At 75.1% G+C, this 53,984-nt stretch carries 58 protein-coding genes (2 of these 58 only partly in view); 21 read left to right on the forward strand and 37 right to left on the reverse strand.

From position 1 onward, the window contains the following. A protein-coding gene (locus tag ACFPK1_RS11605) for a 2,3-butanediol dehydrogenase (RefSeq protein ID WP_378021337.1) crosses the window boundary here: on the forward strand, positions 1-881 show its 3' portion. The gene continues 163 nt to the left of window position 1, outside the view; the window shows 881 of its 1,044 coding nt (coding positions 164-1,044); the start codon falls outside the window, past its left edge; it ends in the stop codon at positions 879-881. A 13-nt stretch (positions 882-894) separates the two neighbouring features. Continuing rightward, on the forward strand, positions 895-1,605 hold the full coding sequence (locus ACFPK1_RS11610) for a dienelactone hydrolase family protein (RefSeq protein ID WP_378021080.1): 711 nt from the start codon (positions 895-897) through the stop codon (positions 1,603-1,605). A gap of 4 nt (positions 1,606-1,609) precedes the next feature. Here ACFPK1_RS11610 and ACFPK1_RS11615 read toward each other — a convergent pair whose 3' ends face one another. From ACFPK1_RS11615 to ACFPK1_RS11645, 7 genes are all read right to left on the reverse strand, one after another. After that, positions 1,610-2,566, reverse strand: coding sequence for a helix-turn-helix transcriptional regulator (locus ACFPK1_RS11615; RefSeq protein ID WP_378021081.1), 957 nt, complete (start codon positions 2,564-2,566; stop codon positions 1,610-1,612). 70 nt (positions 2,567-2,636) lie between these two features. Next, the gene (locus tag ACFPK1_RS11620; protein ID WP_378021082.1) at positions 2,637-3,617 is read right to left on the reverse strand and encodes an alpha/beta fold hydrolase; all 981 of its coding nucleotides are present in this window, start codon (positions 3,615-3,617) and stop codon (positions 2,637-2,639) included. Positions 3,618-3,649: 32 nt separating this feature from the next. After that, positions 3,650-4,213, reverse strand: coding sequence for a Clp protease N-terminal domain-containing protein (locus ACFPK1_RS11625; RefSeq protein WP_378021083.1), 564 nt, complete (start codon positions 4,211-4,213; stop codon positions 3,650-3,652). 57 nt (positions 4,214-4,270) lie between these two features. Beyond that, positions 4,271-5,308, reverse strand: a complete 1,038-nt coding sequence (locus ACFPK1_RS11630) for a hypothetical protein (protein WP_378021084.1) — start codon at positions 5,306-5,308, stop codon at positions 4,271-4,273. A 116-nt stretch (positions 5,309-5,424) separates the two neighbouring features. Beyond that, the gene (locus tag ACFPK1_RS11635) at positions 5,425-6,864 is read right to left on the reverse strand and encodes an ABC transporter substrate-binding protein (RefSeq protein ID WP_378021085.1); all 1,440 of its coding nucleotides are present in this window, start codon (positions 6,862-6,864) and stop codon (positions 5,425-5,427) included. 14 nt (positions 6,865-6,878) lie between these two features. Beyond that, positions 6,879-7,217, reverse strand: a complete 339-nt coding sequence (locus ACFPK1_RS11640) for an ArsR/SmtB family transcription factor (RefSeq protein ID WP_378021086.1) — start codon at positions 7,215-7,217, stop codon at positions 6,879-6,881. Between the two features lie 60 nt (positions 7,218-7,277). Beyond that, entirely contained in the window at positions 7,278-7,964 is a 687-nt protein-coding gene (locus ACFPK1_RS11645) for a hypothetical protein (protein ID WP_378021087.1), read from the reverse strand. 141 nt (positions 7,965-8,105) lie between these two features. Between ACFPK1_RS11645 and ACFPK1_RS11650 the strand changes: the two genes are divergently transcribed. Then, the gene (locus tag ACFPK1_RS11650) at positions 8,106-8,939 is read left to right on the forward strand and encodes an SAM-dependent methyltransferase (protein WP_378021088.1); all 834 of its coding nucleotides are present in this window, start codon (positions 8,106-8,108) and stop codon (positions 8,937-8,939) included. Between the two features lie 15 nt (positions 8,940-8,954). On the opposite strand, the gene ACFPK1_RS11655 is transcribed toward ACFPK1_RS11650, so the two are convergent. The 6 genes from ACFPK1_RS11655 to ACFPK1_RS11680 form a co-directional block, all read right to left on the reverse strand. After that, complete coding sequence (locus ACFPK1_RS11655; RefSeq protein WP_378021089.1) at positions 8,955-9,698, reverse strand: GAF and ANTAR domain-containing protein; 744 nt, start codon at positions 9,696-9,698, stop codon at positions 8,955-8,957. A gap of 113 nt (positions 9,699-9,811) precedes the next feature. Further along, entirely contained in the window at positions 9,812-10,567 is a 756-nt protein-coding gene (locus ACFPK1_RS11660; protein WP_378021090.1) for an ANTAR domain-containing protein, read from the reverse strand. Between the two features lie 106 nt (positions 10,568-10,673). Continuing rightward, the gene (locus tag ACFPK1_RS11665; protein ID WP_378021091.1) at positions 10,674-11,477 is read right to left on the reverse strand and encodes an SDR family NAD(P)-dependent oxidoreductase; all 804 of its coding nucleotides are present in this window, start codon (positions 11,475-11,477) and stop codon (positions 10,674-10,676) included. A gap of 42 nt (positions 11,478-11,519) precedes the next feature. Continuing rightward, positions 11,520-11,843: a putative quinol monooxygenase gene (locus ACFPK1_RS11670; RefSeq protein WP_378021092.1), complete on the reverse strand. Its 324-nt coding sequence runs from the start codon at positions 11,841-11,843 to the stop codon at positions 11,520-11,522. Positions 11,844-11,928: 85 nt separating this feature from the next. After that, the gene (locus ACFPK1_RS11675; protein WP_378021093.1) at positions 11,929-12,705 is read right to left on the reverse strand and encodes a class I SAM-dependent methyltransferase; all 777 of its coding nucleotides are present in this window, start codon (positions 12,703-12,705) and stop codon (positions 11,929-11,931) included. Then, a complete protein-coding gene (locus ACFPK1_RS11680; protein ID WP_378021094.1) occupies positions 12,702-13,769 on the reverse strand; it encodes a methylenetetrahydrofolate reductase C-terminal domain-containing protein in 1,068 nt (355 codons plus the stop codon). The genes ACFPK1_RS11675 and ACFPK1_RS11680 overlap by 4 nt, the downstream gene beginning before the upstream one ends. A gap of 140 nt (positions 13,770-13,909) precedes the next feature. Here ACFPK1_RS11680 and ACFPK1_RS11685 point away from each other — a divergent pair, with 140 nt between their 5' ends. Genes ACFPK1_RS11685 through ACFPK1_RS11700 form a run of 4 tightly spaced genes read left to right on the forward strand, consistent with a single transcriptional unit; the run spans position 13,910 to position 17,423 of the window. Beyond that, positions 13,910-14,908, forward strand: a complete 999-nt coding sequence (locus ACFPK1_RS11685) for a carbon-nitrogen hydrolase family protein (RefSeq protein WP_378021095.1) — start codon at positions 13,910-13,912, stop codon at positions 14,906-14,908. Between the two features lie 16 nt (positions 14,909-14,924). Next, a complete protein-coding gene (locus ACFPK1_RS11690; protein WP_378021096.1) occupies positions 14,925-15,737 on the forward strand; it encodes a sulfite exporter TauE/SafE family protein in 813 nt (270 codons plus the stop codon). A 10-nt stretch (positions 15,738-15,747) separates the two neighbouring features. Beyond that, positions 15,748-16,515 carry an SGNH/GDSL hydrolase family protein gene (locus ACFPK1_RS11695; protein ID WP_378021097.1) on the forward strand — a complete coding sequence of 256 codons (768 nt, stop codon included), beginning with the start codon at positions 15,748-15,750 and terminating at the stop codon, positions 16,513-16,515. Next, positions 16,512-17,423: a formylglycine-generating enzyme family protein gene (locus ACFPK1_RS11700; RefSeq protein WP_378021098.1), complete on the forward strand. Its 912-nt coding sequence runs from the start codon at positions 16,512-16,514 to the stop codon at positions 17,421-17,423. The genes ACFPK1_RS11695 and ACFPK1_RS11700 overlap by 4 nt, the downstream gene beginning before the upstream one ends. On the opposite strand, the gene ACFPK1_RS11705 is transcribed toward ACFPK1_RS11700, so the two are convergent. Next, positions 17,359-19,716: an arylsulfatase gene (locus ACFPK1_RS11705; protein ID WP_378021338.1), complete on the reverse strand. Its 2,358-nt coding sequence runs from the start codon at positions 19,714-19,716 to the stop codon at positions 17,359-17,361. The genes ACFPK1_RS11700 and ACFPK1_RS11705 overlap by 65 nt on opposite strands. Positions 19,717-19,794: 78 nt before the next feature. Here ACFPK1_RS11705 and ACFPK1_RS11710 point away from each other — a divergent pair, with 78 nt between their 5' ends. Further along, complete coding sequence (locus tag ACFPK1_RS11710) at positions 19,795-20,721, forward strand: LysR family transcriptional regulator (protein ID WP_378021099.1); 927 nt, start codon at positions 19,795-19,797, stop codon at positions 20,719-20,721. 194 nt (positions 20,722-20,915) lie between these two features. Here ACFPK1_RS11710 and ACFPK1_RS11715 read toward each other — a convergent pair whose 3' ends face one another. Further along, positions 20,916-21,893, reverse strand: a complete 978-nt coding sequence (locus ACFPK1_RS11715; protein WP_378021100.1) for an alpha/beta hydrolase — start codon at positions 21,891-21,893, stop codon at positions 20,916-20,918. A gap of 11 nt (positions 21,894-21,904) precedes the next feature. Here ACFPK1_RS11715 and ACFPK1_RS11720 point away from each other — a divergent pair, with 11 nt between their 5' ends. Continuing rightward, positions 21,905-23,188 carry an alpha-amylase family glycosyl hydrolase gene (locus ACFPK1_RS11720; RefSeq protein WP_378021101.1) on the forward strand — a complete coding sequence of 428 codons (1,284 nt, stop codon included), beginning with the start codon at positions 21,905-21,907 and terminating at the stop codon, positions 23,186-23,188. Here ACFPK1_RS11720 and ACFPK1_RS11725 read toward each other — a convergent pair. The 5 genes from ACFPK1_RS11725 to ACFPK1_RS11745 all read right to left on the reverse strand — a co-directional run bounded on the left by ACFPK1_RS11725 (position 23,178) and on the right by ACFPK1_RS11745 (position 27,917). Beyond that, positions 23,178-24,146 carry a zinc-binding dehydrogenase gene (locus ACFPK1_RS11725; RefSeq protein ID WP_378021102.1) on the reverse strand — a complete coding sequence of 323 codons (969 nt, stop codon included), beginning with the start codon at positions 24,144-24,146 and terminating at the stop codon, positions 23,178-23,180. The two genes, ACFPK1_RS11720 and ACFPK1_RS11725, sit on opposite strands and share 11 nt — an antisense overlap. A 103-nt stretch (positions 24,147-24,249) precedes the next feature. Further along, positions 24,250-25,482 (reverse strand): MFS transporter, encoded by a 1,233-nt coding sequence (locus tag ACFPK1_RS11730; RefSeq protein WP_378021103.1) that lies wholly within the window; start codon positions 25,480-25,482, stop codon positions 24,250-24,252. Positions 25,483-25,542: 60 nt separating this feature from the next. Next, entirely contained in the window at positions 25,543-26,208 is a 666-nt protein-coding gene (locus ACFPK1_RS11735; RefSeq protein WP_378021104.1) for a hypothetical protein, read from the reverse strand. Between the two features lie 82 nt (positions 26,209-26,290). After that, positions 26,291-26,698: a GNAT family N-acetyltransferase gene (locus ACFPK1_RS11740; protein WP_378021339.1), complete on the reverse strand. Its 408-nt coding sequence runs from the start codon at positions 26,696-26,698 to the stop codon at positions 26,291-26,293. Positions 26,699-26,744: 46 nt separating this feature from the next. Beyond that, positions 26,745-27,917 carry a uroporphyrinogen decarboxylase/cobalamine-independent methonine synthase family protein gene (locus ACFPK1_RS11745; RefSeq protein WP_378021105.1) on the reverse strand — a complete coding sequence of 391 codons (1,173 nt, stop codon included), beginning with the start codon at positions 27,915-27,917 and terminating at the stop codon, positions 26,745-26,747. Positions 27,918-28,049: 132 nt separating this feature from the next. On the opposite strand from ACFPK1_RS11745, the gene ACFPK1_RS11750 reads away from it, so the two are divergent. Further along, on the forward strand, positions 28,050-28,322 hold the full coding sequence (locus tag ACFPK1_RS11750; RefSeq protein WP_378021106.1) for a hypothetical protein: 273 nt from the start codon (positions 28,050-28,052) through the stop codon (positions 28,320-28,322). A gap of 13 nt (positions 28,323-28,335) precedes the next feature. Here ACFPK1_RS11750 and ACFPK1_RS11755 read toward each other — a convergent pair whose 3' ends face one another. The 3 genes from ACFPK1_RS11755 to ACFPK1_RS11765 form a co-directional block, all read right to left on the reverse strand. Beyond that, positions 28,336-28,488: a CsbD family protein gene (locus ACFPK1_RS11755; RefSeq protein ID WP_378021107.1), complete on the reverse strand. Its 153-nt coding sequence runs from the start codon at positions 28,486-28,488 to the stop codon at positions 28,336-28,338. 90 nt (positions 28,489-28,578) lie between these two features. Then, positions 28,579-29,442 (reverse strand): MBL fold metallo-hydrolase, encoded by an 864-nt coding sequence (locus ACFPK1_RS11760; protein WP_378021108.1) that lies wholly within the window; start codon positions 29,440-29,442, stop codon positions 28,579-28,581. Positions 29,443-29,548: 106 nt separating this feature from the next. Next, on the reverse strand, positions 29,549-30,289 hold the full coding sequence (locus tag ACFPK1_RS11765) for a GAF and ANTAR domain-containing protein (protein ID WP_378021109.1): 741 nt from the start codon (positions 30,287-30,289) through the stop codon (positions 29,549-29,551). A gap of 159 nt (positions 30,290-30,448) precedes the next feature. Between ACFPK1_RS11765 and ACFPK1_RS11770 the strand changes: the two genes are divergently transcribed. Continuing rightward, a complete protein-coding gene (locus ACFPK1_RS11770; RefSeq protein ID WP_378021110.1) occupies positions 30,449-31,198 on the forward strand; it encodes an SDR family NAD(P)-dependent oxidoreductase in 750 nt (249 codons plus the stop codon). A gap of 4 nt (positions 31,199-31,202) precedes the next feature. On the opposite strand, the gene ACFPK1_RS11775 is transcribed toward ACFPK1_RS11770, so the two are convergent. Both ACFPK1_RS11775 and ACFPK1_RS11780 read right to left on the reverse strand, forming a co-directional pair. Continuing rightward, the gene (locus ACFPK1_RS11775; protein ID WP_378021111.1) at positions 31,203-32,084 is read right to left on the reverse strand and encodes a bile acid:sodium symporter family protein; all 882 of its coding nucleotides are present in this window, start codon (positions 32,082-32,084) and stop codon (positions 31,203-31,205) included. Between the two features lie 75 nt (positions 32,085-32,159). Continuing rightward, on the reverse strand, positions 32,160-33,119 hold the full coding sequence (locus ACFPK1_RS11780; protein ID WP_378021112.1) for an SDR family oxidoreductase: 960 nt from the start codon (positions 33,117-33,119) through the stop codon (positions 32,160-32,162). Positions 33,120-33,303: 184 nt separating this feature from the next. On the opposite strand from ACFPK1_RS11780, the gene ACFPK1_RS11785 reads away from it, so the two are divergent. Further along, positions 33,304-34,143 (forward strand): helix-turn-helix transcriptional regulator, encoded by an 840-nt coding sequence (locus ACFPK1_RS11785; RefSeq protein WP_378021113.1) that lies wholly within the window; start codon positions 33,304-33,306, stop codon positions 34,141-34,143. Positions 34,144-34,173: 30 nt separating this feature from the next. Continuing rightward, a complete protein-coding gene (locus ACFPK1_RS11790) occupies positions 34,174-35,217 on the forward strand; it encodes a DUF2332 domain-containing protein (RefSeq protein WP_378021114.1) in 1,044 nt (347 codons plus the stop codon). Here ACFPK1_RS11790 and ACFPK1_RS11795 read toward each other — a convergent pair. Beyond that, complete coding sequence (locus ACFPK1_RS11795; RefSeq protein WP_378021115.1) at positions 35,214-36,137, reverse strand: LysR family transcriptional regulator; 924 nt, start codon at positions 36,135-36,137, stop codon at positions 35,214-35,216. The genes ACFPK1_RS11790 and ACFPK1_RS11795 overlap by 4 nt on opposite strands. Positions 36,138-36,236: 99 nt before the next feature. Here ACFPK1_RS11795 and ACFPK1_RS11800 point away from each other — a divergent pair, with 99 nt between their 5' ends. Genes ACFPK1_RS11800 through ACFPK1_RS11810 form a run of 3 tightly spaced genes read left to right on the forward strand, consistent with a single transcriptional unit; the run spans position 36,237 to position 39,169 of the window. After that, the gene (locus ACFPK1_RS11800; protein ID WP_378021116.1) at positions 36,237-37,577 is read left to right on the forward strand and encodes a CitMHS family transporter; all 1,341 of its coding nucleotides are present in this window, start codon (positions 36,237-36,239) and stop codon (positions 37,575-37,577) included. Between the two features lie 13 nt (positions 37,578-37,590). After that, positions 37,591-38,883, forward strand: a complete 1,293-nt coding sequence (locus tag ACFPK1_RS11805) for an acyclic terpene utilization AtuA family protein (protein WP_378021117.1) — start codon at positions 37,591-37,593, stop codon at positions 38,881-38,883. After that, on the forward strand, positions 38,867-39,169 hold the full coding sequence (locus ACFPK1_RS11810) for an AtuA-related protein (protein ID WP_378021118.1): 303 nt from the start codon (positions 38,867-38,869) through the stop codon (positions 39,167-39,169). Before ACFPK1_RS11805 ends, ACFPK1_RS11810 begins: the two co-directional genes overlap by 17 nt. A 4-nt stretch (positions 39,170-39,173) precedes the next feature. Here ACFPK1_RS11810 and ACFPK1_RS11815 read toward each other — a convergent pair whose 3' ends face one another. Beyond that, complete coding sequence (locus ACFPK1_RS11815; protein WP_378021119.1) at positions 39,174-41,000, reverse strand: glycosyltransferase family 4 protein; 1,827 nt, start codon at positions 40,998-41,000, stop codon at positions 39,174-39,176. A gap of 124 nt (positions 41,001-41,124) precedes the next feature. Further along, positions 41,125-41,964 carry an NAD(P)H-binding protein gene (locus ACFPK1_RS11820; protein ID WP_378021120.1) on the reverse strand — a complete coding sequence of 280 codons (840 nt, stop codon included), beginning with the start codon at positions 41,962-41,964 and terminating at the stop codon, positions 41,125-41,127. An 82-nt stretch (positions 41,965-42,046) separates the two neighbouring features. Between ACFPK1_RS11820 and ACFPK1_RS11825 the strand changes: the two genes are divergently transcribed. After that, entirely contained in the window at positions 42,047-42,979 is a 933-nt protein-coding gene (locus ACFPK1_RS11825) for a cupin domain-containing protein (RefSeq protein ID WP_378021121.1), read from the forward strand. Position 42,980: 1 nt separating this feature from the next. Here the strand turns inward: ACFPK1_RS11825 and ACFPK1_RS11830 are convergent, their stop codons facing one another. Beyond that, positions 42,981-44,309 carry an MFS transporter gene (locus ACFPK1_RS11830; protein ID WP_378021122.1) on the reverse strand — a complete coding sequence of 443 codons (1,329 nt, stop codon included), beginning with the start codon at positions 44,307-44,309 and terminating at the stop codon, positions 42,981-42,983. Between the two features lie 182 nt (positions 44,310-44,491). Here ACFPK1_RS11830 and ACFPK1_RS11835 point away from each other — a divergent pair, with 182 nt between their 5' ends. Next, positions 44,492-46,090, forward strand: coding sequence for an acyl-CoA synthetase (locus tag ACFPK1_RS11835; protein WP_378021123.1), 1,599 nt, complete (start codon positions 44,492-44,494; stop codon positions 46,088-46,090). Here ACFPK1_RS11835 and ACFPK1_RS11840 read toward each other — a convergent pair whose 3' ends face one another. The 5 genes from ACFPK1_RS11840 to ACFPK1_RS11860 form a co-directional block, all read right to left on the reverse strand. Beyond that, positions 46,091-46,552, reverse strand: a complete 462-nt coding sequence (locus tag ACFPK1_RS11840; protein ID WP_378021124.1) for a hypothetical protein — start codon at positions 46,550-46,552, stop codon at positions 46,091-46,093. Between the two features lie 43 nt (positions 46,553-46,595). Beyond that, complete coding sequence (locus ACFPK1_RS11845; protein WP_378021125.1) at positions 46,596-47,795, reverse strand: MFS transporter; 1,200 nt, start codon at positions 47,793-47,795, stop codon at positions 46,596-46,598. 82 nt (positions 47,796-47,877) lie between these two features. Next, positions 47,878-48,072 carry a DUF7455 domain-containing protein gene (locus tag ACFPK1_RS11850; protein WP_378021126.1) on the reverse strand — a complete coding sequence of 65 codons (195 nt, stop codon included), beginning with the start codon at positions 48,070-48,072 and terminating at the stop codon, positions 47,878-47,880. 131 nt (positions 48,073-48,203) lie between these two features. Further along, positions 48,204-48,818, reverse strand: a complete 615-nt coding sequence (locus ACFPK1_RS11855; RefSeq protein ID WP_378021340.1) for a ribonuclease H family protein — start codon at positions 48,816-48,818, stop codon at positions 48,204-48,206. A gap of 15 nt (positions 48,819-48,833) precedes the next feature. Continuing rightward, positions 48,834-49,442, reverse strand: coding sequence for an RNA polymerase sigma factor (locus tag ACFPK1_RS11860; protein ID WP_378021127.1), 609 nt, complete (start codon positions 49,440-49,442; stop codon positions 48,834-48,836). Positions 49,443-49,614: 172 nt separating this feature from the next. Here ACFPK1_RS11860 and ACFPK1_RS11865 point away from each other — a divergent pair, with 172 nt between their 5' ends. Beyond that, positions 49,615-50,280, forward strand: coding sequence for a LysR substrate-binding domain-containing protein (locus tag ACFPK1_RS11865; protein WP_378021128.1), 666 nt, complete (start codon positions 49,615-49,617; stop codon positions 50,278-50,280). Positions 50,281-50,297: 17 nt separating this feature from the next. Here the strand turns inward: ACFPK1_RS11865 and ACFPK1_RS11870 are convergent, their stop codons facing one another. Beyond that, positions 50,298-50,615, reverse strand: a complete 318-nt coding sequence (locus tag ACFPK1_RS11870) for a hypothetical protein (RefSeq protein ID WP_378021129.1) — start codon at positions 50,613-50,615, stop codon at positions 50,298-50,300. A gap of 167 nt (positions 50,616-50,782) precedes the next feature. Between ACFPK1_RS11870 and ACFPK1_RS11875 the strand changes: the two genes are divergently transcribed. Beyond that, positions 50,783-51,769, forward strand: coding sequence for a DUF389 domain-containing protein (locus ACFPK1_RS11875; protein ID WP_378021130.1), 987 nt, complete (start codon positions 50,783-50,785; stop codon positions 51,767-51,769). Positions 51,770-51,795: 26 nt separating this feature from the next. Here ACFPK1_RS11875 and ACFPK1_RS11880 read toward each other — a convergent pair whose 3' ends face one another. After that, the gene (locus ACFPK1_RS11880) at positions 51,796-52,236 is read right to left on the reverse strand and encodes a TetR/AcrR family transcriptional regulator (RefSeq protein ID WP_378021131.1); all 441 of its coding nucleotides are present in this window, start codon (positions 52,234-52,236) and stop codon (positions 51,796-51,798) included. Then, positions 52,206-53,318: a D-2-hydroxyacid dehydrogenase gene (locus ACFPK1_RS11885; protein WP_378021132.1), complete on the reverse strand. Its 1,113-nt coding sequence runs from the start codon at positions 53,316-53,318 to the stop codon at positions 52,206-52,208. The genes ACFPK1_RS11880 and ACFPK1_RS11885 overlap by 31 nt, the downstream gene beginning before the upstream one ends. A 161-nt stretch (positions 53,319-53,479) precedes the next feature. Between ACFPK1_RS11885 and ACFPK1_RS11890 the strand changes: the two genes are divergently transcribed. After that, positions 53,480-53,984 carry the 5' portion of an aldo/keto reductase gene (locus tag ACFPK1_RS11890; protein WP_378021341.1) on the forward strand. 284 nt of this gene lie beyond the right edge of the window, so the window shows 505 of its 789 coding nt (coding positions 1-505); its start codon is at positions 53,480-53,482; the stop codon falls past the right edge of the window.

Consider the following 53,984-nt stretch of genomic DNA (forward strand, 5'->3'; position numbering starts at 1 on the left):
CGCACCCGCAGACCGGCATCCAGGCGCCGGTCGCGCTCGGCCACGAGTTCTCCGGGACGGTCGTGGCCGTCGGCGACGGGGTGTCGTCGGTGCGGGCGGGCGACCGCGTCGCGGTCCGGCCCACCTACACCTGCGGCCGGTGCCCGGCCTGCCGCGCCGGCGCGCCCAACACCTGCCGGGTGCTCGCCTTCCACGGCCTGTCCGGGCCCGGCGGCGGGCTCTCCGAGTACACCGTGCTGCCCGAGAGCATGGTCTTCGCGCTGCCCGAGAACGTCTCGCTCGAGATGGGCGCCCTGGTCGAGCCGATGGCGGTCGCGTACCACGCGGTGAAGATCTCGGGGATCCGGCCGGGCGAGCTCGCCGTCATCGCGGGCCTCGGCCCGATCGGCGTCGGGCTGTTCTTCGCCCTGCGCGCCGCGGGCGTCACCGACATCATCGCGAGCGACCCCTCCGCGCAGCGCCGCGACATCCTGACCGGCCTGGGTGCGCGCCACGTCATCGACCCGACCGTCACCGAGGTGGCGACGGCCGCCCAGGAGGCCACCGACGGGCTCGGCGCCCGGGTCGTGTTCGACGCCGCCGGCGTCGGTGCGGCGATCCTCACCGGCATCGGGGCGCTCGCGCCCCAGGGCAAGGTCCTCGTGGTGGGCATCCACGAGCAGGCGATGGAGCTCAACCCGACCGCGCTGCTGCTCGGCGAGGCCCAGATCGTCGCCTCACTGGTCTACACCGACGACGACTACCGTCACGTCATCGACAGCATGTCCCGCGGTGAGATCACCGGCGAGGGCTGGGTCGACCACGCCCCGCTCGACGATCTGCTCACCGTGTACGACCAGCTGCGCCGCGGCGAGCGGATGAAGGTGCTCATCGACCTGTGAACCGGAGACGCCCGTGACCCGCTACGAGTCCGTGTCCGCCCCCGACGGCGGCGAGTTCGACGCCTACCTGGCGCTGCCCGCCGCGGGGAGCGGTCCCGGGGTCCTCGTCTTCCAGGAGATCTTCGGGATCAACGACAACATCCGGGGCATCTGCGACCGGCTGGCCGGCGAGGGCTACACGGCCCTCGCGCCGGACATGTTCTGGCGGCTGGAGCGCCGGTTCGAGCGCAAGGACGAGTCGGACCTCGAGGCCTGCATGGCGATGGTGCAGCGCCTCGACTTCGGGGCCGCCGTCGGCGACATCACCGCGACGTTCGCGCACCTGCGCGCGATGCCGGAGTGCACCGGCACGGTGGGGGCCATCGGCTTCTGCCTCGGCGGGACGCTGACCTACCTGTGCGCCACCGGCGCGCGGGTGGACGGCGCGGGGATCGACGCGGCCGTCCCGTACTACGGCTCGGGCATCCACGACATGCTCGACCGCGCCGGCGAGCTGCGGTGCCCGACGCTGTTCCACTACGGCGACCGCGACCCGTTCATCCCCGGCGAGCAGATCGCCGCGGTCGAGGCCGCGGTCGCGGGGCTGCCGCACGTCACGGTGGCCCACCACGACGCCGGGCACGCCTTCTCCAACTGGGACGCGCCGTCCATGTACGACCCCGCGGCGGCGCAGGAGGCGTGGGCGCAGACCCTCGCGTTCCTGGGGGAGCACCTGCGCCGGTGAGTCCCTACCGGGCCAGCGTCTCCGCCGGCGAGCAGCCGTAGGCCCGGCGGTAGGACGCCGAGAACCGGCCGGCGTTCGAGAAGCCCCACCGCGCCGCGACGGCCCGGACGGTGGTCCCGTCGGCGGGGTCGGCGGCCCGCAGGTCGCGGTGCGCGCGCTCCATGCGGACCTCGCGCAGGTACTCCAGCGGGGTCTGGCCGCGGTGCCGGCGGAAGGCCGCCTGCAGACCGCGGGGACCCATGCGGGCGGCCTGCGCGACCTCGCTGACGGTGACGTCCTCGTCGGCGTGCGCGTCGATGTACGCCATCGCGCGCCGCACGGTGGCCGGCTCGCCGCCGAGGTCGCGGCGGCGCGGCTCGTCGCCCTGCGTGCTGTTGGGGAACACGGCCAGCGCGCCGACGACCAGACGGTGCAGGGCCTCCCGGCGCAGCAGCGGGATCGCCATCAGCTCGTCGTGGGCGAGGAGGTCGCGGTCGACAGACGAGACGAGCCGCGACCAGTAGCGCGCGTGCTCCGCCGAGAGCGGGGTCATCGTGGCGAAGCGGACCTCGCCCGGCTCGAGCCCGGACAGCTCGGCCCCGATCCGGGCCACGTCCCCGAGGTCGAGGGACGTCATGCGCAGGTAGCCCGCCCACCGCGACGCGTAGCCCGCCCAGTGCGGCGCCAGCACCAGGGTGGCGTCCTGCTCGCCCCGCCCGTCGTCGACCGCGAGCCTCCCGCCGACGAGCTCGACGGCCGTGAGGGCCGGCGTGGGCTCGGCGCGCGCCTCCATCCGGGCCGCGTGCCGCATGTGGCTGATGTCCAGCCCCTCGGACGAGGTCCCGGCGAGGGTGAACGTGAAGCCCTCGCGCTCGATCGGCCCGGCCCGGAAGCGCGCGTAGGCCTGCTGGTACCCGACGGCCTCGTCCGGGTCGGTGGTGTGCACCCGGTGACGCAGGACGGCCTCCCGACAGGTGGTCATCACCGGGCCTTTCCGCTGGCGGCGCCGTCACGGTAGCCGCGCGACCGGCGGGAGAGGACCCGGCCGACGCTCACCGGCCATCGAGTGCGTCGATCTCGGGCACCAGGGCGGCCGCGAAGCGCCCGGGCTCGCCGAGCAGGGCGAGGTGGCGGGTGCCGGGCAGCTCGACGACCCGGTCGGTGCGCAGGCGTGCGGCGGTGGCCAGGGCCTCGGGGCGCCCGAAGCTCCCGTCCTCGCTGGCGAAGAGGATCGCGGTGGGGACGGTGATCGCGGTCTGCTGCGCGTCGGTGAGGCCGATGAGCGGGCTGCGCAGCACCGTGACCAGGGCGTCCACGGCGCCGGGCCCGAGGAACGGCGCCCGCCACCGGTCGATCGCCGCGTCGTCGGTGGGGCACCCGGGGCCGCACTGCGCGGCGACGATCGCGCGGATCGGGGCGCGGTGGCGCAGCACGGCGGTGACCGCCGCGGGCGCGATCGGGTCGACGAGCACCCGGCGGACGCCGCCGCCGGCATCGGTGCGGTCGGCGCCGAAGTACGGGGTGCCGTCCCCGTTGGCCGCGACCACCCCGCGGACCGAGGCCGGGGCGCGCAGGGCGAGGGACAGGGCGATCGCGACGCCCGACGAGTGCCCGACGACGATCGGGCGCTCGAGGCGCAGGGCCGCGAGGACCCCGCCGAGCTGGTCGGTGTCGGCCGCGAGGTCGTAGGGCGGCACCCGGTCGGTGAACCCGAACCCGCGCACGTCGTAGGCGTAGACGTCGCGGTCGGCGGCGAGCAGCGGCGCGACCCGCGACCACACGTACGTCGACTCGGCGAACCCGTGGACCAGCACCAGCGGCGCCCGCCCGGACGGCCGCCCGGCGGGCCAGTGCTCGACGTGGGTGCGCACCCCGGCGGCGTCCACGTCGACGCCGGGGGCGGGGACCGCGAGGCGCACCGGGGCGAGCCGGTCCCAGCCCAGGTAGGCCGCCGACACCGTGAACACGAGGGCGACGAGCACGAGGAGGGTCAGCCCGACCCGCCGCGCCCACCGCCGGAGCCCCCGCCGCACGCGCGCATCGTCGCGCAGGGGTGGGCGCACCGTCAGCGGGAGGGCGCGTCGTCCGGGTCGGCCAGCCGCGCGAGGAGCCGGTCGAGGTGCGGCTCGACCTCGAGGCGGGCGAGCAGCGACCGGGCGCCGCCGGCCTCCCCACCCTCGAGGTCGCCCGCCACCAGCAGGGCGAGCAGGCGGCGCCGCAGGAGGCTGCGCGACCGGGGGTCGGTGCTGCGGTCGGGGCGGACCCAGCCGGCGAACGCGGGCTCGCCCTCCGCGCCGTCGCGCAGCGCCGCGAGCACCCGGCCCGCGCCGTCGCTCAGGCGCATCTCCCCGGCCCCCGGAAGCTGGCCCGGCGGGGCGGCGATGCCCGCGCGCACGGGCGGCCCGATCCGGTGCTGCACAGTCCGTGAGTCGATGCCCGCGTCGTACGCCAGCCGCCGCGCGACCGGGTCGAGCAGGCTCGCCAGCAGCAGGTGCTCGGTGCCCACGCGCGCCGAACCGAGGCGCTCGGCCTCCTGCAGCGCACCGAGGCCGCGCGCCCACGCCACGAGGTCGGGATCCTCCGGGGCGCCGCCCTCGACGGGCGCCTCGTCACCGACCCCGGGGAGCACCCGGTCAGCCTGCCAGCCATCGGGGGCCGGGGACACGTCCCGGACCCGGCGTGGTGGTCACGGGGGCCGTGCCGCGGTCTCCGTCTCCGAGACCGACACGGTCTCGGTCTCGGTCCCGGACGCCGTCGCGGTCTCGGTGTCGGACACCGTCACCGTCCGGGTGGGGCGCGGCCGCGACACGATGATCTGGGCGATGCCGACCGCGAGGACCCCGATGGTCAGCAGCCGCTCGGCCGGCGGGAGCGGGCGGTACCAGCCGTAGACCTGCGTGGCGAGGGCGACCAGCTGGGCGACCAGCGGCAGCGCGATCGCGGGCCAGCCGGTGATCTCCCGGGACGGGCGCGCCCCCGCCGGGGGCTTGCTGGCGCCGACCGCGAACGCGAGCGCCCCCGCGCTCCAGAGGAAGTCGTAGGGCCCGTCGTGGGACACGACGTCGGCCGCGGTGAGGCTGTAGGCGGAGTCGGCGGCGGTCAGGCAGAGCAGCCCGAGGCCGACCCAGGGCCAGCTGCCCACGAGCCGCCAGGAGATGAGCGGCAGGGTGCCGAGCAGTCCGCCGAAGAGCAGCACGTCCCCCAGGGGGTAGGCGACGGTCATGAACTGGCCGAGGGGATCGATCGGGGCGGTGGCCAGCACCGGCACGATCACCAGCAGGACGCCCGGCGTCGCCACGAGCAGCACCAGGACGAAGCCGTCGAGCCAGCGGTGCCACGGCACGTCGATCACCCGCGCCCGCACCATGAACACGAGCCCGGCCATGAACAGGGGATAGGTCGCGAGGTAGAGCGGGTCGGTCGGGTTCGGGGTCGGGACGTCCCCGCCGCCGGAGTAGAGCACGCTCCACGTGATCTCGGCGGCACCGAACACGAGCAGGGCGGCGGTGAAGCAGTACCAGGCACGCCGCGCGGGCCCCCCGGCCGGCCGCAGGCGAGCGCCCCAGAAGCAGACCCCGGCGGAGGCGAGGATCAGCGCGGAGTGCAGCCAGTCGTCGACGATCGGCAGGTCGGACGGGTGCGGGCCGCCCGTCCGGAGCTGGTGGGTCGCCTCGATCGCCAGGCCGAGGAACAGGACGACGGCGACGGCGCGGCGGATCGACACGGACGCCCCCCGGAGGCCCTCGACGCGGCGGTTCGATGGTCTGCTTACCGTCCCGGCGCCGCGAGGGCCATGGGCCGTGCGGCTCCGGAACGGCCGGCTCGTGGTGGTGGGCCCGCTCACCGCCCGCCGGCGACGGCGTCGACGATCTCCAGCCCGGCCGGCCCGACCTCGGCGACGTAGAGGCGCGGGGCGACGAGGTCCCGGGCGCCGATCGCGTCGTCGCGCGGGGCGGGGCGCCGGCGGGACAGCGCGATCCCGTGGTCGGCCGCGCCGCCGTCGGGGTCGGCGTGCAGCACGCGGGCGTAGCGGTGGATCGCCTCGTAGACCGTCTCCGACAGGGCGGTGATCGACGGCGCCCACGCGCCGTAGGCACCGCGGTAGCGGGCGAGGAGGCCGTCGTTGCCCGGCAGCGGGTTGTCCTGGAAGTACCCGAGAGCGGTCCGCAGCCCCGCGCCGGCGCGCGGGCCGATGTGGGCGAGGGTGGACTCCTCGAGGACGAGCGACACGGTCCGCACCGACCCCCGCAGCCCCGCGGCCTCGCTCTGGCGCTCGAACGCGACCTCGTCGGCCCCGACGAGCGTGCTGAGCACGAGGTCGGCGCCGGAGCGCCGGATGTGCTCGATGGTGTCGGAGAAGTCGGTGGTGCCCAGCGGTGCCAGCACCTCCCCGGCCACCCGGCCGCCCGCGCGGGCCACCGCCCGGTACGCCGCCGCGTGGGCGCCGTGGGACCAGACGTAGCTCTGCCCGACGAGGAACCAGCAGCGGGCGCCGGCGTCGCGCATCGTGGGCGCGACCAGGGCGTCGAGCTGGGCGTGCGGCCGCTCCCCGAGGCGCACGGCGGTGGGGGCGTCGCCGCCGCCCTCGTTGATGACGGTGTGCACCACCAGCACGCCGCGCCCGTCGAGCGCCCGGCGCACGGCGTCGAAGCTCGCCGAGGTCGCGTTGACGAACACCGCCCGGCACCCGAGCCGGGCCATGCGCTCGGCCTCGAGGGCGGCCTGCTCGGCGTCGGTGGCGTCGTCGGCGGTGAGCAGCTGCAGCCGCCGCCCGCCCACGCCGCCGTCGGCGTTGATCTCGTCGACGGCGAGGCGGGCCATGAGCTCCGCCGACATCGAGTAGACCGCGCCCGGGCCCGAGGCGGTCGTGATCGCCCCGAGGCGCACCCCGCCGTCGTCCGCGGGCTCGGGCAGCGGGAGGCCGCGGCGGTGCAGCAGCCACTGCACGCCCTCGGGGGGCACGCTCGCGCGCACCCGCACGCGGGTGCCGTACGCACCGGCCGGCGTGAACCGCAGGCTCAGGCGCCCGCGCCAGGGCTGGGTGTGCTCGATCTCGACGGCCGCCGCCGGGGCGACGCGGGTGATGCGCCCGAGGACGTCGACACCGCTCGCGCCGCCGTGCCCGTCCAGCGGCAGTCGCAACGAGACGCTCGCCCCCGGGGTGACGGCGTCGCAGCGCGCGCCGAAGAGCCACCCCTCCCCGCCGGCCGCCCCGAACAGGGCGAAGACCTCGCGCGGGGCGAGCGCCACCGTCCGTTCGGCCGCGACCGTCGTGTGCATCGGGGCTCCGCGGCCTAGCCGGTGTCGCGCCCGCGGTCCGGGGCGGAGGCCGGCGCGTCGTCGATGGCGTCGACGGCCTGCCGCATGATCGACTGAAGGTAGACGAAGGCGTCGCGCACGGCGCCCTCGGTGTCGAGCGAGTAGAAGCGGTTCCGGCCCTCGCGGCGCTCCCGCACGATCCCCGAGGTGCGCAGCAGGCGCAGGTGGCTCGACACCGTGGTGCGCCCGACCGTGCCCACGCGCTCGGCGAGCCGGTTGACCGAGAGCTCACCCTCCTCGCCGAGCACCGACAGGATCCGCCGGCGCACCCCGTCGGACAGGGCGTCGAACGCGAGTTCCTCCTTCGGGGCCACGTCGGGACGGTAGCACCGGTCGACGGGTGTCGACCCCTGATCGCGACGTCCCGTCGCCGGTCAGACCGCCACGACGAGGAGCACCGCGAGCGTGGTGAGCAGGACGAGCGCGAGCGCGCGGACCGACGGCGCGGGCGGCTCCGGCCGCGGGGCCACCGCGCGCAGGCACGCGTCGAGCCGGGCGCCCGGACCCGCCGCCGTCCCGTCCGCCGTCCCGTCCACCGCCCGCCCGACGGCACGGCGCAGCGCGTCCGCGTCGGCCCGGTGCGCCGCGAGCCCGGTGGCCAGCGTCGTCAGCGAGGTCGCCGCCCGGCGCACCGGCACGCCGTAGCGGGCCGCGAGACCGCGGCAGGTCGCGTCGTCGACGTCGGGGCCGGCCACCAGCACCCGCACCACGCCGCGGGAGGCACGCCACCCCCGGCTGCCCTCCAGGACGTCCCCGTACAGGGCCGCGCAGCCCAGCACCGCGCCCGGCCCGTCCTGACCGACCACGCCCCGCGGGTCGGCGACGGCGTACAGCCCGCAGCGGCAGTCCGCCGCCGGGATCGCGGCGGCGTCGTGGTGACCGCTCGTGCACCGGGCGTGGGTCGCGCGGCCCGGCGACCAGCGCGTCCCCCGGACCGGGGCGACGAGCTCGGGCCCGCCGGAGCGCTGTACGACCCGCCAGGCCCGCCACCCGACGATCACGCCGGCGACGTCGGGGACCTCGCCGCCCCCCGGCACCTGCGCAGCCGCGAGCGCATCCATCGTGGCCTCCCCCCGCCCGGCGACCAGCGTCGCCGCCGGTCCGGTCGAGGGCAAGGGGCGGGTCGGGCACCCGGGGAATCGATCTCGGGCCCGCTATCGTGGGTGCCGAATGACCCCGACGCACGATGAGGGATCGAAGCGATGACCGTCTCGAGGACCGGTGACGGTCGCGCGCCCGCGAACGTCGACACGAGCGTGGCGAGCATCGCCCGTGTCTACGACTACGCGCTGGGCGGCAAGGACCACTACGAGGCCGACCGCCGGACCATCGAGGCGGTCCGCAAGGTCGCGCCCGAGGTCCCGCTGCTGGCGGTGGACAACCGGGCCTTCCTCATCCGCGCCCTGCGCTTCCTCGCGACGCAGACCGACGTCACCCAGTACCTCGACCTCGGGTCCGGGCTGCCGACCGCGGAGAACACCCACCAGGTGGTGCAGCGGCTGCGGCCGGAGTCGCGCGTCGTGTACGTCGACAACGACCCCTCGGTCGTCGCGCACGGGCGGGCGCTGCTCGAGGACAACGAGTTCACGATGTTCAGCCCGGCGGACATCTTCGACCCGCGCAGCGTCCTCGACGACCCGGCGATCCGCAGCTTCCTGGACTTCGAGCAGCCGATCGCGCTGATCCAGAACGGCACGCTGCACCACTACGACGACCCCGCGCGCTCACCGCAGAGCGTCATGGGCGAGTACGTCGACGCCCTGCCCTCGGGCTCGTTCGTGGTGCTCGCGCACTTCTACGACCCCGAGGACGACGACAGCGAGCTCGCCCGCCGCATGGAGGACGTGTTCGTGCACAGCCCCATGGGGAGCGGCGTGTTCCGGACCCACGAGGAGATCCGGGGGATGCTGCCGGGCCTCGAGCTGGTCGAGCCGGGCCTCGTGATCTGCGCCAGCTGGTGGCCGGACGGCCCGCTGCTCAAGCCCCTCGCGCCCGTGCAGCGCTGCATCGCCGGGGCCGTCGGGCGCAAGCCCTGAGGGTCGGGGTCCGGGTCAGCCGCGGTGCCGGCGCGGTCCCGCGTCGGCGCGGCGCGTGCGGGCCTCGCTGGTCAGCCACGTGGCCACGTCGACGAGCTTGACGTTCGTCTCCTGCGACGACTCGACCAGCATCTGGAACGCCTCGTCGTCGTCGACGGTGAAGCGCTCCATGAGGATGCCCTTGGCCTGCCCGATGACGTCGCGGCTCGCGAGGGCGTGCCCGAGGTCGGCGGCGTGGTCGGCGCCGTGGAGCAGGGTCGCCGCCTGCACGCCGAACAGGCCGGCGGTCAGCTCGGCGGAGGCGTCGAAGACGCCGGGCGCGCGGGCGTAGAGGTTCAGCGCCGAGCGCCGCCTGCCGTGCAGCGACAGCTGCACCGACATCATCGCCCGGAAGCCCGCGTGCACGCACCGGGGCGCGTAGGCGGGCCAGCGCTCCCCGTCCGGCCCGGCCAGGTCCTGCGCGACGACGATGCCCGCCGGCGGCGGGTCGTCGGCGGCGGTGATGCAGGGGCCCTGGCCGAGCTCCGACTGCAGCTGGTCGAGCCCGAGGATCGCGTTGTCCGTGGCGTGGCTGGAGCGCACCGTGCCCTGCTCGGTCCGCGAGATGCCGCCGCCGTCGGCGCCGGGGATCGTCGCCACCGCGGCGTGCACCAGCTTGCCGACCGTCGCCTCGAGATCGCGGATACTGCGGTTCTCGGTGAGCTGCTCGGCGGCGGAGCGCAGCGACTTCACCAGCTGCTCGTGATCGGGGTCGTCCATGACCAGCCCCTCGGCTCGGCGTCGGCGGGTCCTCGGGACCCGCGCCCCGCGCCGGGTCGCGGTGTCGACCCCTCGCCGACGGTACAAGCTGCGCGCCGGTTGTCTACCCAGAGTTACGGCCCGGGTCGAGCGTCGCCACAGGGGCGATGACCCTCGGTCTCGTCGACGAGCCAGCGCGCCACGTCGTTCAGCTTCATGTTGGTGTCCTGCGACGACTTGACGAGCATCGCGAAGGCCTGGTCCCCGGTGACCGTGAAGCGCTCCATGAGGATGCCCTTGGCCTGGCCGATGACGTCGCGGCTCGCGAGGGCGACGCCGAGGTCGTGGGCGTGGTCGGCGCCGTAGAGCAGGGCGGCGGCCTGTCCGGCGAACAGGCCCGCCGTGACGATCGCCGTGGCGTCGAACGCGTCGGCGGTGGCGGAGTACAGGTTCAGCGCCGCCCGGGTCCCGCCCGGCGAGCCCGTGAGGGACGCCGACAGCATCGACCGGAAACCGGCCTCGACGGCCCGCGGGGCGAACTGCGGCCAGCGCCGACCGTCGGCCCCGGCGAGGTCGCGGGCGAGCATGACGCCGTTGTCCGGCGGGCGCTCCGCGGCCTCGATGCACGGGCCCTCGTCCAGGCGGGTCTGGAGCACGTCGAGCTCGCCGATGGCGGCGGTCGTCGCGTGGCTCGTGCGCACGTCGCGGGCCGACGTCCGGGAGATGCCGCCCCCGACGGCGGCCGGGACGAGGTCGACGGCCGCGGCCACGAGCTGGGCGAGCAGCGTCTCGCGGTCACGGATGCTGCGCTTCGTGATGATGTCGTGCGAGGCCGCACGCAGCACCACCAGGAGGTCGTTCTCCGGGGCCCCCAGGCCGCTCGAGGTCATGGGCAACGTCCTTCGAGGGATCCGACGCCGACGGGTCGGCCACGGCGGCCGACAGGAGGGCGTCTGTTTGACCCGACGTCAGCGTATAACGCGTTCGCGGACCGTCTCAACGCGGCGGGCGGGTCCCCTCGGCGTGTCGGGCCGCCTTCTCCGGCTCCGGTGTCGAGCGGTTGTCGACGGCCTGCTGCTTCGTGGCGTCGTCGCCGCCGACCACGTGGTCGTCGCCCGCGAACAGTGCCTCGACGCCCTGCCGGGCCACGAGCGTCCGGTCGTTCTTCCAGCTGTTGTCGCCGTAGACGGTGTCGCCCATGCCGGCGTTGTGGTGGAACGCGGAGTCGGTCGCGCCGGGCAGCAGGGCGGTGACGGTGACGCCGTGCTCGCGCAGCTCCTCGCGCAGGGACTCGGCGAAGGAGTACCCGAAGGCCTTCGTGGGTCCGTAGACCGTCTCGTAGGGCGTGGGGGTGGTCGCCGACACCGACGAGACGACGAGGATGCGCCGCTCGCCGTGGTCGGGGCCCTGGTCGAGCATGGCGCGGGTGACGCGCTTGGCCAGGTGCACCAGGCCGGTGCAGTTGATCGCGATCATGCGCAGCTCGTCGTCGAGGTCGGTGTCGGCGAACGCGCCGCCGATGCCGATCCCGACGTTCAGGCAGGCCACGTCGAGCGGCCGGTCGAGGCCGGCGACGAAGCGCCAGAACCCCTCGACGCCGTCGTACGTCGCGGCGTCGCCCCGGTGGGCGTGCGCCTCGACGTCGTGCTCCTGCTCGAGCTGTCGCGCCGCGTCGTGGACGCGCTCGCTCGACCCCGAGATCGCGACGTCGTGGCCGCGCCCGGCGAGCTCGCGGGCCAGCTCGAAGCCGATGCCGGACGAGCCGCCGGTGACCAGGGCGAGGGGGCGTGGGGAGGCCATGGCACGGGCCGTACCCGCGCCCGGGGTGGCCCCGAACCTGCGTCAGCGCGGCTGGATCTCACCCATCGGGCCGAAGCCGTCGTGCGGGGTGTCGATGTAGAGGATCTGCGGCTGCGCCGAGACGAGGTCGGGCGCGCGGTCGAAGAAGTTCTTGACGTAGGGCTGGGCCACGTGGGCCGCCCCGGCGTCGGCGTCCCGGAAGCCCTCGATGCAGACGAACTCGTTCTCGTCGGTGAGGCTGCGCGAGAACTTGAAGAACAGGCAGCCCTCCTCGCTGTTGACGTCCTTCGCGTACGAGTCGGCGAGCGCCAGCCAGTCGTCCATCTTCTCGGGGCGGATGGGCATCACGATGTTGATGAGGATCATCTGCGGCTCCTTCGACGTCGGCGCCGCCATCGTCGTGAGGTCCGCGACCCCGGGTCAAGATCGGGTCGCGACGTGCAGAAAGCCCCTACTGCGCGGTGGCGTGCAGGAGCACCGTGACGACGTCGCCGCGCTCCATCACCCGGCCCAGGACCTCCTCCTGGTCGTGGGCGAGCTGCCACTGCGGGTGGTCGCCGTGGTCGCGGCGCACCACCGCGTCGACGGCGTCCGCGCGCGCGGTCCAGTCCTCGGGTGCCCCGGGCAGCGCTGCGCCGTCGACCTGGTCGTCGATCCGGAAGCCGGTGGCCTCCAGGTCGGCGCGCAGCGAGGAGCGGGTCGGGAAGTCGTTGCCCTCCGGGCTCTCGCTGAGCTCGCGCTCGGCCACCAGCACCAGCAGGCCGAGCCGCCCGCCGGGCCGCAGGACGCGGTGCAGCTCGGCGAGCACGTCGCGCTTGTCCGAGGTCGTGCACAGCACCCCGAGCAGCCAGGCGGCCGCGACGGAGTCGTCGGGCAGGGGCAGGTCCTGCGACCAGGCGGCCACGCTCGGCAGATCGAAGATCCGCCGGGCCGCCGCGGCGGCGTGGGTCATCGGCTCGGCGAGCAGCACGGGGCCGCGCCAGCGGTCGTGGAGGTAGCCGGTCAGCCAGGCCGCGGGCCCGCCGAGGCCGGCACCGGCGTCGAGGAACGGGTCGTCGCCCTGCAGCCCGAGACCCTCGGCGAGCCAGGCCAGCTCCGGCGGCGACCCGCTGCCGCGGCACGCCGCGGGGATCGCGTGCGCCTGCCCCAGCTCACCGATCGCCTCTTCGGTCCACGCGGCGACCGTGTCGAACTCGGCCTCCATGGGCGTGGTGTCGGCTTCGCTCACCGTGTCACCTTCCGGATGCGCCGGGCGATCTCGGCCTGCACCTCGGCGGCCTCGACGTGACCGGCCGAGGAGGCCCGCCCGGACAGGTTGACCCCGACGACGCCGGGCACCGCGAGCAGCGCCTCGGCCTCCTCGACGGCGGCGTCGATGCCGGCCGCGACCGGGTCGGGGGAGTCGAGGACGGCGGCGACCCGCACGGGGTCCATCGCCAGTCCCGGGAACGCGAGCAGCGACTCGGCGGCGGGCTCGTCGGTGAACACCGCCACCGCGCCGAGGACGGGCAGGTCGGCCCCGTGGCGGCGGGCGTCGCGCAGGAAGTCGTCGAGCTCGCCGGGCGCGGCGACGTGGTTGGACACCGCCAGCGAGGCGCCCGCGCGCTGCTTCTCGACGAGCACCCGCGTGCGCCCCTCCCGCGGCGGCGCCGACGGGGTGATCGCGATCGTCGCCGCGAGCCCGGAGGTCGCGGCGAGGTGGGTCAGCCGGGTCGCATCGAGGTCGAAGACCTGCGTGACGCCGGGACGCACGTCGGGACCCCGGATGTCGCCGGTGACGCACAGGACGCCCTCGACGCCGAGGGCGGCCAGCCCGGCGAGCTCCTGCTCGAGCACCACGCGGTTGCGGTCGCGGCAGGTCAGGGTCATCCACGGGTGCGCGCCGACCGAGCGCAGCTCGGCCGCGACGAGCGTCGGCGGGAAGGTGGGCTGGTGGTGGATGTCGCCCGAGAGCACGGCGTCCGACACCGGGCCGACGATCTGCGCGGCGGTGCGCAGCGCCGCGAGGTCGAACGACGGCACGCTGAGGTCGGTGAGCACCACCGGCGCCTCGCGGGAGCGGGTGAGCAGGCCGTCGGGCGCCGTCGCCGCGCGGACCCCGACGGCCGGACCGGGCCAGGGGAGCACCCGCGCCGGGTCGTGGCCGGCGGCCCACGGGCAGGGGATCGTCGTGTCGAGCTCGCACCCGCCGTCGGGACGGACCCCGCCGCACGGTCCGAAGACCATGCGCTTGGGGCAGCCCGCGACGGGGACAGGGGCGGCGGCCGCGGTGGTGGAGCCGTCGTCGTTCACCGGGCCGCGATGCCCGATCCACACCCCGCGTCAAACAGCGTTATCCGGCACGCGGCGCGAGTCGGTGTGGCACGCGGCGTCAGTCGCGCCCGCCGTTCCTCGGCCACGCTGCTCGCACAGGACAGGACAGGGAGGACCCCATGGCCCAGGTGGTGCGCGCGGCGGCGGTGCAGGCCGAACCGCGGTGGCTGGACCTCGACGCCGGCGTCGAGCACATGATCGGCTACATCGCCGACGCGGCGGCGCGGGGCGCCCAGCTCGTCACCTTCCCGGAGACGTTCATCCCCGGCTACCCGTGGTGGATCTGGCTCGACTCGCCGGCGGCGGGCATGGCGTTCGTGCCCCGGTACGCCGAGAACTCGATGACTCGCGACTCCCACGAGATGCGCCGGATCGCGGCGGCGGCCGCCGAGCACCGCATCCACGTCGTGTTCGGGTTCAGCGAGCGCGCCGGCGGCAGCCTCTACATGTCGCAGGCGCTGATCTCGGACGCCGGGGCGGTGATCAGCGTGCGCCGCAAGCTCAAGCCGACCCACGTCGAGCGCTCGGTGTTCGGCGAGGGCGACGGCAGCGACATCCAGGTGCACGACACCGCCCTGGGCCGCGTCGGCGCCCTGAACTGCTGGGAGCACTTCCAGCCGCTGACGAAGTACGCGATGTACTCGCTCGGCGAGCAGATCCACGTCGGCGCCTGGCCCAGCTTCTCGGTGTACCGCGGCGCCGCGCGGGCGCTGGGGCCGGAGGTCAACAACGCCGCCAGCCTCGTCTACGCCGTCGAGGGTCAGACCTTCGTCGTCGCGCCCTGCGCGGTGGTCGGGCAGGCGGGGCACGACACGTTCTGCGACACCGACCTCAAGCGCCAGCTGCTGCTGCAGGGCGGCGGGTTCGCCCGCATCTTCGGCCCGGAGGGCAGCCCGCTGGGGGAGGACCTCGCCGAGACCGAGGAGGGCATGGTGGTCGCCGACCTGGACTTCTCGATGATCGCGATCGCGAAGTCGGCCGCCGACCCGGTGGGGCACTACTCGCGCCCGGACGTCCTGCGCCTGCTGATCAACCGCGCGCCGACGCCGGTGGTCGTCGAGCGGGAGCCGGAGATGCCGGGGTTCGTCGACGCCGACCAGCTGCACGGCGCGGGGTAGGGCAACCTCCCTCCCCGTGGCGTCACGGGAGCGGGGCTCGACGGCGGGGATCGCGACCATCGGCGCGGTCGGCGGTGTCGTCGGCGGCCTGATCGGCGGGGGTGCCGGGGTGCTGTACGTCCCGGCGCTGGACCGGTTCACGGCGATGAGCCGGGCACGGGTGCACGGCACCTCCACCATCGCCCAGATCGGCCTCTGCGTGGCCGGGGTCGCCGCCTACGCCGTCGGGGGCGGGGCGATCGACCTCAGGGTCGGCATCCCGATGATGATCGGCGGGACGCTCGGCGGGTTCCTCGGGCCGTGGGTGCTCGCCCGCACCCGCGAGACCGTGCTGCGGGTGCTCCTCATCGCGATCCTGGTGCTCACCGCGCTCAAGTTCGGCATCGACGCCTTCGGCCCGCCGCTGTTCACCCGGGCCGTGGTGTCGCCCGGCCTGCTCGCCGACCCGTGGTTCTTCCTGCCCACGGCCGTGCTCGTCGGCGTGGTGATCGGGGCGTGGTCGGGGGCGATGGGGCTCGGCGGCGGGCTGCTCGCCGTGCCCGCGATGGTGCTGCTGTTCGGGGTGGAGCTGCACGTCGCGGCCGGGACGTCGCTGCTGATGTTCATCCCCAACTCGGTGGTCGGCTCCTGGGTGCACGTCCGCCAGGGCACCGCGTCCGCGCGCTGGGGCTGGCTGCTCGGGCTGGCCTCGGTGCCGGGCGTCGTCGTCGGCGCCCTGCTCGGGCTCGCCCTGGACACCGAGGTGCTCGGCCTGGTCTTCGGCACCTTCGCGCTGCTGATGGCGGTGCGGGAGATCGTCGCGTTGGCCCGCCGACGGCCGGACACGTAGAAACGATCCCGTGCACTACGCGGCGATCGGCGACAGCTTCACCGAGGGCGTGGGCGACGAGCTCCCCGACGGGTCCACCCGCGGCTGGGCCGACCTCGTCGCGGCCGGCCTGGCCCGGAACCGCGGCGAGCCGATCGGCTACGCCAACCTGGCCGTGCGCGGGCGCCTGCTCGCCCCGATCGTCACCGAGCAGCTCGACGCCGCGCTCTCCCTCGACCCGCTCCCGACGCTGCTGACCCTCAACGGCGGCGGCAACGACATGCTGCGCCGTCACATCGAGGCCGCCGACCTGGTCGCGCTCACCGAGCGGGCCGTGCGGCGCTGCGTCGACGCCGGCGTGCGGATCGTGCTGATCTCGGGGGCCGACCCGTCCGCGCGGCTCCCGCTGGGCGGCGTGGTGCGCCGCCGCGGCGAGGTGCTCACCGCGGGCATCGCCGAGCTCGCCACCCGGTACGGCACCGACTTCGTCGACGTCTTCCACGACGCGGAGATCCGCCGCCCCGGGTACTGGTCGCCCGACCGGCTGCACCTCGGCCCGGCCGGGCACCGCCGCGCCGCCGGGCTGATCCTCGCCGCGCTGGGGGAGGGGCCGGCGCCGGAGCTCGCGGAGGCCGGTGACCCGGCGCGCACCCCCCGCGCCGAGCTGCGCTACTACCGCGAGCACGTGATCCCGTGGGTGGGCCGGCGGCTGCGCGGTCACTCGTCGGGCGACGGCCGCGACGGCAAGCACCCCGCCTGGACGGTCGTCCCCGCGCCCGCGCGGACGCCCACACGATGACGCCGGGGCGGGGTCAGGTGCTGATCCCCGGCGGCACCTTCGCCATGGGCGACCACCTCGGCGACGGCGACCCCGGCGACGGCGAGCGCCCGGTGCACCGGGTCGCCGTCTCGGCGTTCGCGATGGACGCCACCACCGTCACCAACGCCGCGTTCGCGCGCTTCGTCAAGGACACCGGCTTCGTCACCGACGCCGAGCGCTGGGGCTCGTCGGCCGTCTTCCACCTGGCCTTCACCGGCGACCGCTCCGACGTCCTGACCAGCGTCGACGGCGCACCCTGGTGGCTCGCGGTCCGCCACGCGTGCTGGCGGCGGCCCGAGGGACCCGGGTCGTCGATCGGCGACCGGGCCAACCACCCCGTCGTGCACGTGTCGTGGCAGGACGCCGTCGCGTACTGCGACTGGGCCGGCAAGCGGCTCCCGACCGAGGCCGAGTGGGAGTACGCCGCGCGGGGCGGGCTCGAGGGCGCACGCTTCCCGTGGGGCGACGAGATCGGTGGCCGGTGGCCCCTGAACATCTGGCAGGGCCGCTTCCCGACCGACAACACCCGCGAGGACGGCTACCTCACCACGGCGCCGGTGAAGAGCTACCGGCCCAACGGCTACGGGCTGTGGCAGACCGTCGGCAACGTCTGGGAGTGGTGCGCCGACCGGTACGCCGCCGACTGGTACGCGCGGTCGCCCGAGCGGGACCCGGTCGGCCCGGCGGAGGGCGCCGCGCGCGTCATGCGCGGCGGCTCCTACCTGTGCCACGACTCGTACTGCAACCGCTACCGGGTCGCGGCGCGCACCGCGAACACCCCGGAGTCGAGCTCGGGGAACCTGGGGTTCCGGTGCGCGGGTGTCAGTGACACGCCAGCACCCGGCGCCGCAGGCCCTCCTCGTCGTGCTCCGGGGTCGCCGCCGTGAGGTCGACGCGCACGGTGTGGACCCGCCCGGTGAACGCGTTGTCGCCCGCCGGGTAGTCGTCGCAGACCGCGGTGCCGAGGTCGACGCCGACGTCGAAGGTCTCGTCGAAGGAGAAGTAGTACGGGATCGTCGCGTCGATCCGCACCGCCCCGACCTCGCGCCCGTCGACCCGCAGCGTCGCGACGCCGCCCCGGCCGACGCCCCCGCCGGCCTCGTCGTACGCGTAGGCGAAGTCCATCCGCACCTCGTGGCGACCGGGGCCCAGCGGGTGCTCGGCGCGGACCGTGTACCGGCGCATCCCGAAGTAGTTGTAGACGTAGCAGGCACGCCCGCCGAGCACGTAGAGCGCCCAGCCCCCGAACCGCCCGCCCTGGGCGACGAGCACGCCCTGGCCGCCGGAGCCGGGGGCCTCGATGTCCGCGACCACGGCGTGCGAGCGGTTCTTGACGTTCGGGGTCGTCTCCTCGATGAGCCGGCGCGTCGCCCCGCGGTAGGTCACCGAGGTGCGGTCGCCGACGAGGTCGAGCCGGCCCGCGAGCTGCGGGTTCTCCCGCTCGGTGACCCGGTCGTCGAGGGGGAGCACCTGGTACGTCGCGGCCTCGACGAGGAAGAGGTCGCGCAGCCGCTCGAGCATCTCCGGGTGCTCGGCGGCGACGTCGCGGGCCTGGCTGGGGTCGACGGTGGTGTCGTAGAGCTCCCAGACGTCCTCGCGGAAGGCGCCCCGCCGCGTCGGCACCATCTCCCACGGGGTCCCGTGCCGGGTCACCGCCGTCCAGCCCTCGTGGTAGATGCCGCGGTTGCCGCACATCTCGAAGTACTGGGTGCGCCGGCGGTCGGGGGCCTGGGGGTCGGCGAACGTGTAGCGCATGCTGGTGCCCTCGATCGGCTGCTGCGCGACGCCGTCGACGCTGGTGGGGGCCGCGATGCCGGCGCAGTCGAGGATCGTGGGCAGGACGTCGATGACGTGGTGGAACTGGTGGCGCAGCCCGCCGCCGTCGGCGATGCCGCGCGGCCAGTGCACGACGAGCCCGTCGCGGGTGCCGCCGAGGTGCGAGGCGACCTGCTTGGTCCACTGGTAGGGCGTGTTCATGGCCAGCGCCCAGCCGACCGGGGCGATGGGGTAGCTCGCCGGCCCGCCGATCTCCTCGAGGTGGCCGATCATGTCGGCCGGGTCGTCGACGAGGCCGTGCCCGAGGCGGTGCTCGACGTGCGTGCCCTCGATCCCGCCCTCGCCCGACGCGCCGTTGTCGCCGAGCAGGTAGAGGAACAGCGTGTTGTCCAGCTCGCCGAGCTCCTCGAGCTCGGCGACGAACCGCCCGAGCTGGGCGTCGGCGTGCTCGGTGAACCCGGCGAACGTCTCCATGAACCGGGCGCCGAGGCGGCGCCGGTCGTCGTCGAGGTCGTCCCAGTGCGGCACGCCGTCGGGCCACGGCGAGAGCTCGGTGAAGCCGGGCACCACCCCCAGCGCCTTCTGCCGGGCCAGCGTCTTCTCGCGCAGCCGGTCCCAGCCGTCGTCGAACTCGCCGCGGTAGCGCTCCCGCCACTCCGGCGTCACGTGCAGCGGGGCGTGCGAGGCCCCGAAGGCGAGGTAGGTGAAGAACGGCCGGTCGGGGGTCATGGTGCGCTGGGTGTGCACCCAGTCGACGGCGCGGTCCACCAGGTCCTCGGAGAGGTGGTAGCCGTCCTCGGGCCGCCGGGTCGGCTCGACGGGCGTCGTGCCCTGGTAGAGCAGCGGGTACCAGTGGTTCATCTCGCAGGCCATGAAGCCGTAGAAGTGGTCGAACCCCTCGCCGGTGGGCCAGCGGTCGAACGGGCCGACGGGGCTGATCTCGACCGGCGGGGTCTGGTGCCACTTGCCGAACGCGGCGGTGCTGTACCCGTTGCCCTGCAGCGTGCGGGCCAGCGTCGCCGCGCTGCGCGGGCGGAAGCCGGTGTAGCCGGGCGCCGAGGTCGCCATCTCCGTGGTGGCGCCCATGCCGACCGAGTGGTGGTTGCGCCCGGTCATCAGCGACTGGCGCGTCGGGGAGCACAGCGCGGTGACGTGGAAGCGCGTGTAGCGCAGGCCGTCGGCGGCGAGGCGGTCGGCGGTCGGCATCCGGCAGGGGCCGCCGAAGGCGCTGGAGCTGCCGAACCCGAGGTCGTCGAGCACCACGAGCACGACGTTCGGGGCACCGGCCGGGGCGGCGGTCGGGCGCACCGGCTCGAACGCGTCCTGCTGCTCGTCGACGCCGAGTGCGGTCACCACGTGCTGCCGGACGGGGGGCTCGGGCAGGACGCGACGGTCGTTCGGCATGCTCACGACACCACCTTCCGTCCTCCGATCATTCGTGTCCACTGGACGTTCGTGCACGGAGGTGTTCAGCTGGGGCGCATGGAGCTGTCGCTGCGCCGCCTCCGGACCCTGCGCGAGGTCGCCCGGCGCGGCGGGGTCAACGCGGCCGCGGCGTCCCTGCACTACTCGCCGTCGGCGGTGTCGCAGCAGCTCGAGGCCCTCAGCGCCGAGGTCGGCGGGCCGGTGCTCGAGCGGCGCGGGCGCGGCGTCCGGCTCACACCGGTGGGCCGTGTGCTCACCGAGCACGCCGACATCCTGCTCGCCGCCGAGCAGCGGGCGTGCGCCGCGGTCGAGGAGGCACGTCACACCCTCACGGCGCGCCTCGAGCTCGGGGTGTTCGCGGCGGCGGCCGCCTCGCTCCTCCCGGCCGTCATCGCCGACCTCGACGCCCACCACCCGGGCATCACCCTCGACAGCGTCGAGATCGACACCGACGACGCGGTCACCGACCTGCGCCACGGCCAGCTCGACCTCGCGCTCCTGCTCGACTACCCCGACGCCCCCGAGCCCTGGGCCGGCGACCTCGCGGTCGTGCCGCTCGGCCTCGACCGCATCCACCTCGCCGCCCCGGCCGACAGCTCCTACCGGCCCGGCGTCGACCTCGGCGAGCTCGCCCACGAGAACTGGATCATCTCGGGGCCGCGCACCTACTACGGCCGCGCGGTGCGCACCGCCTGCCGCCGGGCCGGCTTCGACCCGCTGGTCCGCCACCACGTCGACGGCCTCGCCACCGCCCTGTCCATGGTCGCCGCGGGCCTGGGGGTCACGCTCGCCAGCGACCTCGGCCGCGTCTTTGCCCCGCCCGACGGCGTGCGGATCGTGCCGTTCGAGCAGCCGCTGCGCCGCACGATCGTCGTCGCCCACCTCCCGCACGCCGACGACCGCCCCACCGTCCGCGCCGTGATCGACGCCTTGACCCGCGCCGCGACGGCCCAGGGCCTGGGCCCGGTCGACGACGCGGCCTGAGCTCGCGCGCGAGGCCCGGGGTGTTGTCAGCGTGGCGGCCACGCTGACGTTGAACGTCAGGATCGCCACCACCTCGATGCGGCGACACGCCGGGGGAGTCGAGGTGACGGGGGCCTGCGGAGATCATGAGCACGTCAAGCACCCCGCGCGCCGCGGCCGCGTGGACCACGTGCTCGTGATCTCCGAGACGGCGCTCAGGGCTGCGGCGCGAAGTACGTCCGAACCGCGTACCCGAACCACTGGTCACGGAAGGCCCGCGCCGCGACGCTGACCGCCGCCTTCGGGACGATGGCGTCGAACCCGTGGTAGGCGCCCGGGAACTCGCGGAACTCCACCGGCACGCCGGCGGCCCGCAGCTCCTCCACGTACCGGACGGTCTCGTCGCGGAACGCCTCGATGTCGCCGACGTAGGTCATGGTGGGCGGCAGGCCGGCGAGGTCGGTCGCGCGGGCCGGGGCGGCGTAGGCGGGGACGTCGTCGGTGCCGAAGAGGTCGCCGAGGTAGAGCCGCCAGGCCGAGCGGTTGGTGACGGCGTCCCAGATGGGGGCGTCGTTGTCGCGGGTGGAGTCGTTGTCGCCGCGGTCGTCGATCATCGGGTAGATCGGCATCTGGAAGGCGACCTTGACCTCGCCACGGTCGCGGGCCGCCAGCGTCGTGGCCGCGGTGAGCCCGCCGCCCGCGCTCGCGCCGCCCACGGCGAGCTGGTCGCTGCGCACGCCCAGGCGCGCGGCGTGGTCGCGGAGCCAGAGCAGCGCGGTGTAGCAGTCGTCGAGCGCGGCGGGGTAGGGCGCCTCGGTGCTGAGTCGGTAGTCCGGGGTGACGACGACCGCCCCGCTGCCGCTGATCAACGGGCGCAGGCCGGCCGCCTCGTACTCGGCCGCGCCGGTCGCGTAGCCGCCACCGTGGATCCACAGCAGGCCGGGAGCATCGGGTCCGCTGCGACGGGACGACCGGTAGACGAGCAGGCGCAGCGTCGACCCGTCCGGCCGGGTGACGTGCTCCTCGCTGCGCGTCAGACCCCGGGGGACGCGACGGCGCAGCCAGGTGTCCACGGCCCCGGGGATCGACATCCCGCGGCGCAGCTGCTCCTCGGAGCGGGCGGCGAGCAGGCGGCCCATCAGCGCGCCACGCCGGCGCAGCTCCGGGTCGATCATGTCGCGACGAACCTGCATGCTGCTCCCTCATGAGTGCGACGTGGGCGGACCACGCGATCTTCTGGCAGGTCTACCCCCTGGGCTTCGTCGGCGCCGAGCGCGAGGCCCTGCCACCCGGTGAGCCCGCGCGCCACCGGCTCGGGCAGCTGGAGCACTGGCTCGACTACCTGCTCGAGCTCGGCTGCTCCGGGCTCGCGCTGGGTCCGGTGTTCGCCTCGGGCAGCCACGGCTACGACACCACCGACCCCTTCCGCATCGACCCGCGCCTCGGTGACGACCAGGACTTCGACGCCCTCGTCGCCGCCTGCCGGAGCCGGGGCATCCGTGTGCTGCTCGACGGCGTGTTCAACCACGTGGGCCGCGACTTCCCGGTCTTCCGACGCGCCGAGCAGGGCGACCCGGAGGCACGCCGCTGGTTCCGCTGGGGCGACGACGGGCCAGTGTCCTTCGAGGGCCACGACCTCCTCGTCGCGCTCGACCACGACGAGCCGGCCGTCCAGGAGCACGTCGGTGCCGTGATGCGGCACTGGCTGGCCCGCGGCGCCGACGGGTGGCGGCTGGACGCGGCCTACCAGGTGCCGTACGCGTTCTGGCGCGCCGTCCTGCCGGGCGTGCGGGCCGAGCACCCCGACGCGTGGTTCGTCGGCGAGGTCATCCACGGCGACTACGCCGCGTTCGTCACCGACGCCGGCCTCGACTCGGTGACCCAGTACGAGCTGTGGAAGGCGATCTGGAGCGCGCTCAACGACCGCAACTTCTACGAGCTCGCCCACGCCGTCGAGCGGCACTCGGCGATGCTCGACACCTTCGCCCCGCTCACCTTCCTCGGCAACCACGACGTCACGCGCATCGCCAGCCGCCTCGAGCACCCCGACCACCTCGGGCACGCGCTCGCGGTGCTGCTGGGGGTCGGCGGCGTCCCGACGATCTACGCCGGCGACGAGCAGGCGTTCACCGGCGTCAAGGAGGAGCACGAGTTCGGCGACGACGCGGTGCGGCCCCCGTTCCCGGACGACCCCACCGGCCTCGCCCCGTTCGGCGCCCCCGTGCGCGAGCTGCACCAGCGCCTCGTCGGGCTGCGACGCCGCCACCCGTGGCTCACCCACGCCCGCACGGGCGTCGAGCACCTCGCCAACACGACCCTCGCGCTGCGCAGCACCGGGCCGGACGAGGCGATCCTCGTCCTGCTCTCCACCGACGACGCCCCGCAGCGGTTCCCCGACCTGCCGCACGGCGAGACGCTCGCGGAGTCCACGGGCACCGACGAGCCCCTCCTGCTCCCGCCGCACGGCTGGCGGATCCTCAGGGGATGAGCGCGATCTTCCCCGTGACCGCGCGCTCGGCGAACAGCCCGAGCACCGCGCCTGCCTCGTCGAGCGGGCGGCGGGCGGGCTCCGGCGGGTGCAGCTCGCCCCGGTCGACCCGGGCGAGCAGGTCCCCCACCAGCGCGGTCGCCGCGGCCGGCGAGGTGCGCGCCCAGTCGCCCCAGTCGACGCCGACCACGGTGCGGTTGCCGATCAGCACCCGGTTGGCGGGCAGGCGGGGGATCTCCCCGGCGGTGAAGCCGAGCACCGCGTGGCGCCCGTAGGGCCGCAGGGCGCGCAGGGCCTGCTCGGCGGCGTCGCCCCCGACCGGGTCGATGACGATGTCCGCGCCGCCGTCGGTGTGCGCGCGGATCGTGTCCCGGAGCTGCTCGTAGCCGATGGCGTCCTGCGCGCCGGCCGCGCGGGCCGCGCGGCGCTTGTCGTCGCTGGAGGCCACCGCGAGGACCCGCGCGCCGAGACCGCGGGCGACGTCGACCGCCGCCAGCCCGATCCCGCCGCCCGCCCCGAGCACGACGACGCGCTCGCCCGCCGTGATCGGCACGCGGTGGGTGGTCGCGAACAGCAGGGTGCTGTAGCTCTCGAGCGCGGTCGCGGCGACCGCGGCGTCGACGTCCTCGGACAGCGGCGCGATCTCCTCGGCGGGCACCACGACGTGGGACGCGTACGCGCCGAAGCCCATCATCAGCGCGGCCACGCGGCATCCCCGCACGCGCCCGTCGACCCCCTCGCCGGCGGCGGCGACCCGCCCGGCCACCGCGGTCCCCGGGGTGAAGGGCAGCTCGGGGCGCAGCTGGTAGCCCCCGCGCACGATGAGGGCGTCGACGAAGCTCGCGCCGGCGGCCTCGACGGCCACGACGACCCGGCCCGGTCCGGGGACGGGGTCGGGCTCGTCGACGACCTCGAGCTGATCGGTGGGGCCGAACTCGCGGCACAGCACGCGGCGCACGGTGGCACCGTGCCAGGAAGATCGGCCGGACGACAGCCACCCGCCCATGGGAGTGCGAGCCCGGGGGCCGGCCGGTCGTGGAGCGCTCCGGCACGGAGTTCTGCTACGTCGTCTTCTGAAGGGGCGGGGCGACGGGCTCCGGGGAGTCGGCCAGCTCCTTCATCAGCCCCCGCCGGACCTTCGGCTGCTGCGACAGCGCCACCGCGACGATCGTGAGCAGCACCCACATCGTGATGCTGCTGAGGACGACGAAGATCGCGGGCAGGACGGTGACCCCGGAGCGTTCCGCCCACTGCTGCGCGGCGAACACGCGCACGATCAGCATGAGGTTCACGACGTAGCCGAGCACGTAGGACACCGCGAAGACCACCGCGAACTGCTTGAGCGTGCCGTCCTTGCGCCGGTGCCAGATCGGTTCGTCACGGATCGGAACGATCACCGAGGCGATGTTGCCGACGCCGAGCCAGAGCACGATGAACGAGATCATCAGCGCGCACGCCCGGAGGAACGCCTCCCAGCTGCCGGCGCGCCACGAGAGCAGCGCGCTGATGAGGAACCCGATCGGCGCGACCAGGCAGATCAGCGCCAGGTTCTTGGTGATCAGCAGGTGCCAGAACCGGGCCCCGCTCTCGAGGGCCGCCCGCACGCGCATGCCGTCGAAGCTCATCGCGTTGAGGCACACCGCGCCGCCCATGACGACCGAGACGGCCCACAGCCCGAGGTAGGGCAGGTACTGCGCCTTGGTGTCCCACTGGAACAGGCGGATCACGCCGAGGTAGAGCAGCCCGAGCGCGAGGCTGACCGCGAGGCTCTTCAGCAGCGTGCGCGGCCGGCGCGTGAGCATGTAGCCGATCTCGCCGCGCAGCCCGTGGGCGAGCGCCGGCCCGTGCCGCCCGACCGCGGTGCGCCCGGCGAGCACGGTGTGGCCGTCGACCGACGCCGCCCCGGGCTCGGTCTCGCCGGCGTCGAGGCGCGCGAGGCGGGCGTCGAGCACGGCCAGGTGGGCCTCGACGAGGGCCAGCCGGGCGACGGTGACGGCGGCCGCCGCGTCCGCCTCGGCGCGGGCGGCGTCGGCGTGGCCGGCCGGCGAGTCCGTGGCGGGGGTCTCGTCGGGGGTCTCCTCGATCAGCGCCGAGCGCACCCGCAGCCGCCGCTCGTCGCTCCCGGACCCGAGGGGCTCGCGGCGCTCCGCGGCCCGCTGCTCGTCGAGGACGCGCCGGACGTGCCGCCGGAGGGCCTCGACGTCCGCGCGGTCCTTCCACTTCGAGGCGAGCGCCTCGCGCTCGGCGGCGCCGGCGCGCTCGACGAGCTCGGCGAGGTCATCGACGGCGGACACGGGGTGGACCCTGGCAGCTCGGGGCCCACGCGTACATCATCCCGTGCGGGTGAAGTGCCCTCAGGTCCCGAGCTCGGCCCGCAGCTCCTCCCCGACGCGGCGCAGGTGGTGCTCGCCGGCCACGACCCGGCGCCGCGCGAACGGGCCGGGGCAGAACGGCTCGTCGTCGCGCAGCAGCTGGGCCGCGCGCTCCACGAGCCACGCGGGCTCCAGGAGCTCCAGCGACCCCGTGGCCGCCTCGCCCCACACCAGTCCGAGGTGTGCGGTCGACGCCGCGGCCAGCCGGTCGCGGTGGTCGGGGAAGAGGTGCGAGTCCGCGCGGGCCGCCAGGAGGTCGATGTCGATCGGGGCGCGGCGCCCGTCGGACAGGGCGACGGCGGTGCCGCCGACGTAGACGTGCAGGTGCGGGCGCACCCCGTTGACGCGCGGGACGCGGTCCTCCACGACGTGCGCGAGGGCCAGCCGGGCCGGCTCGGGGCCGTCGGGCCCGTCGACGACACCGACCGTCTCCTGCACGGCGCGGGCGGTGGTCGACGCCTCGTGGTCGTGGATCTTGCGGAGCGCCGCGACGGGCGCGGCGTGGCCGGTCGACTCGAGCATCGTCATGTAGAGCGACAGCGTCAGCGGCACCGGCACCACGAGGTCGATGGCGTCGTCCGGCGGGAAGCCGGTGACCAGGTCGAACAGGCGGTCGGGACGGACCGGTGCGCTCGACGTCGACTCCACACCGACCACCCCCGCCCGTGACCCACGCCACGGTACGGGGGCCGGGGCGATCCGGCAGGCCGAACGGTCGTGCGCGACGGGATCACAGCTCCTTCTCGCCGAAGTACACGGCGATGTGGTTGCCGTTGTACGGCGGGATGGGCCGGTAGCCGGTGTCGGCGAACAGCGCCCGGCTGTGGCGCTGCGCGGCGCCGGCGTCGAGCCGGACGCGGGCGTGGCCCAGCTCGCGGGCGGCGTCCTCCAGCGCGGCGAGCAGGGCCCGGCCCACGCCCCGGGACCGCGCCGCCGGGGCGACGTACATCCGCTTGATCTCGCACACCCCGTCGTCGAGGGCGCGCACCCCGCCGATCGCGACCGGCTCCCCGTCGTCGTACCCCACGAGGAACCGGCCTCGCGGCGGCGCCAGTTCGTCGGGCGTCGTCACCGACCCGGGACGTGCCGAGCGCCCGGGGTACTGGGCGTCGAGCAGCGCGTTGAGGTCGGCGAGCAGCTCCGGCCGGGCGAGGCGTCGGCGCGTTCGGCCCGGAAGAAGAGGGTCAGGACACCCCCAGTCGTTCCGCCGCCATCCGGGTCCCCGCGACGCGGTTCGTGATCTTCTGGAACGCGACCTCGCGGGCGAAGTCCGGCGAGCCGTGGTTGGGCTTCTCGTCGATCGAGAAGGGCGAGAAGCCGCAGTCGTCGGTCGAGCCGATCTGCTGCCGGTCGATGAAGTCGGCGGCGCGCACCAGCCGGTCGGCGACCTCCGCGGCGCTCTCGACGCGCGGGTTGCCCGGGTTGATCACGCCGAGGTAGGCCATCTGCGTGACGCCGTCCGCGTCGGTGCGCAGGTGCCGGCCGATGGACTCGTAGACCGGGTCCTTGTCCCGCTCGCTGGCGAGCTGGATGAGGAAGTAGCCGGCGTTGATCTTGAACATCTCGGGCAGCAGGTTGTTGTACGGCACGTCGGCGGAGTGCACCGAGTCGCGGTCACCGCCGGGGCAGGTGTGGATCCCGATCGACGCGCGCTCCTCGGCCGTGAACCGGGCCATCACCCCGTTGATCAGCTCGATGAAGTGGGGGAGCAGCCCGGCGCCGGTCCAGGGGTTGCGCGGGTCCTCGCGGGTGGCCAGGCGGCCCTCGGTGAAGTCGATCGACACGCGCGCGGCGCCGGCGTCGAACGCGAGGCGGATGTCCTTCTCGCACTCGTCGATCAGCTTCGCCTCGAAGTCCTCGCGGCTGTAGCCCTCCACCGGATCGCGCAGCGGGTAGAGCAGGGCGAGCATGGACGGTGCGATGACGGCCTGCTTCATCGGCCGGGTCGCCTTGCCGATCGACTTCCGCAGCGAGTTGGCGGCGTAGTTGACGTACTCGAACGGGCCCCTCACGAGCTTCGGCAGCTGGCGGCCGTGGCCGTCGGCGAAGATCGCGAAGAACTGGCCGCCGGGTCCGAGCGACGGCGCGAGGCCGGTGCCGGCGAGGGTGTCGGTGATCGGGTAGGTCGCGAACGACGACCACCGCTGCTCGCCGTCGGAGATGATCGGGGCGTCCGTCGCCTCGTAGCGGGCGAGGACGTCGTCGACCGCGGCTTCCTGCTCGGCCTCGAGCGCCGCCTTGTCGATCCTGCCCTCGTCGTACGCGGCGTAGGCCTGCTGGAGCTTCTCGGGCCGCGGCATCGACCCGACCGGTTCGGTGGGGATGCCGGTGGCGGTGCGCGGGTCGTAGGTGGTCATGGCCGTGCTCCGGTTCGTCGTCGAGACCGGGGAGCCGCCGTCGACGCTAGGAGGTGACCCAGATCACGTCAACGGGCGAGGTCATCCTCCGCGGGTGGGGCCCCGACGCCGCCCGCTCGCTAGAACCGATGCGTGTGCCTGTTCATCCTGCTGCTGATCCTCGGGCCCCGCGCCGTGATCGTCGTCTGGTGGTTGCTCGCCCCGCTGACGTGGAGCGTCGCGTTCGGCGGGACGCTGCTGCTGCCGATCCTCGGCTTCCTGATCCTGCCGTGGACGACGTTGATGTACGTGCTGGTGGTGCCCGGCGGGATCGTCGGGGTCGACTTCCTGTGGCTCGCGCTGGCGCTGTTCGCCGACATCGCGAGCCACGCCGGCGGCAACGTCTATCGCCGCCGGCGGGCGTGACGCGTCGCCGTGATCACTTCCCGGTGCGCTGCTTGACCTCGCCGGTGGCCATGTCCTTCTTGCCGCTGTACTCGAGCTTCTTGTTGCCCGTGGCCTGACCGGTGACCTCCTTGGCCTTCCCCTTCACCTGCTGCGTGCGGTTCTTGGCGGTCTTGTCGACACTCATGTGATCCAAATGCCCCGGTCGTGCACGACCAGTCGCGCGCGATCGGTAAAGGGGCCGGTTGCGCGGCGGAATGACTCCGTCCGGACGTGCTCAGGACGCCGGGCGCCGGGAGGTGTCCCACGCCGCCACGTGCACCTCGGCGACCTCGTTCGGCCCGACCTTCCAGCTGGGGTGCCGGTCGAACAGCAGCGTGTCGTGGCCCGGGACGATCCGGTCGAGGTCGCCGCCGAGGTGGCGGTGGATGTCGCCGTAGGTCATGAGCATCGAGTACGTGTTGCCGTTGGTGTAGCCGCTGGGCCACATCTCCTCGACGTTCGAGTACCACATGACCGCGTCCCCGGCGACGACGTAGCGCCCGCCGGAGGTCTCGATCGCGATCCAGTGGGTGCCGAAGGTGTGGCCGTCCTTGGAGAGGTGCCCGCGGATGCCGGGGGCGAGTTCGTCGCCGTCGCCGACGAACAGCAGGCGGTGGTCCCGGGCGAGCTCGCCGAAGACGCGGGCGTCGTCGCGGTCGAACGACGAGGTGATCCAGCTGGCCTCGCCGAGCGGCGTGTAGAGGTCGGGCAGCGCCAGCGCCTTGAGCCAGCCCTGGTACTCGTCCCACTGCACGAAGACCTCGGCGTTCGGGAACGCGCCGACGTTGTTGGCGTGGTCGAAGTGCATGTGGGTCAGGAAGATCTTCTCGATCTGCGCCGGGCGCACCCCGACCTTGTCCAGCACCGTCTCCGGGGGCTCCCAGTCGTAGAACCCGAACCGGTGGATCCACTTCTCGGCGTGGAACCCGGCGTCGACGAGGTAGTGGTGGGTGGTGCCGTCGTCGTCCCGCCCGCTGACGAGCACGTAGATCATCGGGGACGCCGAGACGCCCTCCCCGCTGTGGAGGGGGACCCCGCCGAAGAACTCGCGCGGCAGGTCGACGTGGGAGAAGCACAGCGGGCGGATCGAGTAGTCCATGACGGCCTCCACCGGTGCACCGGACGCCCCCGTCCCGTATCGATGGCAGCGCGCCGGTGGGGTGGGGGTCCAGAGCGGTGTCCGGTGCAGCGGGACACCGCCGTGCTCAGGTGGTCGGGGCCGGCGGCTCGGTGCGCCGGGCGCGGCGGGCGCGCAGCTCGTTCTGCAGCCACCGGGCCACGTCCACGAGCTTGATGTTCGTGTCCTGCGAGGAGCGGACGAGCATCTGGAACGCCTCGTCGTCGCTGACGTCGAAGCGCTCCATGAGGATGCCCTTGGCCTGCCCGATCCCGTCGCGCGAGTCGAGGGCGTGGTTGAGGTTCACCGCCTGCTCGCTGCCGTAGAGCAGCAGCGCGGCCTGGTTGCCGAACAGCGCCGCGACGAGCTGGGCCTCCGCGTCGAACACGGAGGGCTCGGGGGCGTAGAGGTTCAGCGCCGCGCGGGTGCGCGCGGACGTGTGGATGTCGGTCGAGAGCACCGAGCGGTAGCCCGCCTCGACCGCGGCGGCGGCGAACTGGGGCCAGCGGTCGGCGTCGGCGCCGTCGAGGTCGTCGGCCAGCACCACCCCGGTGCGCGGCGGGTCCTCGATGGCGGTGATGCACGGGCCCTCACGCAGCTCGCCCTGCAGCGTGTCCAGCTTGGTGATGCTCTCGGTCGTCGGGTTCCGTGACAGGACCTCGCCGCCCTCGGTCATCGAGATGCCGCCGGCCTCGGCGCCCGGGACGGTGTCGACGGCGGCGCGCACGATCTGCGCGAGGGTCTGCTGGAGGTCGTTGATGCTGCGTTGCGACAGCAGGTCCCTGGCGGCCGTGCGCAGGGCCACGGCGAGATGGTCGTTGCTGGTCATGCCACCTCCGACGGGTCCACGCCCTCCACCCCGACGCGGTCCCGGTCGGGCGAGGGCGCTTGCGCGGCCGGAGGGGTCGACCGTTGCGCCGGACGAGTACCCGTCTCGTTCGGCGTCCCAACCGCACGGGTGGGCCGGCGCACACGGCACGCTGAGTCGATGAGCACCCGGACCGCGATCGTCACCGGCGGCGGCCGGGGCATCGGGCGCGCCGTCGTCGAGCGCCTGCACCGCGACGGCGCGCAGGTCCTGACCTGCGGGCGATCCGCGGACCCCGGCGACCTGCCGCCCGGTGTGCGGTGGGCACGGGCCGACGTCGCGGGTCCCGGCGAGGCGGAGCGTCTCGTGGCCGAGGCCGAGGCCGCCTTCGGTCCGGTGTCGCTGCTGGTGAACAACGCCGGGGTGCAGCTCGAGAAGACCGTGGCGGACTCGACCGACGACGACTGGGACCTCGTCGTCGGGGCGAACTGCCGCGGGGTGTTCGCCCTGTGCCGGGCGGTGCTGCCCTCGATGACCGCGCACGGGGGCGTGATCGTCAACTTCGGCTCGACCTCGGCGGAGGTGGCCGACCCGTCGCTCGCGCTGTACAACGCGTCGAAGGCGTTCGTGCACGGCCTGACCCGCTCGATCGCGGTCGACCACGGACCCGCGGTGCGCTGCAACGCGGTGGCGCCGGGGTGGGTCATGACGGCGATGTCGCAGGACGCCTTCGCCCTGGCCGACGACCCCGGCGCGGCCCGTCGCGACGCCCTCGCCCGCCTGCCGGTGGGGCGGTTCGGGGAGCCCGAGGACGTCGCGAACCTGGTGGCGTGGCTGGCCTCCGACGAGGCGCGCTACGTCACCGGGCAGTTCTTCACGATCGACGGCGGCCTGACCGCGGCGTCGCCGCTGAACCCGGGGCTGTTCTAGGGCCTCAGGCGGCGACGGTCGGCTCCCGCGCCGGCGCCCGGCGGGAGAGCAGGTAGCCCGCGCCCGCCGCGAGCGGGAACATCAGCACGCCGTACACCGCCGCCGGCACGGCGAGCCGCTCGTCGCCGAGCACCGTGAGCGCCACCGCGATCGCGAGCGTGCTGTTGTGGATGCCGATCTCGAACGCCGACGCCACCGCCTGCCGGTACCCGACCCGGAAGAGCCGCGGCACCAGGAACCCCGCGCCCAGGCTGATCAGGCAGAACAGCGTGGTGACCAGGCCGACGTCGGCGAGGTAGGTGCCCAGGCTCTCGCGCTCGGCGAGCAGCGCGCCCGCGATCACCAGGACGAGGACCACCGCCGACAGGATGCGCACCGGGCGCTCGGCGCGCCGGGCCGCGGACGGCGACAGGCGGCGCACCAGCATGCCGAGGACCACCGGCACCAGGACGATCGCGAAGACCTGGAGAACCTTGTCGAACTGGAGCCCGACCGACCCGCCGAGCGGCGGCGCGAACCACCCGACGGCGAGGTTGACCACCAGCGGCAGGGTCACCACGGCGATCACCGAGTTGACGGCGGTGAGGGTGATGTTCAGCGCGACGTCGCCGCGGAACAGGTGGCTGAACAGGTTCGCCGTCGTCCCGCCCGGGGAGGCGGCCAGCAGCATCATGCCCACCGCGAGCACCGGGTCGAGCCCGAGGCCCACGACCAGGGCGAAGCACACCGCGGGCAGCAGGAGGATCTGGGTCGCGAGCGCCACCCCGACGGCCCGCGGCTCCTTGGCGATCCGCCCGAAGTCGCCGACGGTCAGCGAGAGCCCCAGCCCGAACATCACCACGGCCAGCGCGAGCGGCAGGCCGACGGTCGTCAGCGCGGTGTCCATCGACTCTCCCCGGGCGTGGGCGGCGGCGCGCCCATGGTCGGACAGGCGGGACGTTCCGGACAAGCCTCCCGGGGCTCAGCGCCCCGGCGCGACGCCCGCCTCCAGGGAGAGCCCGGTGAGCTCCGCGGAGACCTCCCACACGCGCCGGGCCTCCTCCTCGCTGCGCAGCGGGGCGTACAGCTTCTGCTCCGCGGGCGGGCCGCCCACGTTCCCCAGGCCGCTCGGCCCGTAGAACCGGCCGCCCTCGGCGCCCGGCCAGGCCGCGGCGTAGAGGGCGGGGAGCCCCGCCGACTCGGGGGTGCCGACGAGGATGCCGCGGGCCGACAGGGCGCCGATGAGCCGCCGGCCCCGGGCCGGCGAGGACCGTCCGACCTCCTCGCGGGCGGCGAGCAGGCTCGTCGGTGCGACCCCTGGGTGCGAGAGGTTGCTGGTGATGCCCCAGCCGCCGGCCTTGCTGCGCCGGTCGAGCTCGAGCCCGAACAGCCCGAACGCGATCTTCGACTGGGAGTAGGCGCGCATGCCGTCGTAGGAGCGCTCCCAGTCCAGGTCGTCCCAGTTGATCGTGCCGCGGCGGGCGGCGATGCTGACCTGCGAGGTCACGCGGGCGCGCCCGGCGCGCAGCAGCGGCATCAGGTGCGCCACGAGGGCGACGTGGCCCAGATGGTTGGTGCCGAACTGCAGCTCGTGCCCCTCGGCGGTGGTCTGGCGCTCGGGCGGGGTCATGACGCCGGCGTTGTTGATCAGGATGTGGATCGGCCGGCCCTCCTCCCGCAGCGTCTCGCCCAGCGCGGCGACGGACGCGAGCGAGGACAGGTCGAGAGTGCGCAGCGAGACCGTGGCCTTCGGGGCCCGCTCGCGGATCCACTCGAGCGCGGCCTGGCCCTTGCGCGGGTTCCGCACGGGCAGGACGACCTCGGCGCCGGCCGCGGCGAGCCTCGCGGCGATGCCGAGGCCGATGCCGTCGCTCGCGCCGGTGACGACGGCGCGCTGCGGGGCGAGACCGGGGAGGGTGATGTCGGGACGGGTGCGGGGCATCTCGGGGTCCTTCCGTGGACGGGGCCCTGGGTGGGTCTGCCGTCGAGACTCCGGCGTCGCGGCGAGGACAGCCACGGCCTCCCGATCCCCCTCTCCGCGATCACGGAAGGGGGGATCGGCGGGTCGTGGATGCCGTGGCGCGCAGGCGGTACGAACGGGGGCACCACCGAGAGAGGACCGCACCGTGATCGATCGGGCCGGGCTGGCGGAGTTCCTCCGGCGTCGCCGGGAGTCGCTGCAGCCGGAGGACGTCGGCCTCCCGCGCGGGCAGCGTCGCCGGACCAGCGGGCTGCGCCGCGAGGAGGTGGCCGCCCTCTGCCACATGTCGACCGACTACTACGCGCGCCTCGAACGGGAGCGCGGGCCGCAGCCCTCGGAGCAGATGATCGCCTCGATCGCGCAGGGCCTGCACCTCTCGCTCGACGAGCGCGACCACCTGTTCCGCCTCGCCGGGCACCACCCGCGCGCCCGCGGCGGCGTCGCCGAGCACATCAGCCCCGGCATGCTGCGCGTGCTCGACCGTCTCGACGACACGCCCGCGGAGATCGTCACCGAGCTCGGCGAGACGCTGCGGCAGACCCGGCTCGGTGTCGCGCTCGTCGGCGACCTCACGAGCTACACCGGGCCGGCCCGCAGCATCGGGTACCGCTGGTTCACCGACCCCGCCACCCGCGCGATCTACGCACCCGAGGACCACGACTTCCTCTCCCGCATGTGGGCGTCGGGCCTGCGCGAGGTGATGGGGCGGCGGGGCCGGGAGTCGCGCGCGGCGTACCTCGCCGAGCTCCTCCTCGCCGACAACGAGGAGTTCCGCGCCGTGTGGAACGAGCACGAGGTCGGCATCCGCCCGCACGACGTCAAGCACTTCGTGCACCCCGAGCTCGGGCGGCTGGACCTCAACTGCCAGTCGCTGCTCGACCCGCAGCAGTCGCAGTCGCTGCTCGTCTACACCGCCGTCCCGGGGAGCGAGAGCTACGAGAAGCTGCAACTGCTGTCGGTGATCGGTGCGCAGGCGATGCACTGAGGGGCGCCGCGCTCCGGTACGACTGACGCCGTGGGGAGGACGCTCGCGCAGCGGTACCGGGAGCACGGGGAGACCGCGTCGCCGCTGTCCGCCCGCGTCGCGGCCGCCATCGGCGCCGACGACGCCGCGCTGCGCGCGATCGGGACCGCGCCGGCACGCCGGCGAGCGCCCGCCCTGGTCCTCGCCGCGCTGCACGACCTCGCCCTGGCCGGGCGCGCCCCGGCGCTCGCCGCGGCCCATGCCGCCGGCGACCCCGACGCCGCCGCGCAGGCCGCCGTCGCCACCCTCCGGGACATGCCCGGGGCCGTCGCGGACCTGGTCGCGCGCCGCCGGACCACGCGGGACGGGGCCGCCCACGCCCCCGTCCTCCTCCCCGTGATCGCCGAGGCCGCCCACCGCGGCGGCGCAAGCGCCGTCGCGCTCGTCGACGTCGGGTGCGGGGCGGGGTTCGACCTCGTCGTCGACCGGATCGGCGCCACCTACGACGGCGGACCAACCCTGGGCGATGCGGCGTCGCCGGTGCCGCAGCCGGCGTCGGTCGTGGGGGACCGTCCCGTCCCGGCGCGGGCGGTCCCCGAGGTCGTCGCGCGTGTGGGCCTCGATCCCGACCCGGTCGACGTCACCGAACCCGACGACGCCCGCTGGCTGCGCGCCTGCGTGCCCCCGGACCACCACGAGCGGGCGGCCGAGCTCGACACCCTCGTCACGCTGGCGGCCGCGAGCCCGCGGATGCTGCGCCGCGGCGACCCCCTCGAGCTGCTCCCCGACGCGCTCGCCGCGGTGCCGGCGGAGGCCCTGCCCATCGTCACCACGACCTGGACGCTGGCGGCGCTCCCGCGCGCGGACCGCCTGCGCTTCCTGCAGCGCCTCGACGCGGCGGCGACCGACCGGCCCGTGGCCTGGGTGTCGGCGGAGGGGGTCGGGGTCGCCCCGGCGGTCCCGACCCTGGGCGACCGCCCCGCCTCGGGACACAGCGTCCTCGGCCTGGCGATCCTCGAGCACCGGCGGATGCGCGCCGAGGCCGTCGGCCGCTGCTGGTCGCGGGGCCGGCTGCTGTCGTGGCTGGCGGACTAGAGCCAGTCCGCGAACCCCGGCAACGTCGGCCGGTCGCGCCCGGCGATGAGCAGGTCGGCGAAGGCGGCGGCCGCCGGTGCGGCGACCTCGCCGTGCACCAGCGCCATGCGCCGCACCACGACGGGGTCGTCGAGCGGGACCGCGACGAGGTCGGCGAACCCGGTGAGCGGCACGACGAGCCCGGGGACCGCGGTGATCCCGAGCCCGGCGGCGACGAGCCCCGCCACCGCGGCGATGTTGCGCGCGGCGACGACGCGGTGGGGCCGGACGTCGGTGGTCACGAAGGCGTGGTCGACGTGGTGGCGGATGCTCGTGGTGGGGTCGAAGTCGATGAAGGGCTCGCCGGCGAGGTCGCGCCACGCGAGCCGGGCCCGGCCGGCGAACCGGTGCGACCGCGGGACCAGGGCGCAGAACCGGTCCTCGGCGACCGGGCGCACGGCGAGGTCGTCGAGGGGGTTCGTCGAGACGGACACGACCGTCACGGCGAGGTCCGCCCGCCCGGCGCGGACGTGCTCGACGACCTCGTCGGCCAGCGCGTCGGAGAGCGTGACGTCGACGTCGGGCCGCGCCGCGCGGAACACCGCGACCACGCCGGGCAGCAGCAGTGCCGCGAGCGAGGGCAGGGTGGCGATCCGGACCCGGCCGCGCGTGCCGGCCAGGTAGTCGGAGAACCGGCGCATCTCCTCGTCGAGCCCGTCGAGCACCCGCCGGGCCGCGGCGACGAGCTCGAGCCCGGCCGGTGTCGTCTCGAGCCGCCGGGTGGTGCGGGTGAACAGCGCCGTGCCGACACGTCGTTCGACCTCGGCGACCGTGCGGCTCAGCGACGGCTGCGCGACGTGGAGGGACGAGGCGGCCGCGGTGAAACCACCGGCCTCGTGCACGGCCACGACCGCGCGGAGCTGCGGCAGCGTCACGTCCATGTGCTTCGGACATCAATCGATGAGGAACAGGTCTTTGACGAGCATAGGTGAGCGTGGCCATCGTCACCTCTCGTCCCACCCCGTTCCCGGAGGTCGACGATGCTCGCCGCGGCCGGATTCATCACCATCGCCGTCTTCCTCGTCGCCGTGCTCTCGGGGCGGGTGTCGGTCCTCCTCGCGCTCACGGTGATCCCCGCGGTCGCCGCGGTGGCCGTGGGCGCCGGCGGTGACCTCAGCGACCTCGTGCTCGACGGCCTGGAACAGGTCGCCCCCGTCGCCATCATGATCACGTTCGCGGTCCTCTACTTCTGCCTGATGATCGACGCGGGCCTCTTCGACCCGGCGATCCGGCGGGTCGTGCGGTGGGCGGGCGGCGACCCGATGAAGATCTGCGTCGGGACCGCCGTGCTCACCGTCCTGGTGGCCCTCGACGGGGACGGCGCCTCGACCTTCCTGATCATGGTGACGGCGATGCTGCCGATCTACGAGCGCCTGGGGATGCGCCGGATCGTGCTGGCCGCCGTGATCTGCCTCGGCGCCGGCGTGATGAACATGGTGCCGTGGGGCGGCCCGACCGCCCGGGCGATGGCGGCACTGGACCTCTCGGGCGGCGAGGTGTTCGTGCCGGTCATCCCGGCCATGGCGGCCGGCATCGCGTGGGTGGTGCTCGTCGCCTGGATCCTGGGTCGCGCCGAGCGCAAGCGCCTCGGGGTGGTCACGCTGGAGGACCCCGGGACCCCCGGTGCCACGCCGGAGCAGCAGGAGCCGGACGACGAGGACGGCACCGTCGCCACCCTCACCCGCACGCCGGTGCGGACCCGCGCCGACCGCGTGCGGTTCTGGCTGAACGCGGTGGTCACCCTCGCCCTGCTCGTCGTGCTGCTCCTCCAGCTCGCCGAGCTGCCCGTCGTGTTCATCGGCGCGTTCGTGGTCGCCCTGCTGATCAACGCGCCGCGCTGGCCGCAGCAGCAGGAGCTCCTCGAGCGTCACGGCAGGAGCGTCGTCCTCGTGGTCACCATGATCTTCGCGGCCGGCGTCTTCACCGGCATCCTCGGCGGCACCGGGATGATCGAGGCGATGGCGCGGGCGCTGGTGTCGGTGATCCCCGCCGGGGCCGGCGGCCTGCTGCCCGCGATCGTGGCGGTCACCGGCATGCCGCTGTCGCTGGTCTTCACCCCGGACGCCTACTACTTCGGCGTGCTGCCGGTGCTCGCCGAGACCACGGCGGCCCTGGGCGGTGCCCCCGCCGAGGTCGCCCGCGCGGCCATCCTCGGGCAGATGACCACCGGCTTCCCGCTGAGCCCGCTGACCGCCTCCACCTTCATCCTCGTGGGCCTCACCCGGGTCGACTTCGGGGCGCACCAGCGCTTCGTCTTCGGCTGGGCGTTCGGGACCACGCTCGTCATGACCGCCGTCGCGCTGCTGACCGGCGCGATCTGAGGAGGGAGCGACCGTGACCACGAGGATCGGCAGCGGCGCCGGGTTCGCCGGCGACCGCATCGATCCGGCCGTCGACCTCGCCCGGGACGGCGGGCTCGACGACCTCGTCCTCGAGTGCCTCGCGGAGCGCACCATCGCGCTCGACCAGCAGCGCCGCCTCGCCGACCCCGACGCCGGCCACGACCCCCGCCTGACCGCGCGCCTCGCGCCGCTGCTGCCGGTCGTCCTCGCGCGCGGGACGCGGGTGCTGACCAACATGGGCGCGGCGAACCCGCCGGCGGCCGGGCTGGTCGTGCGCCGGATGCTCGACGAGCTCGGGTCCGCCGCCACGGTCGGCGTCGTCACCGGCGACGACGTGCTCGCCGCGCTGGACCTCGACGCCCCCGCCCTCGAGGACGGCCGCCCGCTGCGCGAGCACGGCGAGATCGTCTCCGCGAACGCCTACCTGGGCGCCGACGCGATCACGCCGGCGCTGGAGGCCGGCGCGCAGGTGGTCGTCACCGGGCGGGTCGCCGACCCGTCGCTCTTCCTCGCCCCGCTCGCGCAGCGCCTCGGCTGGGCGCCCGACGACGTCGGGCGCACGGCCGCGGGCACCCTCGTCGGCCACCTGCTCGAGTGCGCCGGGCAGCTCACCGGCGGGTACGCCGCCGACCCCGGCCACCTCGAGGTCCCCGACCTCGCCCACCTCGGCTTCCCCTTCGCCGACGTCGCCGCCGACGGCACCGCGTCCTACGGGAAGCTCGCCGGCACGGGCGGGCGCCTCGACCGGCACACCGTGCGCGAGCAGCTCCTCTACGAGGTCACCGACCCCGCGGGCTACGTCACCCCCGACGTGCTGCTCGACCTGCGCGGCGTCCGGGTGGACGACGCCGGCCCCGACCGGGTCCGCGTCCACGGCGCCCGCGGGCGACCCCGTCCCGACCGGCTCAAGGTCACCGTCGGGCACCGCGCCGGCACCCGGGTCGAGGCCGAGATCTCCTACCTCGGTCCCGGCGCCGGAGCCCGCGGGCGCCTGGCCGCCGACGTCGTCGCCACCCGGCTCGCGGGCCTGCCGGTCACGCCGCGCATCGAGGTGCTCGGCGGCCCCGACGACGCCCGGCTGCGGGTCGCGGCGCGTGGCGACGACCTCGACGTGCTCGACGCGGTCGGGCACGAGGTCGAGGCGCTCTACACCAACGGCCCGGCCGGGGGCGGGGGCGTGCGCGTGCACCACACACCCGTGCTCGGCGTGCTCTCCACCCTCGTCCCGCGCGGCGCGGTCCGGCCGCGCACCGCTCTCCTGGAGGCCCGTGGTGCTGCTGCATGAGCTCGCCCACTGCCGCGCCGGCGACAAGGGCACCGTCGCCACGCTCACCGTCGTCCCGCACGACGACGCCGCCTACCCGGAGCTGGTCCGCGCCCTCACCGCCGACCGCGTCCGGGCCCACCTCGACCCGTGGATCGGCGGCGAGGTCGTCCGCCACGAGCTGCCGCTCGTCGCCGCGCTGCAGTTCGTGTGCACCGGGGTGCGCGGCGGTGGCGTCACGGTGTCGACGGCCCTCGACACCCACGGCAAGTCGCTGAGCTCGCGGCTGTTGGCGCTCGAGCTGTGAGGCGTCAGCGCCGCACGAGGTGCGGGGTCGCCATCGACCCCCGCCGCACCGCGGCCAGGTAGACGTCGGCGACCTGGCCCGCGAGGACGTCGAGGTCGTGGGCGCGCGCGAGCCCCGGGCCCTGCGTGAGCGCCGCGGTCCGCCGCGCGCGGTCGGCGTGCAGCGCGCCCAGCGCGTCGGCGAGCAGCGGGGCGTCCGCGGTCGCGGGCACGAGCACGCCCACCGGGGACGGCACGACCTCGCGCAGCGCCGCGGTGTCCGGGCCCAGCACCGGCGTGCCGACCGCGAGCGCCTCCAGCGCCACCGCCCGCGCCGCCTTCTCGGGCGCGCCCGGCGGCACCACCGCGATCCGCGCCGACGCCACCCACGCGTGCCGGGCCTCGCCGTCGCGCTCCTCAGCGAACACGACGTGCTCGCCCAGGCCCAGCTGCGCCGCGCACGCGCGCAGGTCGGCCTCGTGGGCGCCGCAGCCCAGCAGCACGAGCCGGCCGGTCGCCGACGGCACCGCCCGGGCCCAGGCGTGGAGCAGCGGGCGGACGATGTCAGGGCCGGCGCCGAGGCGCCCGACGCGCACGACGACCTCGTCCTCGCGGTGGCGGGGCGTCGTCCGCAGGGCGGCCGGGTCGATCCCGTCGCCGACGACGGCGACGTCGGGGCGGCAGCGCGCCGCGGCGAGCAGATCGGCCGCGGCGGGAGAGCGCACGACGACCGAACGGTGCCCGCGGATCGCCCACCACCGCAGGCGCAGCAGGTGGGCCGATCGGTCCGCCGGCACCGGGTCGGGCAGCCACGACGCGAGCGCCACCACCGGGCGCGTCGTCCACCGCGGTACCGCCAGCGGCCCCGGGGAGGCGGCGAGCTCCTCGACGACCACGTCGGCGCGGGTGTGGCGGGCCGCGACGACCGCCGCGGCGAGGTAGGACAGCATCCGCCCGGACCGCGTGCAGCTGCGCCGCACGGGGTGGGTCCAGCGCACCATCCCCGGGCCGTGCTGCTCGATGCGGTCGTGGGCGTCCGGGGACCGCGGGCTCAGCACGGTGATCTCGTGCCCGGCGGCGGCGAGGCGGCGGTGGAGCTCGGCGGCGCCGTCGGGCTCCGCACCCGCGAGGTGCAGGACCCGCAGCGTCGGGCCCCGGGGCACGGCCGGGCCGGGGCCGGGCGGGTCCACCTCGACCGTCGCGTACGGGTCGTCCGCGGCGCGCGGCCCGGGCTCGGCGATCGGGGCCACGACGGGGTCGACGGCCAGCGCGGCCCGCGGGGTCCCCGCGCGGACGTGCGCGAGCAGCAGCGGCAGCCCGCCGAGGACGAGCGCGACGACGCCGACCGCGACGAGCCACGCCGGGACCGACTCCCGCGTCACGACGAGCACGACGAGCATCGCGGCGGCGACGAGCAGCGGGCCGCGCAGGCTGCCGGGGACCGGCCCGCCGCGCCGCGACCGGTGCCACCAGCGCACGAGCACGGCGACGAGCCCGGCCCCGGCCAGCGCACCGCCCGCGGCTCCGTAGAGCATCCCCGGCGTGCCGGGCGGCGCGAGCTCGCCGCCGATCGCGATGCCCTCACCGAGCATCACCGCCGCGCCGAGGACGCCGGCCGCCGGGATCGCCCGGGCACCGGCGCCGAGCAGCCGCCAGGTCCCGGCGGCCGCCAGCCCGACCCCGGCGAGCACCACGGCGCCGCCGGCCAGCAGGAGCTCGGGCGAGGACGTGGCCGGGGTGAGCGGTCCGGCCAGGGCCGGCGGCACGGTCGCCACGACGGCGACCAGGGGCAGCAGCACCCGGACCAGCGAGTCCGGTCCCTGCTGCCGTGGCGCGTCGATCGCCGAGACCATGGGTGTCCTCCCCGGGGCGGTCCGCCCCTCCGGTGACCGAGGGTGCCTCGGTCACCCGCGGTGACGAGCGGCGGTCTCCGGTTCCAACGAGACAAGGCCTCCGGGGTGTCGCCCGGAAGGGTGATCAGCGCGTCCAGGCGCCCGTGACCGCGGTCCGCAGCACGTAGTCCTCGAAGGGGCGCGGCGCTCGTCCGGTGACGGCGGCGACGCCGTCGGTGGGCTCGGCGAGCACCCCGCGCCCGATGAGCAGGTACATCGCGGTGATGGTGCGGGCGGACTCCTCGTCCAGGCCCTGACCGACCAGCGCGGCGGTGTGCGCGGCCGGGCCGACCTGCCGGTAGGTGATCGGCCGGTCGGTCGCGCGGGCGATGAGCGCCACGGCCTCGGCGTAGGTGAGCGCCCGGGGCCCGGTCAGTTCGTGGGTCCGCCCGGCGTGGCGGCCGGGCTCGAGCAGCACGGTGGCCGCGACGTCGGCGACGTCCTCGATATCGATCAGCGGTTCGACGAGCGTGCCGGCGGGGAGGGCCACGTCACCGGCGAGGACGGGGGCGTGCAGGAGCTCCTCGTCGAAGTTCTGCGCGAAGTTGCACGGCCGCAGCACCGTCCACTCCAGCGAGGAGCCGCGCACGGCCGCCTCGGCCGAGAGCATGTCCTGCCCGAACCCCGAGTCACCCCAGGAGTCGGCGCCGCGCCCCGAGAGCAGGACCATCCGCCGGACGCCGGCGGCCTGCGCGCGGGCGACGAACGCGGGGACGGGGCCGGGCTCGTAGGGGGCGACCAGGTAGACCGCGGTGACGCCCGCGAGGGCCGCGTCCCAGCCGTCGGGCTCGGACCAGTCGAAGCGGGTCGCGCTCGAGCGGGACGCGGCGCGGACCCGGGCGCCCCGCAGCCGCAGCCGGGCGGCGACCCGGCGTCCGGTCTTGCCGGTCGCGCCGAGGACGAGGACCAGGTCGTCGTTGCTCATGTCCCCGAGGGAACGCGGCGACGCCGGACGATGCCATCGGTGAGACGCCCGGACCCCTGTCCGATCGTCTAACCTCGGTGGCGTGGACGCGTTCGGCGACATGTTCCGCGGGGTGCGCGCGCAGGGCTCGCTGTTCGGCAGCTCGACCCTGACGGCGCCCTGGGCGCTGCACTTCGTCGACGGCGCCCCGCTCACCCTGTGCACGGTGCTCGGCGGCTCCGGGTGGATCGTCCCGGACGGCCGCCCGCCCGAGCTCCTGCGCGTCGGCGAGACGCTCATCGTCAAGGGGCCCGGGACGTTCACCTTCGTCGACGAGCCCGGCACCGACGCCGAGCCGCTGGCGTGCGGCGCGTTCTGCGCGACGCCCGAGCAGGGCGGGACGCGGCACCGTCGCGGCTGGCACGACGACCCCGGCGGCGTGGGCGCGACGACCCTGATCACCGGCGCCTACCCGGTGCGCGGCGAGATCAGCCGCCGGCTGCTGGACGCGCTGCCGCCGGTGCTGCGCACGGGCTCCGGCGGCTCCGGCGACCCCGTGCTCGAGCACCTCGCGGCCGAGGTCGCCACCGACCGGCCCGGCCAGCAGGTGGTCCTCGACCGGCTGCTGGACTGGCTGCTGGTGTGCTCGATCCGCGAGTGGTTCGACCGGCCCGGCGGCCACCCGCCGGCGTGGTACTCGGCCCAGCGCGACCCGGTCGTCGGCGACGCGCTGCGCCTGCTGCACGCGGAGCCGGCGGCGGCGTGGACGGTGTCGGCGCTGGCGCGCCGCGCCGGCGTGTCCCGCGCGACGCTCGCGAAGCGCTTCGCCGACCTCGTCGGCGAGCCCCCGCTGACCTACCTCACCGGGTGGCGCATGACGCTCGCCGCGGACCTGCTGACCGACGACGAGACGACGACGATCGCCGAGGTCGCGCGCACCGTGGGCTACGCCGACGCGTTCTCCTTCAGCGCCGCCTTCAAGCGCACCCGCGGCGTCAGCCCCAGCGAGTACCGCCGCCTCCCGGTCGGCGCGTAGCTCAGGCCGCGACCGCCTCCGCGGTCCGCTGCGTCGACGTCCGGTACGGGTCGGGGGAGAACAGCGCCGCGACGATCGTGATCAGCACCATCGCCGACATGTAGACCGCGATCCAGCCCCAGCCGCCGGTCGCGTCGAGCAGCGCGGTGGCGATCACCGGCGCGAGCCCGCCGGCGAACACGCTGGCGCCCTGCGCGCCGATCGAGGCCCCGCTGTAGCGCACCTCGGGCTCGAAGAGCTCGGAGAACCAGGCGGGCTGCGGCGCGTAGACCGCCGAGTTGCCGATGTTCACCGCGATGACGGTGGCGAGGATGATCCAGGGCAGCTCGCGCGTGTCCAGCGCCCAGAAGTACGGCCAGCTCATGAGCAGCAGCACCAGCGAGCCCCAGAGCACGACCGGGCGGCGCCCGAAGCGGTCGGCGGCCCAGCCGTAGAACGGGATGCTGAGCAGGCCGAGGGCCGACGAGACGATCACCGCGAGCAGGAGGTCGCTGCGGGCCATCCCGAGCACGACGGTGCCGTAGGTCAGGACGAACGTGGTGTGGATGTAGAAGGTGCTGTTCTCGGCGAACCGCAGGCCCGCGGCCCGCAGCACGTTCAGCGGCTGGCGGCGCAGCACCGCGAGCACCGGCTGCCGCTCGATCTTCCCGGCCGACTTGGCCTGCTCGAACACCGGCGACTCGGCCACCCGCAGCCGGATGACGATGCCCACCGCGACCAGCACGATCGAGGCCAGGAACGGCACCCGCCAGCCCCAGGACAGGAACGCCTCGTCGGACATCAGCGCCGACATGATCAGCAGGGACAGGTTGGCGGTGAGCATGCCGGCCGGCACCCCGGTCTGGGGGAAGCTGCCGAAGAACCCGCGGCGCTTCGGTGGCGCGTACTCGACCGCCATCACCGCGGCGGCGCCCCACTCGCCGCCGAGCCCGATGCCCTGCACGATCCGCAGCAGCACGAGCAGGATCGGGGCGGCGATCCCGATCGTCGCGTACGTCGGCATCAGCCCGACGAGGAAGGTGCCGCCGCCCATCAGCACCACCGACAGGACCAGCATCGACTTGCGGCCGATCCGGTCGCCGAAGTGCGCGAAGATCACGCCGCCGAACGGCCGGGCGACGAAGCCGACGCCGAACGTCGAGAGGGCGAGCAGCGTGCCCGTGAGCGGGTTGGCGGTCGGGAAGAAGAGCTTCCCGAAGACCAGCGCGGCCGCGGCGCCGTAGACGAAGAAGTCGAACCACTCGATCGACGTCCCGATCAACGTCGCGCCCGCGACGCGGCGGGTCTCCTTCGCCGTCGGGACCTGCGGTGCACTCGGAGCGGGAGGCATCGGTGAACCCCTGACTTCCGCGAGGCGGAATCGGTCGCCGTGTGTGACGGGTACCATACGGAGCGCTTCGCGATGTCGCCAGGACGTGCGCGACTTGGACGATTGAGAGACGGGTTCCCTCGCCCTAGCGTGAGGACGGTCACACGACCGTGGAAGCGCGGGGAGGCGTCGTGGAGCCACCGATGTTGCGTCCGGCCGCGAGCTACGACGAGCTCTGGCGCCAGGTCGACTTCACCACGCTGGCGATCCCGGAGCGCTTCAACCTCGGGGTGGCGTGCGCGGACCGGCAGGACCCGCAGGCGCGCGCGCTCACGATCGTCGAGGCGGACCGCAGCGCGCACGACCACACGTTCGGCGAGGTCACCGCGTCGTCCAACCGGCTCGCGAACGCGCTGACGGCGCTGGGCGTCGGGCCCGGCGACGTCGTCGGGCTGGTCAGCCCGGCCTCGTTCGAGACCGGCGTCGGCTTCGTGGCGATGTTCCGGATGGGCGCGATCGCGCTCCCGCTGTCGTCGCTGTTCGGGCCGGACGCGCTGCGCTACCGGCTGCGCGACGCCGGGGCGAAGGCGGTGGTGACGGCGGCGGCGAACGCCGAGCGGGTGCGCGAGGCGCTCGACGACGGCGGCGAGCAGGTCCCGCTGCTGGTCATCGGCGGCTCGGGGGACGACTCGTACGAGGAGGCGCTGGCCGCCGCGTCGCCGGAGTTCACCCCGGTGGACACCGCGGCCGAGGACCCGGCGTTCCTCATCTACACCTCGGGCACGACCGGCGACCCGAAGGGCGCGCTGCACGCCCACCGGATCGTCTTCGGGCACCTGCCGGCCTTCGAGGCGGTCTACGAGTTCTTCCCGCAGGCCCACGACGTCATCTGGTCGCCGGCCGACTGGGCGTGGATCGCCGGGATCATGGACATCCTCGTGCCGGCCTGGTTCCACGGCCTGCCCGTCGTGGTCGACCGCGAGCCCGCGTTCACCGCGGAGCGCGCGGTCTGGCTGATGCGCGAGTTCGGACTGACGCTGACGCTGCTGCCGGCCACCGCGCTGCGGATGATCCGCGCGTCGGGCATCGAGGGCGGCGGGTTCCGGTTCCGGGCGATCTGCTCCGGCGGCGAGGCCCTGGGCGCCGACCTGCTGAAGTGGAGCGAGGAGTTCTTCGGCGCGACGGTGAACGAGGGCTACGGGCAGACCGAGCTCAACGCCTGCATCGGCAACTGCGCCTCGGTGTACCCGGTCCGTCCGGGCTCGCTGGGCAAGGGCCTGCCCGGCTTCACGCCGGTGGTGCTCGACGAGGACGGCGAGCCGGTGATCGACACCGTCGGCGAGCTCGCCCTCGACCGCCGCACGCCCTCGACGATGCTCGAGTACTGGCGCAACCCGGAGGCGACCGCCGCGAAGTACCGGGGGAACTGGCTGCTCACCGGCGACCTCGCCCGCCAGGACGCCGACGGCTACGTCTGGTTCGAGTCGCGCAAGGACGACGTCATCAACTCCGCGGGCTACCGCATCGGGCCCGGCGAGATCGAGCAGAGCCTCGGGGGCCACGAGGCCGTCGCGATGGCGGCGGTGATCGGGGTGCCCGACGAGCGGCGCGGCCAGGTGCCCAAGGCGTTCGTGGTGCTGCGGCCCGGGGTCACCGCGTCGGCCGAGCTGGCCGACGAGCTGCGCGCGCACGTCCGGGCGCGGCTGGCCGCCCACGAGGTGCCCGCGGGCATCGAGTTCCTCGACGAGCTGCCCCGCACCACGACGGGCAAGATCCTCCGCCGGGCGCTGCGGGAGGACTGACTAGGCGGCGACGCCCCGGAGCCCGACCGCGCCGCGGAGCCCGACGCAGCCGACGCACCCCACGCAGTCGACGCAGTCCACGCACCCGACGCAGGCCACGCACCGCGTGCAGTCGACGCAGGCGAGCGTGGCCAGGCACATCCGCAGCCGCGCGCCGAGCACCGTGAGCACGCTGCCCACGACGGCGATGCTGCCGGCCGTGCCGGCGCTCCCGGCCACCGCGACGCTGCCGGTGGTGGCCACGCTGCCCGCGACCGCGACGCTCCCCGCGGTCGCGGCGCTCCCGGCGACGGCGATGCTGCCCGCCGTCCCCGCGCTGCGGGCCACGCCGACGCTGCCGACGGTCGCCACGCTGCCGGCGACCGCGACGCTGCGGGAGGTGTCGACGCTGGCGGCGACGGCCACGCTGTCCTGCGTGCCGGTGCTCGCGGTGATGCTCGCGGGGTCCTGCTCCTCGGTCATGGTCGAGAGGCTGCCCGGGTCGCCGGACACCGTCCAGGGGCGATCAGCGGCGCATCCGCAGCACCGACCCGAGCGCGCCCACCGCGACCATCACCACGACGACCCCGCACAGCCCGACCGCGACCGGCGCCAGCCCCCAGACCTCCACCGCGACGCCCGCGAGGAGGTTGGCGACGGCGGCCGCCAGGTAGCAGTACAGGTAGATCGCCGCGAGGGTGCCGGCGTGCGTGCCCTCCGGGCTGCGCTCGAGCAGGATCCGCATGGCCCCCGCGAACGCGACCCCGAACCCGGCGCCGGCCACCACCGCGGCGACGAGGTACGCCGCGAAGCTCCCCACCCCGATCGCCGCGATGTAGCCGCCGATCCCGGCGACCAGCCCGACCGCCCCGACGACCAGCGCCCTCGTGGCGGTCAGCCGGTTCGCGGCGAGCCCGGCCACCGGCCCGACGAGGTGGTAGACGGCGACCGCGAGCGCTCCGCTGAACAGGCCGGTGCCGTCGAGGACCGACACCGCCAGCGACGGGGCCAGCGCCTGGGTGAAGCCGCCCAGGACGTAGGTCCCGGCGACGAGCAGGCAGACCGCGGGGAACACCCGGCGCGCCGTCGGCGGGACCCGGACCACCGGCCGCAACGACCGCACCGCGCCGGGGCGCCGGGTGACGGTCTCGGGCAGGAACAGCACCGCCAGCGCGGCGGCGGTCAGCACCGACGCGGTCACGACGAACGCCAGGACGGGCGCGTGCGCCGGGGCGACCTGGACCGCGATCCCCGAGGTCAGCGCCCCCAGCGCGATACCCCCCGGCGGCGCCCCGCTGGTCACCGCGCCGGCGAGCCCCGGGCGCGCGGGCGGCACCAGGTCGACGACGAACGCCCCCAGCGCGCTGAGCGCGAGCCCCACCGAGAGCCCCTGCACCGCCCGCCCGACCAGGAGGGGCGCCGCGGAGTCGACGGTCGCGAGCACCAGGCTCCCCGCCGTGCCCGCGAGCAGCGCCGGGACGGCCACCCGCTTGCGGCCGAGGTGGTCGGAGAGGCCGCCGCAGCAGAGCAGGGCGGCGAGCAGCGGGAGGATGTAGATGGCGAACGCGCCGGTGAGCACGACCGTCGAGAGGCCGTAGGTCTGCTGGTAGACGACGTAGAGGGGGGCGGGGACGCCCGCCGCGGCGCACGCGGCGACGAAGGCGACCGACGCCGTCGTGAACGTGGTGGGGGACGCGGCCCCGGTGCGGGCGCGGAGGCGCAGCACCGGCTCAGACCGTCCCGGCGCGCAGCATCACGGCGACCAGGATAGTTCGCCCACGACAAACACCGGGAGGGTGGACGTCACCTCACGGCAGGGCGATCAGCTGGGCGCCGGCGTCGCGGAGGCGGTCGCGGTGGGCGCGGCCGTGGTGGCCGCAGAACGCCAGCTCGCCGCCGCCGGGCAGGATCGCGAGCGACAGGGCGCGCACCCCGCAGCGGTCGCAGTCCACCCGCACGGCCTGCTGCGGTGCGATGACGATGGCGGTGGTGTCGGCGGTCATGGTGCTCGCCTCCTTCGGGGGCTCTCGGGTGAGGACACGAGAGTCCCCCGGCGCGCCGGCGGCGGGCAGGGTGCGCGCCCCCGCGTGGCGGGGGTCAACCCCCGGGTCGCGGCACCGCTGGGAGTCCTCGGCTAGGACGCCGACACGGCCTTGGACTGCTCGACGGCGAGCCGGTCGACGAGGTCGTTCATCTCGTCGCCCGAGTGGCCCTTGGTCCAGCGGAAGGACACGTCGCCGCGCTCGTTGACCAGCGTGATCAGCGGCTCCCACAGGTCGCGGCTGACCACGGGCTTCTTCGCGCTGGTCATCCAGCCGCGGGCGATCCAGCCCTTCCACCACCCGTCGCGGAAGCAGTTCACGACGTAGGTCGAGTCGCTGACGACGACCAGCGGGCCGTCGAGGGCGCGCACGGCCTCGAGGGCGGCGCGGATTTCCATGCGCTGGTTCGTGGTGCCGGCCTCGCCGCCGCTGTCCTGCCGCCCGTCGCGGGTGGCCCAGGCCCAGCCGCCGGGCCCGGGGTTGCCCGAGCAGGCGCCGTCGGTCCAGACCTCGAGCGCACCCTCGGCGGCCGGCATGTCCGGGCGCGCCGGCTTCGTCGCCTTCGCCCTGGCCCCCGTCGTCGTCGGCGCCGCGTCCGATCCGGCGCACGCCGCGTGCGCCCAGCGCTCGCCGGAGCGCGCGATCTCCTCGCCGGGGGAGACGGGGGAGGCGCAGACCCCGCACGTGGTGGCGTACTTCGCGGTCATCGGCACCCGGCCAGGCTAGCCAGCGTGGCGGGCGGGCCTCGGCACCGCCGGGACGGGTGTCCAGTCGGCCATGGCGGCGGCGAGCCGGCACCGGGCGCGGGCGAGCCGTCCGCGCACCGTCGCCTCCGAGACCCCGGTGACGGCGGCCGCCTCCCGGTAGGACATCCCCTCGAGCTGGATCAGCACGAGGGGCGCGCGCAGCTCGTCGGGGAGCGCGGCGATCGCCCGCAGGCCGGCCGTGACCTCCGCGGCGGTCACCACGGCGTGCTCGGGGCCGCGGCTGTGCGGGTGGGTGTGCTCGGTGATCTCGCTGGTCGACGGGTGGGCGCGACGGTGGTTCAGGCTCCGGTTGACGACCACGCGGTGCAGCCAGGTGGTGAAGGAGGCGGTGCCGTCGAACCGCGCCAGGGCGGTCGCGAGGTGGATGACGACGTCCTGCGTGACGTCGTCGGCGTCGGCGGGGCAGCCCAGGACCTGCAGGGCGACCCGGTAGATGCGCTGACGGTGCCGGCGGACGAGGGCAGCGTGGGCCTCGCGGTCCCCGTCGCGGGCGCGGTCGACCAGGAAGCGGTCGGTGGGGACGAGCGTGACGTCGGCGGCGGCCGGAGGGGGAGTCGACAACACGGCGGTGGCTCCTCGCTGCGGGTGTCCGGCGACGGTGCCGCGACACCGATCTTCTACCCCGGCCGATGGTTCACCATTCAATCGCCCACGATGGACCTGCTGAGGCGTGCGCCACGCACAGGTGGGTACGCGTCGTGCGGCACGACGACCACCACCGGAGGAGGAGCACCGCATGAGCGTCCCCGACGAGCAGGACGACCCCTACGCCGACGCCACCGCCGTGGCCGTCGCCGCGAGCAGCATCCCGGGCGAGTTCCTCGTCCCCGACCTCGTGGAGACGTTCACCGCCGAGCACCCGGAGGCGGTCGTCGACACGGTCGTCACCGACTCGGCCGGCGTGTTCACCGCGCTGCGCGACGGGAGCGCGGAGGTGGGGTTCGCGGGCGCCGAGCCCGACGGCGACGACCTCGACGCCGAGGTCGTCGCCGCCGACGAGATCGTGCTCGCCGTGCCCCGCGGGCACGCCCTGGACACCGGGGAGCCCGTGACCGTCGCCCAGCTCGCCGCCACGCCACTGGTCGAGCGCGAGGAGGGGTCGGGGACGCGGCGCTCGTTCACCGACGCCCTCGCCGAACGGGGCACGCCGCTGATCACCGCTCAGCAGTGGACGATCCGGGACACCAACGAGGGCGTGATCGAGGCGGTGGCGGCCGGCGACGGGGTCGGTGTCGTCAGCGCCTGGGCCCTCGCGCGCCATGCCCGCGCCGAGGTCCGCGAGGTCCGCGTGGAGGGCGACCCGATCGAGCGCTGCCTCTACCTCGTGCTCCGGCGCGACGACGACCTCGGTCCCGCGGCGACGAGCTTCGTCGCCCTGGCGCGCGAGCAGTCCTGGGTCTGACCGGCGGCCCCGGCCGCTCAGTGCCGGGAGCGGCGCCGGTCGGCGCGCACCGCCCAGGCGAGGCTCGCGAGCGCCACGAGGACGAGCACGAAGGCCGGCGACCACAGGTTCGCCGGCGCGGGGAGCAGGGTGCTGAGGACCGCGACCACCGAGCTCGCCAGCAGGACGAGCGCGACCGTGCGCCACCGAAGGGCCGGCGGCGCCGGGCGCCCGGCACGGTCACGGCGGCGGGCCGTGCGGCGGTAGTCCGCGATGATGCGGTCGAACTCCTGCGTCTCGCGGGCGTCGAGCGGGCGCTCGTCCTCCCCGGGCGGGGGTGGAGACGATCCGGACATGGGCCACCTGTGGTCGGGCCGTGCGGTCGATGGGTGAGGGGCCGATCGGGTCGACCCCTGACCATCGTTCGTACCGGGGCGCGACCCGGATCGGTCGACGTGCAAGCGCGTCTGCTCACCCGGCGGGGGTGAGGCCCGCGGGCCCCGGCGTTCCTAGCGTCGGGGCCATGCCGCTGGGACCGGTGACGCCCGACGACCTCGACCGCGTCACCGGCAAGCTCTTCCTCACCAGCCGGGCCGGCCGCTCGGCGTTCTGGGTGCTCCTCACCCTCGCCGCGGTCATCGCGAGCACCGGCGTGGTGGCCGACTCGACCGCCACCGTCATCGGCGCGATGATCGTGGCCCCGCTGATGACGCCGATCCTCGGCACCGCGCTGGCCCTCGTGCTGGCCGACCGGCGGGCCCTCCTGCAGAGCGTCGCGTTCGTGGTCGGCGGCGCGGTCCTCGTGGTGGTCGTCGGGTACCTGTCGGGCCTGCTGAGCCCCGTGCCCGAGGTGGCCGCGACCAACTCGCAGGTGGCCTCGCGGGTGTCGCCCAAGCTCGTCGACCTGGTGTCGGCGCTGGCCACCGGCGCGGTGGGCGCCTTCGCCCTCGTGCGCTCCGACGTCTCGGACACGCTGCCCGGCGTCGCCATCGCCATCTCGCTGGTGCCCCCGCTGGCCGTCGTCGGGCTGACCCTGGAGTCCGGGGCGCCCGACCAGTCCGCGGGCGCGCTGCTGCTGTTCCTCACCAACGTCACGGCGATCATCGCCACCGGCACGGCGGTGCTGCTCGCCTACCGCGTCCGGACGACCGCGACGGCGGCCGGTCGGCGGGTGGGGCACCTGCGGGCGAGCACCGTCGTCGTGGTGGGGGCGCTGCTCGTGGCCGTCGCGGTCCCGCTCGGGGTCGGCAGCTACCAGACGTTCCGGGGCCAGCGGATCCTCACCGCGGCCCAGCCGGTGGTGGCGCAGTGGGCCCGGGAGCGGTCGTGGCAGATCGTGGACGTGACCTGGGGCCAGGGCGTGCTGCAGGTCGTCGCGGCCGGCCCGCCGCCCGCCACCGATCCCTCGTCGTTGCGGCAGGCGCTCGACGGGGCCGGCCTGGCCGAGGTCCCCGCGCGGCTCTCCGAGGTGCTCGGGGGCACGACCGAGCTGCCGGCGGCGCCGGGATGAGGCTCACCGACCGTCCGGTAAGGGCGCTACTCGGCCGTCCACGCGAGCACCGTCCAGCGTGCCGCCGCGACGATCGTGGCCAGGTCGTCGTCCGGCGCGGCGGCCAGCGCGGCGCCGGTGAAGGCCTCGAACAGCAGGCGGATCTGCAGCCGGTCGAGCGGGTCGTCGGGGTCGGCGAAGAGGTCCACCAGCGTGGTGAGCCCGGCGTCGTCGCCGTCCGCCGCCGGTCCGACGGCCCGGGCCAGCCGCACCGCGTCGAGCCGCTCCTGGCCGGCGGTCTCCACCCGGCGCAATGCGGTCTCGCGCAGCAGCCCCGGCCGGTTGCGCTCCGCCCGCGCCCAGGCGACCAGGGCCTCGATCTCGTCGCGGTGGGTCCGCGACAGGGCCGCGAGGATCGCGTCCTTCGCGGGGAAGTGGTAGTAGAGCGCCGCGGTGGTCAGGCCGAGGTCGGCGGCGATGTCGCGCATCGAGGTGCCGCCGTACCCGCGTTCGGTGAACAGCCGGCGTGCGGTGGAGAGGACCGCGTCGCGGGTGGCCGGGCCGGCGTTGGGGCCGGGGCGCTTGGGCACCACCTCAGCTTATCGGGCGTCCGGTAACACGTAGCCCGCCTGCTTGTCGACGACGTTGTCCAGCGGGGCACCGGCCTCGTACCGCGCGAGGAGGTCGAGAACTGGCGGCACAGGTCGTCCTCGAAGCCGCGGTAGTCGCCGGACACGTGCGGCGTGACGATCACGCCGGGCAGCGACCACAGCGCGCTGTCGGCCGGCAGCGGCTCCTCGGCGAAGACGTCCAGCGCCGCGCCGGCGATCCGGCCGTCCGCGAGGGCCCCGACCAGGTCCCGCTCGACGACCGTGCTCCCGCGCCCGACGTTGACGAACCGCGCCGTGGGGCGCATGGCGGCGAACTCCTCGGCGCCGAAGTACCCCTCGGTGTCGGGGGTGTCGGGCATGACCGCCACGACCCAGTCGGCCCGCGCGAGCAGCGCGAGCCGGTCGTCGCGCCCGTGGACGCGGCCGAACACGGTGTCGGTGTCGCGCGCGGTCCGCCCCACCCCGTGGACGGTCACGCCCGCGGCGGCGAGCAGCTCGCCGACCCGCCGGCCGATCCCGCCGACACCGAACACGACCGCGGTCGTGCCCTCGAGGCGCTCGGAGTGCCGGTAGGTCCACCGGCGGGCGCGCTGCTCCTCCAGCGCCTCGGGCAGCCGGAGCACGAAGGCGAGCATCGTGCCCAGCACGTACTCGGCCATCGCGCGGTCGAAGACGCCGCGGGCGTTGGTGAGGACGACGTCGCTCGCCACCAGCTCCGGGAACAGCGCCGGGCGGACGCCGGCCCCGCACCAGTGCACCCACCGCAGGCGGCGGGCCAGCGGCCAGTGCCGGGCGAGCCCCGAGCCGCGGAAGGTCCAGCTGACGAACACCTCGGCGGCCGGGAGGTGTCGTGCGAGGGCCGCGTCGTCCGGCGCGAACGCGACGTCGTGGCGGTCGGCGAGGCGGGCCAGCTCCGGGACGTCGTCGAACCCGGCGGCGCCCCCGATCACGATGTGCACGGCGTCCTCCCGGTCAGCGGCAGCGCCACGAAGGTGACCACACCGTGGGGCCGGCCGGAGCCACGTCGGGGGAATTCGCCGCGACCGGGGCCCGTTGACCCGGCGTGCCCCCGACCATCGACCGTGCCGACCTCACGATCACGCTGAACAACGGCGTGCGGATGCCGCAGCTCGGCTTCGGTGTCTCCGAGGCCCGCGACGCCGAGGCGTCGGTGACCGAGGCCCTCGCCCGCGGCTACCGCAGCATCGACACCGCCGCGGTCTACGGCAACGAGGAGGGTGTCGGGCGCGCCATCGCCGCGTCCGGCATCCCGCGCGAGGACCTGTTCGTCACCACCAAGGTCTGGAACGGCCACCAGGGCTGCGACCACGCGCTGGACTGCGCGGCGGCGAGCCTCGAGCGCCTCGGGCTCGACCACGTCGACCTCTACCTCGTGCACTGGCCCACCGACGCGTTCGCCGAGTGCGTGCAGACGTGGTCGGGCCTGGAGCAGCTCCACTCCGACGGGCGGGCCCGGGCGATCGGGGTGTCGAACTTCCGGGCCGGCCATCTGCAGCGCATCCTCGTGCTCGGTGGGACGGTGCCGGCGGTCAACCAGATCGAGCTGCACCCGCACCTGCAGCAGCACGAGATGCGGGCGCTGCACGCCGCGCACGGCATCCGCA

It is taken from the genome of Actinomycetospora rhizophila, from assembly GCF_042657905.1.
Lineage (GTDB): Bacteria > Actinomycetota > Actinomycetes > Mycobacteriales > Pseudonocardiaceae > Actinomycetospora > Actinomycetospora rhizophila.

Bases quoted from the DNA above. Each gene is read 5' to 3' on its own strand.
- ACFPK1_RS11615 (WP_378021081.1), bottom strand. From the start codon at position 2,566: ATGACCACCTGTCGGGAGGCCGTCCTGCGTCACCGGGTGCACACCACC.
- ACFPK1_RS11635 (WP_378021085.1), bottom strand. From the start codon at position 6,864: ATGCACACGACGGTCGCGGCCGAACGGACGGTGGCGCTCGCCCCGCGC.
- ACFPK1_RS11645 (WP_378021087.1), bottom strand. From the start codon at position 7,964: ATGGATGCGCTCGCGGCTGCGCAGGTGCCGGGGGGCGGCGAGGTCCCC.
- ACFPK1_RS11650 (WP_378021088.1), top strand. From the start codon at position 8,106: ATGACCGTCTCGAGGACCGGTGACGGTCGCGCGCCCGCGAACGTCGAC.
- ACFPK1_RS11655 (WP_378021089.1), bottom strand. From the start codon at position 9,698: ATGGACGACCCCGATCACGAGCAGCTGGTGAAGTCGCTGCGCTCCGCC.
- ACFPK1_RS11660 (WP_378021090.1), bottom strand. From the start codon at position 10,567: ATGACCTCGAGCGGCCTGGGGGCCCCGGAGAACGACCTCCTGGTGGTG.
- ACFPK1_RS11665 (WP_378021091.1), bottom strand. From the start codon at position 11,477: ATGGCCTCCCCACGCCCCCTCGCCCTGGTCACCGGCGGCTCGTCCGGC.
- ACFPK1_RS11670 (WP_378021092.1), bottom strand. From the start codon at position 11,843: ATGATCCTCATCAACATCGTGATGCCCATCCGCCCCGAGAAGATGGAC.
- ACFPK1_RS11685 (WP_378021095.1), top strand. From the start codon at position 13,910: ATGGCCCAGGTGGTGCGCGCGGCGGCGGTGCAGGCCGAACCGCGGTGG.
- ACFPK1_RS11700 (WP_378021098.1), top strand. From the start codon at position 16,512: ATGACGCCGGGGCGGGGTCAGGTGCTGATCCCCGGCGGCACCTTCGCC.
- ACFPK1_RS11705 (WP_378021338.1), bottom strand. From the start codon at position 19,716: ATGCCGAACGACCGTCGCGTCCTGCCCGAGCCCCCCGTCCGGCAGCAC.
- ACFPK1_RS11710 (WP_378021099.1), top strand. From the start codon at position 19,795: ATGGAGCTGTCGCTGCGCCGCCTCCGGACCCTGCGCGAGGTCGCCCGG.
- ACFPK1_RS11715 (WP_378021100.1), bottom strand. From the start codon at position 21,893: ATGCAGGTTCGTCGCGACATGATCGACCCGGAGCTGCGCCGGCGTGGC.
- ACFPK1_RS11720 (WP_378021101.1), top strand. From the start codon at position 21,905: ATGAGTGCGACGTGGGCGGACCACGCGATCTTCTGGCAGGTCTACCCC.
- ACFPK1_RS11745 (WP_378021105.1), bottom strand. From the start codon at position 27,917: ATGACCACCTACGACCCGCGCACCGCCACCGGCATCCCCACCGAACCG.
- ACFPK1_RS11755 (WP_378021107.1), bottom strand. From the start codon at position 28,488: ATGAGTGTCGACAAGACCGCCAAGAACCGCACGCAGCAGGTGAAGGGG.
- ACFPK1_RS11760 (WP_378021108.1), bottom strand. From the start codon at position 29,442: ATGGACTACTCGATCCGCCCGCTGTGCTTCTCCCACGTCGACCTGCCG.
- ACFPK1_RS11765 (WP_378021109.1), bottom strand. From the start codon at position 30,289: ATGACCAGCAACGACCATCTCGCCGTGGCCCTGCGCACGGCCGCCAGG.
- ACFPK1_RS11770 (WP_378021110.1), top strand. From the start codon at position 30,449: ATGAGCACCCGGACCGCGATCGTCACCGGCGGCGGCCGGGGCATCGGG.
- ACFPK1_RS11775 (WP_378021111.1), bottom strand. From the start codon at position 32,084: ATGGACACCGCGCTGACGACCGTCGGCCTGCCGCTCGCGCTGGCCGTG.
- ACFPK1_RS11780 (WP_378021112.1), bottom strand. From the start codon at position 33,119: ATGCCCCGCACCCGTCCCGACATCACCCTCCCCGGTCTCGCCCCGCAG.
- ACFPK1_RS11795 (WP_378021115.1), bottom strand. From the start codon at position 36,137: ATGGACGTGACGCTGCCGCAGCTCCGCGCGGTCGTGGCCGTGCACGAG.
- ACFPK1_RS11800 (WP_378021116.1), top strand. From the start codon at position 36,237: ATGCTCGCCGCGGCCGGATTCATCACCATCGCCGTCTTCCTCGTCGCC.
- ACFPK1_RS11815 (WP_378021119.1), bottom strand. From the start codon at position 41,000: ATGGTCTCGGCGATCGACGCGCCACGGCAGCAGGGACCGGACTCGCTG.
- ACFPK1_RS11820 (WP_378021120.1), bottom strand. From the start codon at position 41,964: ATGAGCAACGACGACCTGGTCCTCGTCCTCGGCGCGACCGGCAAGACC.
- ACFPK1_RS11830 (WP_378021122.1), bottom strand. From the start codon at position 44,309: ATGCCTCCCGCTCCGAGTGCACCGCAGGTCCCGACGGCGAAGGAGACC.
- ACFPK1_RS11835 (WP_378021123.1), top strand. From the start codon at position 44,492: ATGTTGCGTCCGGCCGCGAGCTACGACGAGCTCTGGCGCCAGGTCGAC.
- ACFPK1_RS11840 (WP_378021124.1), bottom strand. From the start codon at position 46,552: ATGACCGAGGAGCAGGACCCCGCGAGCATCACCGCGAGCACCGGCACG.
- ACFPK1_RS11850 (WP_378021126.1), bottom strand. From the start codon at position 48,072: ATGACCGCCGACACCACCGCCATCGTCATCGCACCGCAGCAGGCCGTG.
- ACFPK1_RS11855 (WP_378021340.1), bottom strand. From the start codon at position 48,818: ATGACCGCGAAGTACGCCACCACGTGCGGGGTCTGCGCCTCCCCCGTC.
- ACFPK1_RS11865 (WP_378021128.1), top strand. From the start codon at position 49,615: ATGAGCGTCCCCGACGAGCAGGACGACCCCTACGCCGACGCCACCGCC.
- ACFPK1_RS11870 (WP_378021129.1), bottom strand. From the start codon at position 50,615: ATGTCCGGATCGTCTCCACCCCCGCCCGGGGAGGACGAGCGCCCGCTC.
- ACFPK1_RS11875 (WP_378021130.1), top strand. From the start codon at position 50,783: ATGCCGCTGGGACCGGTGACGCCCGACGACCTCGACCGCGTCACCGGC.
- ACFPK1_RS11880 (WP_378021131.1), bottom strand. From the start codon at position 52,236: ATGCGCGACATCGCCGCCGACCTCGGCCTGACCACCGCGGCGCTCTAC.